At 72.5% G+C, this 57,281-nt stretch carries 48 protein-coding genes and 7 tRNA genes (2 of these 55 only partly in view); 21 read left to right on the top strand and 34 right to left on the bottom strand.

Annotated features, from left to right (window positions below; genetic code table 11):
• The 5 genes from FH609_RS20835 to FH609_RS20815 all read right to left on the bottom strand — a co-directional run.
• Positions 1–276, bottom strand: partial view of an aldo/keto reductase gene (locus FH609_RS20835; RefSeq protein ID WP_139672200.1) — the 5' portion only. Its footprint begins 720 nt before the window's first position; 276 of the gene's 996 nt are visible here — the first part of the coding sequence; it begins with the start codon at positions 274–276; its stop codon lies beyond the left edge, outside the window.
• Positions 277–439: 163 nt separating this feature from the next.
• Entirely contained in the window at positions 440–772 is a 333-nt protein-coding gene (locus tag FH609_RS20830) for an RNHCP domain-containing protein (protein ID WP_139672203.1), read from the bottom strand.
• A 776-nt stretch (positions 773–1,548) separates the two neighbouring features.
• Positions 1,549–1,624 (bottom strand) — tRNA-Lys (locus tag FH609_RS20825).
• 139 nt (positions 1,625–1,763) lie between these two features.
• The gene (locus tag FH609_RS20820) at positions 1,764–3,566 is read right to left on the bottom strand and encodes an ATP-binding cassette domain-containing protein (protein WP_139672205.1); all 1,803 of its coding nucleotides are present in this window, start codon (positions 3,564–3,566) and stop codon (positions 1,764–1,766) included.
• Complete coding sequence (locus tag FH609_RS20815) at positions 3,563–5,290, bottom strand: ATP-binding cassette domain-containing protein (RefSeq protein WP_139672209.1); 1,728 nt, start codon at positions 5,288–5,290, stop codon at positions 3,563–3,565. The genes FH609_RS20820 and FH609_RS20815 overlap by 4 nt, the downstream gene beginning before the upstream one ends.
• Before the next feature lie 585 nt (positions 5,291–5,875).
• Here FH609_RS20815 and FH609_RS20810 point away from each other — a divergent pair.
• Positions 5,876–7,027, top strand: a complete 1,152-nt coding sequence (locus FH609_RS20810; protein WP_139672212.1) for a glycosyltransferase — start codon at positions 5,876–5,878, stop codon at positions 7,025–7,027.
• 100 nt (positions 7,028–7,127) lie between these two features.
• On the opposite strand, the gene FH609_RS20805 is transcribed toward FH609_RS20810, so the two are convergent.
• The 14 genes from FH609_RS20805 to FH609_RS20745 all read right to left on the bottom strand — a co-directional run bounded on the left by FH609_RS20805 (position 7,128) and on the right by FH609_RS20745 (position 23,587).
• The gene (locus FH609_RS20805) at positions 7,128–8,144 is read right to left on the bottom strand and encodes an FAD-dependent oxidoreductase (RefSeq protein WP_139672215.1); all 1,017 of its coding nucleotides are present in this window, start codon (positions 8,142–8,144) and stop codon (positions 7,128–7,130) included.
• Between the two features lie 48 nt (positions 8,145–8,192).
• Positions 8,193–9,347, bottom strand: coding sequence for a pyridoxal-phosphate dependent enzyme (locus FH609_RS20800; protein WP_193318051.1), 1,155 nt, complete (start codon positions 9,345–9,347; stop codon positions 8,193–8,195).
• Positions 9,348–9,382: 35 nt separating this feature from the next.
• Positions 9,383–10,117 (bottom strand): hypothetical protein, encoded by a 735-nt coding sequence (locus tag FH609_RS20795; protein ID WP_139672221.1) that lies wholly within the window; start codon positions 10,115–10,117, stop codon positions 9,383–9,385.
• 95 nt (positions 10,118–10,212) lie between these two features.
• Positions 10,213–11,487 carry an aminomethyltransferase family protein gene (locus FH609_RS20790; protein WP_139672223.1) on the bottom strand — a complete coding sequence of 425 codons (1,275 nt, stop codon included), beginning with the start codon at positions 11,485–11,487 and terminating at the stop codon, positions 10,213–10,215.
• Between the two features lie 148 nt (positions 11,488–11,635).
• On the bottom strand, positions 11,636–13,048 hold the full coding sequence (locus FH609_RS20785) for a class I adenylate-forming enzyme family protein (protein WP_139672226.1): 1,413 nt from the start codon (positions 13,046–13,048) through the stop codon (positions 11,636–11,638).
• 9 nt (positions 13,049–13,057) lie between these two features.
• Positions 13,058–13,339 (bottom strand): phosphopantetheine-binding protein, encoded by a 282-nt coding sequence (locus FH609_RS20780; RefSeq protein WP_139672229.1) that lies wholly within the window; start codon positions 13,337–13,339, stop codon positions 13,058–13,060.
• Between the two features lie 98 nt (positions 13,340–13,437).
• The gene (locus FH609_RS20775) at positions 13,438–14,850 is read right to left on the bottom strand and encodes a class I adenylate-forming enzyme family protein (RefSeq protein WP_139672232.1); all 1,413 of its coding nucleotides are present in this window, start codon (positions 14,848–14,850) and stop codon (positions 13,438–13,440) included.
• A 301-nt stretch (positions 14,851–15,151) separates the two neighbouring features.
• Positions 15,152–16,054, bottom strand: a complete 903-nt coding sequence (locus FH609_RS20770) for an aminotransferase class IV (RefSeq protein WP_139672235.1) — start codon at positions 16,052–16,054, stop codon at positions 15,152–15,154.
• Entirely contained in the window at positions 16,051–17,190 is a 1,140-nt protein-coding gene (locus tag FH609_RS20765; RefSeq protein ID WP_139672238.1) for a glycosyltransferase family 4 protein, read from the bottom strand. Before FH609_RS20765 ends, FH609_RS20770 begins: the two co-directional genes overlap by 4 nt.
• Positions 17,187–18,488 carry an FAD-dependent oxidoreductase gene (locus FH609_RS20760; RefSeq protein ID WP_193318052.1) on the bottom strand — a complete coding sequence of 434 codons (1,302 nt, stop codon included), beginning with the start codon at positions 18,486–18,488 and terminating at the stop codon, positions 17,187–17,189. The genes FH609_RS20765 and FH609_RS20760 overlap by 4 nt, the downstream gene beginning before the upstream one ends.
• Positions 18,485–18,925, bottom strand: a complete 441-nt coding sequence (locus tag FH609_RS31190) for a hypothetical protein (protein WP_193318053.1) — start codon at positions 18,923–18,925, stop codon at positions 18,485–18,487. Before FH609_RS31190 ends, FH609_RS20760 begins: the two co-directional genes overlap by 4 nt.
• 51 nt (positions 18,926–18,976) lie before the next feature.
• Entirely contained in the window at positions 18,977–20,041 is a 1,065-nt protein-coding gene (locus tag FH609_RS20755) for a hypothetical protein (RefSeq protein WP_226961845.1), read from the bottom strand.
• Between the two features lie 937 nt (positions 20,042–20,978).
• Complete coding sequence (locus tag FH609_RS20750; RefSeq protein WP_139672247.1) at positions 20,979–22,898, bottom strand: DEAD/DEAH box helicase; 1,920 nt, start codon at positions 22,896–22,898, stop codon at positions 20,979–20,981.
• 326 nt (positions 22,899–23,224) lie between these two features.
• A complete protein-coding gene (locus tag FH609_RS20745) occupies positions 23,225–23,587 on the bottom strand; it encodes a metallopeptidase family protein (RefSeq protein ID WP_122183363.1) in 363 nt (120 codons plus the stop codon).
• A 128-nt stretch (positions 23,588–23,715) separates the two neighbouring features.
• Here FH609_RS20745 and FH609_RS20740 point away from each other — a divergent pair.
• The 3 genes from FH609_RS20740 (at position 23,716) to FH609_RS20730 (ending at position 24,226) form a co-directional block, all read left to right on the top strand.
• Positions 23,716–23,788: transfer RNA gene (locus tag FH609_RS20740), tRNA-Glu, on the top strand.
• Positions 23,789–24,073: 285 nt separating this feature from the next.
• Positions 24,074–24,148: transfer RNA gene (locus FH609_RS20735), tRNA-Asp, on the top strand.
• 4 nt (positions 24,149–24,152) lie between these two features.
• Positions 24,153–24,226, top strand: a tRNA-Phe gene (locus FH609_RS20730).
• A 93-nt stretch (positions 24,227–24,319) separates the two neighbouring features.
• On the opposite strand, the gene FH609_RS20725 is transcribed toward FH609_RS20730, so the two are convergent.
• A complete protein-coding gene (locus FH609_RS20725; protein WP_226961844.1) occupies positions 24,320–25,396 on the bottom strand; it encodes an ABC transporter permease in 1,077 nt (358 codons plus the stop codon).
• Positions 25,397–25,500: 104 nt separating this feature from the next.
• On the opposite strand from FH609_RS20725, the gene hrpA reads away from it, so the two are divergent.
• Together hrpA and FH609_RS20715 are read left to right on the top strand one after the other, a co-directional pair.
• Positions 25,501–29,550, top strand: coding sequence for an ATP-dependent RNA helicase HrpA (gene hrpA, locus FH609_RS20720; RefSeq protein ID WP_139672253.1), 4,050 nt, complete (start codon positions 25,501–25,503; stop codon positions 29,548–29,550).
• Positions 29,551–29,634: 84 nt separating this feature from the next.
• Positions 29,635–29,709, top strand: a tRNA-Asp gene (locus FH609_RS20715).
• A gap of 378 nt (positions 29,710–30,087) precedes the next feature.
• Here the strand turns inward: FH609_RS20715 and bldC are convergent.
• Together bldC and FH609_RS20705 are read right to left on the bottom strand one after the other, a co-directional pair.
• Entirely contained in the window at positions 30,088–30,294 is a 207-nt protein-coding gene (gene bldC, locus FH609_RS20710; RefSeq protein WP_019431930.1) for a developmental transcriptional regulator BldC, read from the bottom strand.
• A gap of 440 nt (positions 30,295–30,734) precedes the next feature.
• Positions 30,735–31,574: a hypothetical protein gene (locus tag FH609_RS20705; protein WP_139672256.1), complete on the bottom strand. Its 840-nt coding sequence runs from the start codon at positions 31,572–31,574 to the stop codon at positions 30,735–30,737.
• A gap of 185 nt (positions 31,575–31,759) precedes the next feature.
• Here FH609_RS20705 and FH609_RS20700 point away from each other — a divergent pair, with 185 nt between their 5' ends.
• Positions 31,760–32,899: a Leu/Phe/Val dehydrogenase gene (locus tag FH609_RS20700; protein WP_226961843.1), complete on the top strand. Its 1,140-nt coding sequence runs from the start codon at positions 31,760–31,762 to the stop codon at positions 32,897–32,899.
• A gap of 246 nt (positions 32,900–33,145) precedes the next feature.
• Entirely contained in the window at positions 33,146–33,412 is a 267-nt protein-coding gene (locus FH609_RS20695) for a DUF3073 domain-containing protein (protein WP_122183368.1), read from the top strand.
• Positions 33,413–33,564: 152 nt separating this feature from the next.
• Here the strand turns inward: FH609_RS20695 and purM are convergent, their stop codons facing one another.
• From purM to FH609_RS20680, 3 genes are all read right to left on the bottom strand, one after another.
• A complete protein-coding gene (gene purM / locus FH609_RS20690) occupies positions 33,565–34,641 on the bottom strand; it encodes a phosphoribosylformylglycinamidine cyclo-ligase (RefSeq protein ID WP_139672259.1) in 1,077 nt (358 codons plus the stop codon).
• 43 nt (positions 34,642–34,684) lie between these two features.
• The gene (gene purF / locus FH609_RS20685; protein ID WP_139672261.1) at positions 34,685–36,241 is read right to left on the bottom strand and encodes an amidophosphoribosyltransferase; all 1,557 of its coding nucleotides are present in this window, start codon (positions 36,239–36,241) and stop codon (positions 34,685–34,687) included.
• A 101-nt stretch (positions 36,242–36,342) separates the two neighbouring features.
• On the bottom strand, positions 36,343–37,149 hold the full coding sequence (locus FH609_RS20680) for a maleylpyruvate isomerase family mycothiol-dependent enzyme (RefSeq protein ID WP_139672264.1): 807 nt from the start codon (positions 37,147–37,149) through the stop codon (positions 36,343–36,345).
• A gap of 103 nt (positions 37,150–37,252) precedes the next feature.
• On the opposite strand from FH609_RS20680, the gene FH609_RS20675 reads away from it, so the two are divergent.
• From FH609_RS20675 to FH609_RS20665, 3 genes are all read left to right on the top strand, one after another.
• Positions 37,253–37,771, top strand: a complete 519-nt coding sequence (locus tag FH609_RS20675) for a PH domain-containing protein (protein ID WP_139672266.1) — start codon at positions 37,253–37,255, stop codon at positions 37,769–37,771.
• A gap of 117 nt (positions 37,772–37,888) precedes the next feature.
• On the top strand, positions 37,889–38,341 hold the full coding sequence (locus FH609_RS20670) for a YbhB/YbcL family Raf kinase inhibitor-like protein (RefSeq protein WP_139672269.1): 453 nt from the start codon (positions 37,889–37,891) through the stop codon (positions 38,339–38,341).
• A gap of 73 nt (positions 38,342–38,414) precedes the next feature.
• Positions 38,415–38,921: a hypothetical protein gene (locus FH609_RS20665; RefSeq protein ID WP_139672271.1), complete on the top strand. Its 507-nt coding sequence runs from the start codon at positions 38,415–38,417 to the stop codon at positions 38,919–38,921.
• Between the two features lie 139 nt (positions 38,922–39,060).
• Here the strand turns inward: FH609_RS20665 and purL are convergent, their stop codons facing one another.
• Genes purL through purS form a run of 3 tightly spaced genes read right to left on the bottom strand, consistent with a single transcriptional unit; the run spans position 39,061 to position 42,313 of the window.
• Positions 39,061–41,328, bottom strand: coding sequence for a phosphoribosylformylglycinamidine synthase subunit PurL (gene purL / locus FH609_RS20660; protein ID WP_139672274.1), 2,268 nt, complete (start codon positions 41,326–41,328; stop codon positions 39,061–39,063).
• Positions 41,328–42,002, bottom strand: coding sequence for a phosphoribosylformylglycinamidine synthase subunit PurQ (purQ, locus tag FH609_RS20655; RefSeq protein WP_139672277.1), 675 nt, complete (start codon positions 42,000–42,002; stop codon positions 41,328–41,330). The genes purL and purQ overlap by 1 nt, the downstream gene beginning before the upstream one ends.
• On the bottom strand, positions 41,999–42,313 hold the full coding sequence (purS, locus tag FH609_RS20650; RefSeq protein ID WP_139672280.1) for a phosphoribosylformylglycinamidine synthase subunit PurS: 315 nt from the start codon (positions 42,311–42,313) through the stop codon (positions 41,999–42,001). Before purS ends, purQ begins: the two co-directional genes overlap by 4 nt.
• Before the next feature lie 429 nt (positions 42,314–42,742).
• On the opposite strand from purS, the gene FH609_RS20645 reads away from it, so the two are divergent.
• From FH609_RS20645 to FH609_RS20615, 7 genes are all read left to right on the top strand, one after another.
• Positions 42,743–43,072: a histone-like nucleoid-structuring protein Lsr2 gene (locus tag FH609_RS20645; protein ID WP_122183377.1), complete on the top strand. Its 330-nt coding sequence runs from the start codon at positions 42,743–42,745 to the stop codon at positions 43,070–43,072.
• Positions 43,073–43,194: 122 nt separating this feature from the next.
• A tRNA-Gly gene (locus FH609_RS20640) sits at positions 43,195–43,269 on the top strand.
• A 64-nt stretch (positions 43,270–43,333) separates the two neighbouring features.
• Positions 43,334–43,406: transfer RNA gene (locus FH609_RS20635), tRNA-Gly, on the top strand.
• Between the two features lie 340 nt (positions 43,407–43,746).
• Entirely contained in the window at positions 43,747–44,706 is a 960-nt protein-coding gene (locus FH609_RS20630; protein ID WP_139672283.1) for an ABC transporter ATP-binding protein, read from the top strand.
• The gene (locus FH609_RS20625) at positions 44,703–45,527 is read left to right on the top strand and encodes an ABC transporter permease (RefSeq protein WP_139672286.1); all 825 of its coding nucleotides are present in this window, start codon (positions 44,703–44,705) and stop codon (positions 45,525–45,527) included. Before FH609_RS20630 ends, FH609_RS20625 begins: the two co-directional genes overlap by 4 nt.
• Before the next feature lie 102 nt (positions 45,528–45,629).
• Positions 45,630–46,967: a sensor histidine kinase gene (locus FH609_RS20620; RefSeq protein WP_139672289.1), complete on the top strand. Its 1,338-nt coding sequence runs from the start codon at positions 45,630–45,632 to the stop codon at positions 46,965–46,967.
• A gap of 14 nt (positions 46,968–46,981) precedes the next feature.
• Positions 46,982–47,587, top strand: coding sequence for a response regulator transcription factor (locus FH609_RS20615; protein ID WP_139672566.1), 606 nt, complete (start codon positions 46,982–46,984; stop codon positions 47,585–47,587).
• A 227-nt stretch (positions 47,588–47,814) separates the two neighbouring features.
• Here the strand turns inward: FH609_RS20615 and FH609_RS20610 are convergent, their stop codons facing one another.
• The 6 genes from FH609_RS20610 to FH609_RS20585 form a co-directional block, all read right to left on the bottom strand.
• The gene (locus tag FH609_RS20610) at positions 47,815–48,729 is read right to left on the bottom strand and encodes a phosphoribosylaminoimidazolesuccinocarboxamide synthase (protein WP_139672291.1); all 915 of its coding nucleotides are present in this window, start codon (positions 48,727–48,729) and stop codon (positions 47,815–47,817) included.
• Between the two features lie 138 nt (positions 48,730–48,867).
• Positions 48,868–50,325, bottom strand: coding sequence for a N,N-dimethylformamidase beta subunit family domain-containing protein (locus tag FH609_RS20605; protein WP_139672294.1), 1,458 nt, complete (start codon positions 50,323–50,325; stop codon positions 48,868–48,870).
• A gap of 213 nt (positions 50,326–50,538) precedes the next feature.
• A complete protein-coding gene (locus tag FH609_RS20600) occupies positions 50,539–52,077 on the bottom strand; it encodes a hypothetical protein (RefSeq protein WP_139672297.1) in 1,539 nt (512 codons plus the stop codon).
• Between the two features lie 266 nt (positions 52,078–52,343).
• Positions 52,344–53,606, bottom strand: a complete 1,263-nt coding sequence (purD, locus tag FH609_RS20595; RefSeq protein ID WP_139672300.1) for a phosphoribosylamine--glycine ligase — start codon at positions 53,604–53,606, stop codon at positions 52,344–52,346.
• A gap of 70 nt (positions 53,607–53,676) precedes the next feature.
• Positions 53,677–54,327, bottom strand: a complete 651-nt coding sequence (locus FH609_RS20590; RefSeq protein ID WP_139672303.1) for a hypothetical protein — start codon at positions 54,325–54,327, stop codon at positions 53,677–53,679.
• 37 nt (positions 54,328–54,364) lie between these two features.
• On the bottom strand, positions 54,365–55,036 hold the full coding sequence (locus tag FH609_RS20585) for a GntR family transcriptional regulator (RefSeq protein ID WP_319789613.1): 672 nt from the start codon (positions 55,034–55,036) through the stop codon (positions 54,365–54,367).
• A gap of 118 nt (positions 55,037–55,154) precedes the next feature.
• On the opposite strand from FH609_RS20585, the gene FH609_RS20580 reads away from it, so the two are divergent.
• From FH609_RS20580 to FH609_RS32315, 3 genes are all read left to right on the top strand, one after another.
• Positions 55,155–55,799: a DJ-1/PfpI family protein gene (locus tag FH609_RS20580; protein ID WP_139672306.1), complete on the top strand. Its 645-nt coding sequence runs from the start codon at positions 55,155–55,157 to the stop codon at positions 55,797–55,799.
• A 1-nt stretch (position 55,800) separates the two neighbouring features.
• The gene (locus FH609_RS20575; protein WP_139672309.1) at positions 55,801–56,316 is read left to right on the top strand and encodes a MarR family winged helix-turn-helix transcriptional regulator; all 516 of its coding nucleotides are present in this window, start codon (positions 55,801–55,803) and stop codon (positions 56,314–56,316) included.
• Positions 56,317–56,601: 285 nt separating this feature from the next.
• On the top strand, positions 56,602–57,281 hold the beginning of the coding sequence (locus FH609_RS32315) for a serine/threonine-protein kinase (RefSeq protein WP_139672312.1). Its footprint extends 1,381 nt past the window's final position; only the first 680 of its 2,061 coding nucleotides appear in the window; its start codon is at positions 56,602–56,604; the stop codon falls past the right edge of the window.

Below are 57,281 nucleotides of genomic sequence, written 5' to 3'. Positions count from 1 at the left end.
CTCGACCCGGCGGCCCATCTTGGTGGCGACCAGCACCTCGGCCTCCGGCCGCTCCCGCCCGAGGTCCCGCAGGAAGCCGCCGATCAGCCGCTCGCTGCGGCCGTCCCCGTAGACGTCGGCGGTGTCGAGGAACGTCACCCCGGCCTCGACGGAGGCGTCGAGCACCTCCCGCGCGGCGTCCTCGGAGACCTCGCCCCAGTCGCCGCCCAGCTGCCAGGTCCCCAGCCCCACGACCGAGACCCGCCGCCCCAACCTGTCAAACGCGCGTTGCTCCATGCGGGCATCCTCTCACCGGCGCGCGGGGGCCCACGGGAAGCCCCTTGGGCCACGACCACGAGTCTCCTTGCGAGTCTCCTTGTTGGTGAGGTGAGCGAGGCGGGAACCGGAAACGTCGGCGGGCAGGCGGGGCGTGGCGGGCCGCTGCGGCCCGCCACGCCGTTCACCGAAGGGGAGAGGTCAGACGTGACATCAGCGCCGCGATGGCGTCCACGTCGTCGCTCTGCCGCAGGTCGTCCGCGATCCGATTGGCCCGTACGAATCCGCACTCGACACAGCGGTGCATGATCGCCAGGCCCTTCTTCCTGCGGTGCTCGATGTGCTGGGGGCGCATCAGGCCGTGGCAGGTGGCGGCGCGGTCCCCGGGCATCAGGTCGACGTGCTTCGACCACAGACACGCGGGGCAGTGGTTGCGGTAGCTCCCGTTGGTCAGCGGCACCACGGACGCGCCGCAGTGCTCGCAGGTGAATCCCTGGTTCTGTGCTGCTCTGTTGATGACGGTGCCTCCGGACCGAAGAAACGAGCTGTCTTCGACCGGGGCGCAGGGTTCCGTTCGCTTCTTCCCGCGCCAGTCCGCGATGGCGGATGGGCGGTCCCAGGCTTGTCGCGGGCGATGGACCGGTTCACCGCCCGTTCCCCCTCGTCAGGGGTCGGCGATTACTTCCGCTTCCGGCTTCACCGGGGCATGTCTCATCCCACGGTTCCGATACCACGACCGGGTTTGTTGGTTTGTCCCGGTCACTGTCAGCCGAGCCTCCTCAGCTGCCAGCGGTAGGTGTCATCCCGCGCTCACTGGCGTGTGGCCTCGTCCCCTGCCGTCACAGCACCGCCCGTGCGGGGCGGGTGTGAGGCGTCGTCATGTCACCTCCCTCGCGGTCGTCGGACCGTTCGTCTCCGCCGGCGGGCTCCCTGGGCGGGCGCCGTCATCGGCCTCGGACGCTTGAGAAGCCTCCCGTACCTCCCTGACCAGCGTGGGAATGCCCTGGGCACAGCACGCGAGGGCCAGGATCATCCCGAGTCCGCCCACGAGGAAGACACCGCGCACCCCGATGGCGGCTCCCAGGAAGCCACCCACCATCATGCCCAGAGGTGTCGTGGCCGACGTCACCAGGCGGAACACGGAACGTGCCCAGCCGAGAGATCCCCCGTGCCAGGTCGGGACAGGATGCGAACGGCGCGAAGGAAGGGCCCCGGCGAGCCGAACCGGCCGGGGCCTTGATCTGGCGGATGCCCCAGCAGCCCCGTGCACCCGGGGTCGGCCGTGCTCCGTCGTGGTAGGCCGTGTGGGACTCGAACCCACAACCAATGGATTAAAAGTCCACTGCTCTGCCAATTGAGCTAACGGCCCGCACGGAGCAGCATAGCTCCCCCACTCGATCACGGTCCGGGGGAATCGGCGGTGCGCCAGCGCGTGGCCGCCCCGGTCAGCGGCCCGCGGTCGGCGGGGCCCGTTCCCTCCCCGGCCCTCCCGAACCGGTGCGGCCCGCCTACCGGTAGGCCCGCACCTGGAGTTCGTACAACTCGCGGTAGCGGCCGCCGCGTTCGACCAGTTCCTCGTGGCTGCCGGCCTCGGCGAGGCGGCCCTCGTGGAACACCAGGACCAGATCGGCGCTGACCCCGGGCGAGATGCGGTGGGTGACGAGCACCGAGATGCCGAGTTCGCTCACGATGTGCTCACGGGCGGCCATATAACGCCGGTACAGGCGGTCCTCGATGATCGGATCGAGGCCGGCGTTGGGCTCGTCGAACACGAGCAGGCCGACGTCGCGCCGCATGAAGCTGCGGGCGACCGCGACCTGCTGCCACTGCCCGCCGGACAGCTCGCGCCCGCCCCACCGCCGGCCGAGTTGGGTGTCGAGTTCCTCGACGGTGAACCGCGCCCCCGAGTCGGCGAGCGCCCCCCGGACCGCCTCCTCGTCCGAGGCCCGCTCGACCGCGCCCACCCCGATGGACTCGCGGAGGGTCAGCTCGAACCGCGCGGCGTCCTGGAAGGCGGCCGTCGCCAGGACGCCGCGCTCCGGTTCCGCGCCCGAGTCCGGTTCCGCGCCCGCGCCCGCGCCCGCGCCCAGACCACGGAACGCGACGCTGCCCCCGGTCGGCGCGCACAGGCCGAGCAGCAGCCGGACGAAGGTGCTCTTCCCGGCGCCGTTCTCGCCCACGACCATCACGGAGGCCCCGGCGGGCACGAAGACGTTCACCCCCGACAGCGCGTCGGCCTCGGCGTCCGGATAGCGGTAGGCGACATCGGTGAAGACGATGCCGGCGGCCCCGGCGGCCCCGGCCCCGGCGGCGTCGCCGCGTTCCGGCACGGGGCGGCGGGCGGTGCGGGCGTGGTCCTCCAGCCACAGGAACCGCCGGACCATGCCCGTGCCGCTGATGAGGTCGCGGGTGAGGCCGGACATGCCGGTCACCTGGTTCTGGATCACGTTCGCCATGGCGATCACCGTCGCCACCTCGCCGACGCCGATGGAGCCGGAGACGGCCGACGAGGCGACCATCGCGAGGGCCAGGCCCCAGGCGGTGCCGAAGAAGATCCAGCCGGCGAAGACCAGGACGCTCGCCGTGACGTCCGCCCGGGAGAGCAGGGTGTTGCCCTCGCGCCGGGCGGCCCGGTGGGTGCCGAGTAGGAATCCGCCGCTCCGGAAGACCCGGACCTCCTTCCCGTAGTCCGGGTCGGTCAACACCGAGAAGAGGTGGTCCGAGGCGCGCCGGGTGATGGCGGCCTCGTCGACGGCGCGGTTCCGAATCCGGCCGGCGGCCCGGGTGGCGAGAATGACCGGGATGCCGGCGAGGGGCAGCAGCAGCAGCCGCGGGTCGATATAGGCGAGCGCGGTCATCGCGACCGCGATGCCGAAGAGGAAGGAGAGGCTGGAGACGGAACTCCACACGACGGAGATGATCGCCGACGGCTCCCTGCGGACGGTCGTCAGCCGGTCGGCGAACCCGGCGTTCTCGTAGGGCTCGATCGTGCCCATTCCGCCGGCGAGCCGGATCAGGCGCTGGTCGACCTCGTGGATGGACCGTTCGGTGACCGTGGTCTGCACGGGAAGCATGACGGAGAACGCCCCGAACATCAGGGCGACGAGAAGCGCTGCGGAGACGCTGCCGCCCACGATGCGCGCCGTGTCGCCGTTGGCGACGCCGTCCACCATGAAGCCGAGCGACACGGCGGTCGCCGAACCGTGCACCGCCAACAGCAGATTCGCCAGCACCACGATCGCGATGCGCCACCAGCCGGACCGTCCGGCGACGCGCCACGCCCAGCCGTAGGCCCTCAGGCTCTCTCTCATGACACATACCTGCTTGCCTGGAGGTCGTACATTTCCGCGTACCTGCCGCGCAGCCCCATGAGTTCGCCGTGCGATCCGGACTCGACGATCCGCCCGTACTCCAGCACGTGGATGCGGTCGGCCCTGCGGACGGTGGAGAAGCGGTGGGAGACCAGGATCTTGGTAACGCCCACGGTCGCCGACATCAGTTCGTCGAAGAACTCCAGCTCCGCGCGCACGTCCAGCGCGGCCGTCGGCTCGTCGAGCACGAGGAGCGCCGAGCCCAGCTCCACCCCGTAGAGCGCGCGCGCCAGCGCGATGCGCTGCCACTGCCCGCCGGAGACGTCGACCCCGCCCGGGTGGTCGGCGGACAGCACGGTGTCCCAGCCGTTGGGCAGCCGTTCGACGAGGGAGGTCAGGCCGGCCGCCGAGGCCACCGCCGCCAGGCGCGCCCGCTCGGCGGCGGCGTCGGCGCCTCCGGAGCTGGCGGCGTCGCGGCCGAGGCAGACGTTCTCTCGCAGGGTCAGGTCGTACCGGCCGAAGTCCTGGAAGACCGCCGAGACCGGGGGCGGCGCCTGGCTGCCCGCCGCCTCGGCGGCGCTCGGGGCGCCCACCGTGACGGACCCCGAGGTGGGCTCCAGCAGCCCGGCGACCAGCTTCATCAGCGTCGTCTTGCCGGCGCCGTTCTCCCCGACGAACGCGATGGTCTCCCCGTGGCCGATCTCGAACGAGACGTCCCTGAGCACCGGCCGCTCGGGGACGTAGGCGAAGGCGACGTTCCGCACCGCCATCGCGGCCGGCTGCTCGGCGCTGTGCGTCTCCCGGACGACGGGCGGCGTGGCCTCGGCCAGCGCCTCGATGTCCTGGACCGCCCTGACGCTCTCGAAGCCGTAGCGGATGGGCAGGTCAGCCTCCGGCTGGAGGCCGCCGAGGTAGATGAGGGAGGTGAGCGCGCCGCCGAGGGCGATCGCGTCGCCCGCGCCTATCCGGCCGTCGACGAGGCCCCGCGCGATCACCAGCGCGGCCAGGCAGCCGACCACGAACACCGAGCCGGCCACCGCCACCATCTGGAGCCCGACGACGGACCGCCGCTTCCACACCTCGCGCATCGCCCCGAACCACTGCGTGGCGTGGCGGGTGACCACCCAGTCGGCCAGCCCGAAGAGATGGATCTCCCGCGCGGTGTCGCGTTCCAGGGCCAGGTTTCTCACATAGTCGGCGCGACGAATTCCCTCGACATCCCCGTGCAGCACCTCGAACGTGCGGAACCACAGGATCAGCGTGATTCTCCGAATGACCAGCGCGCACAACAGGACGCCGACTCCCAGCCACCACTCGAAGGAACAGAGAATGCCGACGAGCAGGAGCCCGGCGAGTTTGTTCGGCACGAAGTAGCCGTATCCACGAACGGTCGCCCCCGGGCTTCGGTCCTCCGTGAGAAGCCCCTTGGACGAGGCGGCGAGATCCTGCACGCGGGGCTGTTCGAGCTGGGCGACGGTCAGCCGGGACGACATGGCGGTCAGGAGGTTGTCCCGGAACTCGAGTTCGACCTCCCGCGCCAGCACGGAGACGACGGCGTCCTTGACGGCGGGAACCGATGCGGTCAGGAAGGCGGTGATCGCGGCGGCCACGACCCAGGAGACATAGCCGGTGCCACGGGCGACCGCGTCGATCAGCCCGGCGGCGATCAGATAGCCGGCGGCCGGTAGCAGCCCGGCGAGAACCATCGTGAGAAGGGCGACCACGGTAAGCCCCGGCCGGCTCCGCACGGACGTTCTCAGGACTTCCCTCAACGCTCCACTGCGCGAGAAGTCTCCTATGCCGAAAAGCGCGCGAAAACTACTCATGTGTCCTTCCCGCCCCACAGCAGTAAGCGGCCATGTCTTCGCGAATGAAAACGCCGAACCGACCCGGCCGCGCTGCACGCTACCACGCACGATCGCAAGCACGGAAGGCCGCAAGGACACCGCACAGGAGGCGTTCAGCAAAGCCCGCGAAGATTCAGCAAAGAAAGCAGTTCCGCCACATGAGCACTCGAGGTTCGCGGGGTCGCTCCCGTACGATGACGGCCTCGTCGCCGGAAAACCGCGAAACCGGAGACCCGGCGAAACCGGAAACCCGCGCGCCCTGTCCGCCGCACCGGAAGACACCGTCCCCACGCGCCCGCGCCCCCTGCGGTGCGGCGCCGAGGTCCCGAGTGCCGCGACACCCCTCGATGGTGCGCGCCCGGGCCGGGACGTCGGACGAGTCCCGAGCGGCCGTCCACCCGGCGCATCCGATGCCCGAGATCGCGTCCGCCGCACAAGCCGCACAAGGATGAGGCGAACACAATGAAGCTGCTCTTCATGCCCTACCCCTCAGCGACCGGGACCTGGGGCTGCACCGTCTACCAGCTGGCGATCGCCCAGGAGGCAAGACGGCGGGGACACCGGGTGCTGTTCCACGCGTGCCCGCCGACCTCCCGGCTGCTGCGGGAGAACGACTTCGAGGTGCGGGACTTCGAGGGCGTGCGGGGCGAGAACATGGCGACGACGATCGACGACATCTACGACGTCTTCACGGCCCTCTCGCTCGACGACGGCGACTACTGGGACCAACTGATCGAGTGGGAACGCCAGGTGATCGACGACTTCCGCCCCGACGCCATCGTCGCCGACATGCGACCGACCGCGACCGTCTCCGCATTGCGCGCCGGCGTTCCGCTGGTCGGCATGGCCTCGATCGGCACCGATCCCCGGCTCCAGCGGCCCGAGAACCGACCCGAGGGGCATCCCCTCGACGACCTCGCCCGACGCACGGCGCGACGCTATCTCGGGCGCACCGTCGACACCTTCCCCGAGCTGCTCTTCTGGTCGGCGGACCGCAAGATCGCCAGCAGCTTCCCCGCCTTCGAACCCGAGCTGGCCGACGTGCCGGGACTGACCTACGTCGGCTACCTCGACGGCTTCAACCGGCGCGGACTCGACGAGCTGCCGCCGCGCCCGGAGCGGCTGGTGGTGGCGTATCTGAGCACGGTCGGCTGGAACTCGGACACGATGATCCGTTCCCTGGCGCGCACCGCCGAGCTGGCCGACCTGCGGATCTGGTGCGTGACGAACGCCAACGGGAGCGTCGAGCGGTTCGACGACCGCCTGACGCTCTTCGACTACCTGCCGATCGACGAACTCCTCCCGGAGTGCCGGGGCCTGCTCTTCCACGGCGGCCAGGGCACCTCGCTCGCCTCGCTCTACCACGCGGTGCCCTCCGTCGCGTGCCCCGGGCAGAACTACGAGCGCGTGTACAACGCGGACCGCATCGAGTCCCTGGGCTGCGGTGTCCACGCCTCCGTGCTGGACCTCAGGCCGCGCGCGCTCTCCCAACTCCTGGCCCGCGTCATCGAGGACCCGGCGATCAGCGCGGCGACGAGCCGGGCGAGCGAGATGCTCCGCGCCATGCCGGGAGCGGCGGGCGCGGTGGACAGCATCGAGGGCCTCCGGGCCTGAGAGGGACCGCGCCACGACGCGACGGTGGGCCGGGAGATCCTCCCGGCCCACCGGGCCCGGCCCACGTGCGACGCTCGCCGCCCGTCCCCGTTCGACGTGCTCAGTCCCACCGTTCGACGCGGACCCCGTCCAGCGGGCCGCGCTCCCCGCAGACCGCCGCCGCGACCCGGCGGGCGATGGCCGGGGCGAACTTGAACCCGATCCCCGAGCAGGCCACCAGCGTCGCCACCCGGGGCGCCACCCACCGCAGGACGAACGAGCCGTCGGGCGACAGCGTGTGGCGGCCCTGCACCGTCGTGTGCTCCCCGATCCGGCCCAGTGCGGGGAAGTGACGCCGCAGCGCGGCGAGGTCCCGGCGCCGGCTCTCCCGCGCAATCTCCAGGGCGCCGACGTGGGCCACCGAGGCGGGGGCCGAGAAGTGGCCGAACTGGAGCCGGCCGCCGGCGCCGAGCGGGACGACGCAGAAGCGCTCGTCGCCCTCGGCGAACAGGTGGAAGGCGTCGCGAACCGAGGGGTCCCCGGCCCCCTCGAACGTGGCGAGCTGCATGGGCGCCGGCTCCACGCGGAGCCCGGGCAGCCGCGCCCACCCCGGGTGGTGCGCGCTCCACGCGCCGGCGCACAGCAGCACCAGGTCGGCGGCCACGTCCTCGCCGCCCACCCGCAGCCGCGCCGGCCCCGGCCCCACGGGGCGGCGCGCGGCGAGGCCGGCGTGGCGCCCGAAGAGCAGCTCGGCGCCCCGCTCGACGGCGCTCTCGCGGAGCGCGAGCACGCTCGCCCGCGCGTCCAGCAGCCCGGCGTCGGGGTCGCTGCCGGCCGCCGGCCCGGCCGCGTCCGCCGGGCCGCGCAGCACCGCCGGCACGCGGCGGAGGACGGCGCGCCCGTCCGGCCCGGACAGCCGGCGCCACCGTTCCACGGACTCCCGCGCCAGCGGGGCGAGCCACGGGCGTTGGGCGTCGTTCTCGCGCACCATGCGGACGGGCCCCTGGGAGGCGCCCCACACCTGGTCGGCGCCGGAGCGCTCGACCCCCACCACCCGCCGCCCACGCGCGGCGAGTTCGGCGCTGACGGCGCTCCCGTGCACGCCGAGGCCGACGACGACGACATCGGCCCGCCTCATGAGCGGCCCGCCCCGTCGCCGTCGGCCCGTCTCGCCCGGCCGCCCACGCTACGACCCGTGCTCCTGCGGGGCCGAGCCGCTCACCACGACGGTGAGGCGCTCGTCCGGCCGCAGCTCCCCCCGCCCGGCCGCGCCCACCAGGCCGGCCCAGCAGATGAAGGCCGACTTCTCCAGGGTGTAGTCGAGCGGCACGCCCAGCTCGGCGCAGCGTTCGAGGAACACCTCGGCGTTCCGCTCCACCTCCTCGGGCGTCACGGGGTCGATCCGCGAGCCGGTCGCCGCCAGGTGACTCCTCATCAGCGGCAGGGTCCGGGTCGGGTTCGTCGACTGGAGCGTCGGCTCGAACGCGTCCTCCGGCGCGATCATGTCGCCCGGGGCGATCTCCTCCCGCCCCTCCCGGATCGCCGCCCCCAGCACCCCGGCGTCGGCCGCCTGGAAGAGCCGGTAGGAGTGGACGGCGGGGGCCGGCAGACCCGCCGAGCGGGCGCGCCGGATGCCACGTTCCATGCCCAGCGGGCCGTATCCGCTCGCGATGGTCACCGCGATCAGCGTGGTGTCCTGGCAGTGTTCGGCGATGGCCAGGCCCAGCGGGGCCTTGCCCTCGATCTTCCACTGGCTGGGGGCGAGCCGCACGGCGCCGTGCTCCCGGCTGTGCGCGATGGCGGCGTCGGCCGCCGACACCATGGTGCCCGGCACGGCGACGATGGAGGAACGGCCCAGCTCGGTCGTGACGCACTTGTACGCGGACGCCTCGGGAACGAAGCCGGTGACCCGGGTCCCCTCCCGTTCCAGATAGTGCTGGTAGGCCCGGGCCGTGTTGCCGGAGCTGTGCATACAGACGGAGTCGAGTCCCCACTCCGCGCACTTGGCCGCCAGCAGGACGGCCTCGTTGTCCTTGAACGTTCCGGTCTCGTTCAGGGTCTGCGGCAGCAGCCGCACCGAGGCGACGCCCAGCACCCTCGCGAGGTGCGGGCTGTCCAACGGCCGGAGGGCCGCGTCGGCGCTGGCCAGCCGCCGGGGTTCGCGCACCGGGAGCAGCCTCCCGTACCGGCCCACGCCGGGGATGTCGAGAACGGCCTGGTCCCACTTCTCGTAGGCGTCGAACGTCGGTCGCAGCGACCCGTCACAGCGGGCACAGCCCCACTCCGTGGGCCCCTCCGTGTCCTGAACGACATCGCGGCAGTCAGAGCAGACAAACGGCACCGCGTTCTCCCTTCTCAGTCAACCCGGTGACCGACTCAGCGACCAACCCGGTGACGGTCTCGGTGGTTTGGGCGGGGCATGGGCGGCAGGTCACGGCAGATCCCGAGCACCTCGGTGATCCGCCGGCCGACCGAGGCGGGGTCGGCCGCTCGGTCGCGGAGCAGGGCGCTGCCCATGGTGAAGCCCCAGGCCCCGGCCTCCGCGATGCGTTCGATCTGGCTCGCCCCCGACACGCCGCCGGCGACCAGGACCGGCACCTCGACCTCGGCGGTGACGGCGCCCAGCAGGGCCGTCGCGTCGAAGGCGTCCTGGCGGTAGGGCATCACCACGACTCCGCCGACTGAGCCCGAGGCGGTCACCTCGCGGGCCTGGTCCGCCATCTCCTCCGGCGTGCTCTCCAGCGCGAGCGGGCTCCCGGAGAGGGTGCCGACGAACGGCCAGTACTCCGGGGTGTCGTCCCCCTTCAGAGCGTCCGCGACGTCGGGCCGCCAGGCGGCGACGACGCGTTCCACCCCGAGGTCGACGGCGAGTTGGACGCCCTCCTCCTGCCCTCGCTCGCTCATGTCGGCGACCTCCAGCAGGACGGACCCGCCGTCGGCGCGCACGGCGGCCGTCAGCTCGGCGAGGGCGCCCGGCTCCGCGCCGACGTCCTTGAAGGCGACATGGCGGAGGCCGTCCACCGCCAGCCCGCCGTACACCTCCAGGGCGTCGGGGATGGTCACATCCCGTTCGGTCAGCATCAGGACGAACTCCATTGTCACGTCACTCATGTCCTTGACCCCTTACTTCGTCGGCCTTGGTCGGCGAGCCGACGCCGCCACCCGCCGTGCGGGGCGCGCCGGTCGATCGGGAACGTCGGGCGGCATCAGCCGGTCGTCCGCTCGGCGAGGATCGGCAGGGGCAGCGCCCGCCAGGTCGTTCCGTCCTCGAACCGCACGGTTCCGGAGGCGGGTATCTCGACGGGCAGGTGCGCGAAGCAGAGTTCGCGCCCGGCCTTCGGCGAGTACCCGGCCGACGTCACATATCCGGTCGGCGCCTCGGCGTCGATGCCGGAGACGCGCTCCCCGACGGAGCGGCGAGGCGCCTCGGGGCTGTCCGCCTCCAGGCCGGCCATCCACATCCGGCCGCCGAACTGGGCCGGCTTCTGAAGCGCCTCCCACCCCACGTAGGGGGGCTGCTTCCGCCGCGAGACGACGTGTTCCAGGCCGACGTCGAGGAGGTAGGTGCCCCGGTGGATGTCCAGCGGGCACAGGTAGAAGGCGAACTCAGGGCACTCCAGCCGGTAGGTCGCCAACACGTCCCAGCCGCACGGCGTGTAGCGCTCGGGGCGGGCGACCATCGCCCGCCACGCCTCGTTCATCACCTCGGCCGAGCCCCACAGCTCGACGCCGATCACGGTCCTGACCACCCAGGCGTCCGCGCCGCCCCGGGTGCGGACCGGGAGGCCACGGAACCGGCCAAGACGGGCCAGTGGTCCGGCGAACTCGTCGGCGAGCAGCTCCGTCATGGCCGCCAGCCGCCGCGGGCCCTTGAGGTTGAAGGAGCTGAGGTCCGCCTCCTCGACCCGGGTGTCGGGGAACCTCTCGATGGCGTCGTGCAGCCAGGTCGGCGGACGGGTGTCGCCGCCGACGGACAGGTGGAACGTCTCGTCGGCGACCCGCAGCACGACGCCCTCCGTGTCGACGGTCCCCTCCGGGGTCGTGAAGATCACGAAGCTGGCCTGGCCGACCTCCAGCAGGTCCACGCTGCGGGGCGTGAGCAAGTTCAGGAGGTCCGCCGCGTGCGGACCAGCGACGGAGAAGTAGTACATCCCGCCGCACGGGAACGCCCCCGTCCCCTCGGTCAGCGCCGCGTACTGGTCCGTGAACGGGGTGCCCCGCCAGGTGCTGACGGAGGCGACGTTGCCGCCGAGCACGCAGTAGGACTCCGGCTCGCCGTACCGTTCGGCGATCGCGCCGAGGGCATCGCCCGGGTCGTTCCTGCGCAGCGCCCTGGGCCGGGCCAGGATGGCCGGGTGCTCGGGCGGCAGCGTGCGCCACGCCCAGCCGTCGGCCGGGAAGGGGATGGCGGGGCCGAGGTCGAAGCGCGGCCCCAGGTCCCAGGGACGGAGGGCCAGGGCCGTGGACGGGTTGGGGGTCACCCTCTGGTCTCCTTCGCTGACGGGTTCGTCTGCGGGTCCGCTGACGAATGCGTTGCCGGGTTCGCTGCCGGGTTCTGTGCCGGGTTCTGTGCCGGGTGCGCGGCGGGGCTCGCCGCCGGGTGCGTCGGCCGGCTGACGGCCGTCTCGTTCATGTCCGGCCTCCGCTGGTCAGCCGGACCTTTCCGGTGTCCGTCCGGGGCAGCTCCGCCACGACGCGCACCTCGCGCGGCACCTCGACATCCCGCAGCACCGAGCGGCAGAAGGCGAGAACCTGACGCGGGGAGACGCTCAACGAGCGCGACTCCGCCACCAGGACCGGCACCGGGCCCAGGCGCGGATGCGCCTCGACGAGCAGGGCGAAGTCCCCGAGCCCCGGGCATCCGCTGACGAGCCGGTGCACATGGGAGAGGTCGACGTTCTGGCCGGCGACCTGGATGACCTGGTCGGCCCGCCCCGCCAGCGTCAGCGTTCCGCCGTCGAGCGTGCCGAGGTCGCTGGTGCGCACCTCACCGTCGGGGAACGGCCGCAGCACACCGGCCTCGCGGTAGCCGACGCCGTGGCCGGAGCCACCGACGACGATCCGGCCCCCGGACGAGCCGTCGGCCGCCGGCTCGACCCGCACCGTCATCCCGTCCAGCGGCTCGCCGACGGTCTCCCGCAGCGTCGCCGGGTCGGAGGAGGTGTTGAGGGTCACGGTCCCGGCCTCGGCCAGGCAGTAGGAGCTGCGCGGGGGAACCCCGAGATGCTCGCTGACCCGGTCGAAGGTGGCACCGGGAAGGGGCGCGGAGCTACAGATCGCCCACCTGAGGGCGTCGTAGCCGTCCCCTGGCCCGCCCCTGGCAAGCACCTCGTACATGTAGGGGACGCCGTAGACGAGCGTGGGCCGCACGAGGCGCACCTGGCGGTGGGCCTTCGCGATCCGCGCCCCGCCGAGCCGCCCGACATGCACCGTGGCGCCCGCCAGCAGGCCCGGCAGGAGGACCATGCCCAGCACGCCGGCGACCGACAGGGGCAGCGGCGAGTAGAGGACGTCGTCGCCGGTCAGCTCCAGGCGCCGGGCGTAGGCGCCGACGTTGTTGGCCAGCCCCGCGTGGCTGAAGCTCACGCACTTCGGGGTGCCGGTGGTGCCCGAGGAGGCGATGTCCAGCGCGATGTCCCCGGGCCGGCAGCGCTCGGCCGGGGCCGACGCGGCGTCGGCGGCGAGGAGTTCGGCGTAGGCGGCGGCGTCGCCCTCCGGCGACGGGCCGGCTCGCACGAGCAGCGCGGCGCCCGTCTGGTCCCGGATCGCGCGCAGCGCGTCGGGCTCCGCCGAGGCGGCCACCACGGCCGGCCGGGCGCCGACCCACCAGGCCCCCAGGAGGGAGGCGAGCAGTTCGACCCCGCCGCCGTCGTCGACGAGCAGGACGCCGTCGTCCCGCCCCAGGCCGCGCGCCGCGAGGCCGGCGGCCGCGCCGCGCGCGGCCGCCACCAGTTCGGTGGCGCTGTGCCGGCGGCCGTCCACGACCACGGAGCCCCGGCTCCGGCGGAGGAGTTCGAGAAGGGTCTCTCTTTCCACAGTCATCGCCGGTTCCTAACCGTGCTGCCGCTCTCCGGCGCGTTTTCCCTCGGTGAGCGACGTGATCGACGAGACCAGGCCGTTCAGCGAGGTCCACCAGTCGAGCTGCGCCTCGACGATCTCGTCGGAGTCGATGTCGAACTCCTCCTCCAACAGGACGAGGAGTTCCAGGACCTGAAGGGAGTCGAGACCGCTCAGGTCGTCCTTCTCGGCGTCCGGTGGATAGCCGAGTATGTTCTCCACAACGGCGAGGACGCGCTCGCGGACGTTGTTCTCCTCGGTGGGCCGATCTGCCATGAGCGTTCGCTTTCCGTGTCGTGGGAGCGCGGCCGGGGGCGGTCGCCGTTCACCGCGCTCTCGTGCTGTCTCGGAGAATCACTGCGACGGGGCGGCTGTTACTCGAAACGGAAGTACTTCGGCCTTTTCGGCTGCCCCTTGAAGTCCTTGGGGATTTCCGACACGAACTCGATCTTCTGCGGAATCTTCGTGGCGCTGAGCTGTTCCCGGCAGTGGCCGAGCAGCTCCTCGGCCGAGGTGCCGGGGGCGGCCACCACGCGGGCGACCGGCGTCTGCCCGAGGCGGTCGTGGTCCTCGCCGACGACGAGCACGTCCTCGACGCCCGGGTGCCGCAGCAGGGTGTCCTCGATCTCCTGGGGGTCGAGCTTCGCGGCACCGAAGTAGATCTTGTGGTCGTCGCGGCCCGTCAGGCGGATGAAGCCGTCCCGGTCCCGGTAGCCGATGTCGGTGCTGACGACCCAGTCGCCCTGGAACACCGCCGCGCTCTCCTCGGCGTTGTTCCGGTACCTGACGGCCGTGAAGGGACTCCGGACGCAGACGCGGCCCTCCTGCCCCTCGGGCAGCACGGTGCCGTCCTCCGCGCGGATCTCGACCTCCACGCCGTCCAGCGGCCGGCCGACCGAGGTGGCCAGGATCTCCGGGTCGTCCGATGCGTTGAACGCGATGTGCCCCGACTCGCTGCTGCACATGATGTTCCGGGGCGCGATCCCGGTCTCCGACAGCAGCCGGTGGATCGTCGAGGGGCGCAGCCGGGCCGAGGTGGTCAGGGCGAGGCGCACCCGCTTGGTCTGCGCCGGCTCGGGCCGCCTGCGCACGGCGAGTTCGTAGGAGTACGGCGTTCCCGACATCACCGTGATCTCCCGCTCGCCGATCGCCTGCCAGAACTGGCGCGGCGACTGGACGGGGACGGTCACCACGGCGGCCCCGGCGACCAGCGCCGGCAGCACGGAGGTCGTGGAGAGCGCCGTGGTCATGGCCGTCACCCGGTCGTCCGCGGTGAGGCCCGTCGCGGTGACCAGCTGCTCGATGTCGGCGTCGAGCCGGCTGACCGGCCGGTCCACGCACTTGGGGTGCCCGGTGGTGCCGCTGGTGAAGGTCTCGTGGGTGGCGTCCTTCGCGGCGTCGCCGACGGGACCCGGGGGCGCCTGGAGCAGGGTGGCGAAGGACAGCGTCCCCGAGCCGTCGGGCGTGACGTCCGAGACCTTCACGACGGGCTCGCACGCCGCGAGCGCGAACTCCAGCTCCCGGTCCTTCAGATAGGGCGGCAGCACCGCGACCCGCAGGCCCAGCGACCAGCCGGCGAGCGTCAGGGCGAGCGACTCCTCGAGACCGGGGTGGGAGATGACCAGACAGACGTCCGCCTCGGCCGGGCGCACGGTGCGGCGAAGTCCCTCGGTGAGCCTGCGGGTGAGTTCCGCGAGCGCGCGGTACGACGTGGTGCGCCCGTCCCCGACAATGGCCGGCCGGTCGTCGTTCTCCCTTTCCAGCACTGCGTTGACGATGCTCGCCATGTGCGCCTCCTCGATATCCACGTCAGGCTTGTCCGGGCGCTGGAAATCGAGGCCGATTTCCGCTCCTCGAAGGAGGGAGAAAATCCCCCGCAGCCTGTTCGACTCGACAAGGTCACACCACCGCACAACGCGTCGTCAACTGTTCGTCGAGCGCATGTGAACGCGCGGAAGAAAGCGGTGTCGCACACGTGGGAACAGCCGTGCGCGCACCCGCTTCAACGGGTGGGCGCACGGCGGTTTCCGACCGTTCGCCGAATGTTGTGACTCGGTCAGCCCTTTCTGGGAGATTCCGGCCGGAACGTCAGGAGAATTCCACGAATTCGAGGAGCGGGGAGTGTTCGCTCCCGGTCAGCGCGGCCAGGTAGTGCTTGCGGAGCACGGAGAGCGCCGAGCCGGTCGGGAGGTCGAGGTCGTCCACGCGGGAGACGTCCACGAGTTCCGCCAGCGTCCCGGCCAGGGCCATGCCGTCCGCCGTGTGGACGTCCGTCAGGGTCACCGGCGCCCGGGTGAAGGGGACGCCCACCTCGGCGGCGAGACGCTCCACCACGTCCACGGTGATCGACGGCAGGCACCCCTCCCACGGCGGCGGGGTGACGACCGCGCCGTCGCGCTCGACGAGCACCGCCGCGCCGGCCGCCTCCGCCAGGCGGCCCTCCGGGTTGAGGAGGAGCGCGTCGTCGTAGCCGGCCGCCCGGGCGGCGAGCCGGGCGAGGCGCGTGAGCTGGTAGTTGGCCACCGCCTTCACCTGCGCCGGCAGGGAGTCGGGCGCCGGCCGCCGCAGGGCGGAGACCTGCGTCCGCACCGTCGCGTACTCCCTCGGCTCCTGGGCGAACGCCGCGATCGTCAGGCTGCACCCGCCGGCGTCGTCCGTGACCCGCGCGCCGACCGCCATGGGCCGCACATACGCGACGGTCGCCCCGGTGGCGGAGAACTCCGCGCGGGCGACGACCGAGGCGGCCCGCAGCACCTCCTCCGCGTCGTAGGCGACGGGCAGCCGAAGGGCGCGCGCGTGGCGCAGGAGGCGCCGGGCGTGCGCCCGCCCGCTCAGCAGCCGGACCCGGCCGTCGGCCGTCAGGTCGGCCCGCATCCCGTCGAACACGCTGGCCGCGCGGACCACGGCGTCCGACATGAGTGGCACGGACAGGTCGGACCACTCCCGGAGTTCGCCGTCGGCCCAGACGGCGCCGTTCTGCTCGGCACTCATGATCCTTCTCCTTGTGTCCACGGGTCGTTTGTCGGCACATACCGCCAGGCGGCGACGGCCGCCGTGAGGCACTCCTCGATCCGCCCGAGCGCGTGGGGGAGCGCGAAGCGGACCTCCGCGTGGGATCGGGCGCTCCTGCCGATGTGGGAACGGACGGAGGGCTCGGTGAGCAGGTAGTCCAGCTTGTCGAGCCACTCGTCCCGCCGCCCCGGCTGGGCCAGCACGCCGTGCCGAACGCTGCTGACCACGTCCCGGTTCTGCGGACAGTCCGCCGCGACCAGGGGGCGCCCCGCCGCCAGCGCGCGCAGGGCGGGGAGCGTTCCCCGGCCGGACGCGCTGGGCACGAGCACCACGTCGCTGTCGGCGTGCAGGGCGGGCAGGGCCCCACGGTCGCGCACCAGCGTGGTGGCGTCCCTCCCGCTCCAGATGTCGTCGGCCGGGCCGGGGCGCTCCTCCCCCGCCGCGAGCACCACGGCGTGCACGCGGCGCCGGCGCTCGGTGCCGAGCCGGTCGAGCAGGGCGGCCACGAAGCGCTGGTCGTCGAGGTCGATGGCGGACACGTCACAGAACACGCGGAGCCGTCGCGACGACGGCGCCTCGCGCCTCGCGCCGTCCTCGACGCGCGGCGCGAACGGGGCGAGCCGCACGCCGGGCGGCACCACGAAGACCCGGTGCGGGTCGGCGCCGTGCCGCACGGCGGCCCGACTCTGGCGTTCCGACTCCACCAGGAGGCACGAGGAGGGCAGGCGCCGGCAGACGAGGCGGAGGTAGCCGGGCGCCGGAGGGTCCTGGCCGAAGAAGTCCGAGGGAAGCAGGAGGAGCAGCGGAACGCCGAGCGAGTCGGCGAGGACCGCCGAGGTGACCGGCGCCGCCGGGCCCATGCCGAGGATCGCGTCGGGTGGGACGGTCAGGCGCGCCAGCCCCTGCCGGGCGCGCGTCGGCACCGGCGATATCGCCTCGTCGGGCCCGGTGGCGCGCGGCTGTTCCCCGTCCTCTCCGGGTGGGCCGCCGTCTGCGAGCGGCAGGAGGGTCACCTCGTGCCCCAGATCGCGGAGCCCGGCGACCAGGACGCGGGGGTCCCGGGAACAGTCGCCCTCCGCCGGGAGGTCGCGGTCGGCGACAAGAACGATTCTCATGAGGTGACGTCCTCGGGGAAGAGGGTCTCTCGCCGCACCAACGGGGTCACTTCCCACTCTTCGGGGCCCCAGGGGGCCGCCGGGAGGTCGTCGAGGGAGACTCCGGCCTCCGGGTGGGATCGGCCCCCTCGGCCGCCCGACCTGATGTGGGGAACGACGGTGTCCGCCAGTCGTTCGGCGAGGAGCGGGGCCAGGGTCAGCTTTCCGGGGACCGCGACCAGGACGTTGCGGTACGGCGTGGGCAGAACGGCCATGGGGGAGATGCCGAGCGCGACATCCCGCAGCGGTTCGACCTTCACCGCCGGGTACACGCCCCACAGGGCGTCGTCGTCGTTCCAGAGGTCGGGGAGGAAGCGCCGCAGGGTCGGCCGGATGCCGGCCAGCCAGGCGGAACGCGCATGGCTGATGTCCGTGCTCGGCGCATAGCTGATGAAGTCCGACACCAGCAGGTGTCTGCTGGTGTCCGTGGCCCGGCCGCGCGGCACCGCGAAGAGGTGGGACGCCTCCTGCTCCGGTATCAGCAGCCCTCTGTCGCCGACCGCCGCCGAGCGCACCACCAGCATGAACGACTGGCGCCTGGCGATGCGGGCGGAGACGTCGGCGTCGAGGAAGATGCCGGGGATGCCCTCCCCGTTGGCGAACACGAAGCTGTCGCCGCGCACGCGGACGTTCCGCTGCCCGGCCCGCACCAGGACGGATGTCGCGGTGGTGCCGGTGCGGTCGGGGTCGAGCCGGAGCACATGGCCGCTCCGCAGCGCGACGGTCGACCGCTCCAGGATCTCCCGGAGCACGTCCAGCGGCCGGATCGCGGTCTCCGGGCCGGTCAGGCGCCAGCGGCAGGGCCCGGCCCCGACCGCCTCGGCCGGCACGCGGCCCAGGCCGAGCCGCTCCCAGGTGCCGACGATCCCGTCGCGTGTCTCGTCCTTCACGCCGACGACCTCGCAGGTCACCACCGCGTCGCGGGCGGCCGTCCGGCTGATGAGCCGATCCCAGCGTCGGGCCCCCCGGTCCAGCTGGTCGATGTCCTCGGGCGGCGCGTCGAGGAACACGGCGCCCCGGTGGAGCCAGCCGTGGCACTTCCCGGTCTGGCCCGAGCAGAGGCTGTCCCGCTCGATAACCAACACCGGCACGCCGCGCGCCTCCAGTTCGACGGCCGTCAGGAGTGCGGTGACGCCGCCGCCGACGACGACCGCTCCCGGCCAACGCAGCTCCGCCGGCGCGCCGTTCACCGGGTCCGACACCGTGTCCGACGCGACGTCGAGGGGGGACGGCGAGCCCGCCGTCTCGTGCGCCGTCACTGACCGCTCACCCTGATGCGGGTGATGTACGTCAGCTGAAGTCCCCGTCGGACGAGGCCGTTCTGCGCCTTCGGGAGTTTTCCCCGAGGAATGCTGCAACACCAGGATTCGGACCCACCGTGCACGCCGATCTCCAGCCAGTCCTTCACCGGGTGTCGCGGATCGTCGAGGGTGGACTCGACCACCGAGAACCAGGCCGGTTTCACCAGCGGCCCCAGCGCGGTGGGGATGGGCCCGGCGAGCGAGAAACGCAGCACCTCGTCCGCTTCGTGGACCGCCACGAGGACCTGGTTCTCCTGCGCGATCACATAGGTCGCGGCGGCGAGTCCGGCGAGCACCGTGCGGTTCCGCCGTGGCTCCCCGAAGCGAACGGTGCCGGACGCGGGGTCGGCCCACACCGTCGCCGAGCCGACGCGCAGCGGTGTCCGAGCCTCCATCGGCCTCTCCTTCCGTTTCCGTCTGACCGGGTGGCACGTGCCGGGGCGTGGTCAGGTCGACGGCCCGACCTCCGCCCTGGGTCCCTCGGCCTTCTGCGCCTCCAGCGAGGAGGCCAGGTCCAGCCAGACGGCGGCGCACTGCCGCGCCACCTGGGCGACGGACTCCCTGGCGTGCGCCGGCACCGTGGTCGCGAGGCGGCGCCACTGCTGATCGTCGGCGTGCGCGCTGAGCAGCCGCAGCAGTAACCGTCCCTGCTCGTTGAGCCGCAGGGCCGGATCGCGCTGCAACCTGAGGATCAGCGCCTGGGCGCCCCGGATGTGGAGGATCGGGTGCAACGTCACGTTCGCGCTGGTGAGATGGCGCGCGACCGCCGTTGACACCGGTTGTGTCCGCGGGGCGTCGGGCGGGGGCTCCTGGCCCCCGGCGGCCCGCCTCTCCCGCGCGACGGCCGGCGCGACGTCCGCCGTGACGGCGGCCTCCGCCGGGGCGCGCCGGCGCCGCTGCGACGCGAGCAGCGGGTCCCGTCCCTGCCGCACCCGCTCGCGCACGTCCTTGGCGGTGGCGGGGGCGATGCCGGCGGCGGCGGCGATCTCCCGGAGCGACGCCTCCGGGTGCTCGACCAGGAACCGCCTCGCGCGTTCCCTTCCGTCGGCCGCGTCGACCGGACGGACCCGGCCGTCGCGCCCCACGCGAGGCGAGTTCAACTGACCGGACTGGTCAGTTGAACGCCGCCGGATGGCGCCCACGGTCGCGGGCGAGATCCCCGCGACGGACGCGATCCTCCGATCCGACCAGGTGGGATGCGACCGCATGATCCTGAGAGCGGCCGCCGAGCGGTCCCGCTGGCTGAGGGCCAGCCCGTGTCGCGTGTTCAACCGGACGGCCACCACGAACTCGTCCTCGCCGTGCCCCTCGTAGAACCGCGCCTCGATGTGGCGGTCGCCTCTCAGCCGGGCGGCCTCGACGCGGTGCATTCCGTCGATGACGCGCATCGTCGCGCGGTTCACGAGGATCGGCGGCAGCCGGTACTCCAGCCGCGCCAGCAGCTCCACGTGCTGCGGGTTCTGCCCTCCCAACCGGGGCGAATCGGCGGGCAGCAGTGAGTCGATGGCCACGGTCGTCACCGTGGAGTCCGAATCCGGCAACCCCGCGCCGTCCTGTGCGTCCGGTTCGGGCCGCGCCACAGGATGGTCTGCCAGTTTTCCGCTGTGCTGCGTCCGCTCAGCCAAGACTCTACCTTTCGGAAAATTCCCTGCCCCCCGGAGCATCCACACACCGTGAGAGAGCGACTGTTGCCCGGTAAGGACAGGCACCATCGAGCGACAATGTGCAAGGTAGTTCAGAATGTGCCGTACTCAACCACGGCCGGCCCGCGTCGGCCGGGCACGCGGACGACAGTGAGCGGGTGTGCGGGATTTCCGCGTTGCTTAAGCGCACTTCGGAAGGTCTGACACAGGGCACGGAAACGGCTCGGGTCCAGGATGTGGATGACCGCGCCCACCTCCCCAAAGCAACTTTGCTACTGCTCACACCATGATTCATGCCTGCGGTTTTGACATGCATCACCAGTTCCAACTGCAAACTGTGGCGAGTCTAAGCCACCCCGGGAGACCTGACAACCCGTCGGGCGACGACCGCACGATCACCCTGCGCAGTCACTCCGCGACTCCTTTCCCCGGCTCGTCGGAGAAAATGAACGACCAGTGACAACGCCGTGGCAAACAAGCTAACCTGCGCTCCAGTTCGGAGACGCCCCGTCATTCGTTGACCGGTGTCGAGCTGAATTAAACTCGGCAGAAGGCGAATGCCTGGCGCCGAGCTTCATCATTGCCACACAGAAAGCGCGACCACCTCGAATGGGCCTCCGTGGTGTCACACGACAGGCCGGCGACATGAATTCCGAGGTGATCGTCGCAGTTGACGCGAGCACGGAGGGGTCCCGCCCGGCCGGACGGAAAGCCCCCCACAAAAACCAAAGGGGCACCCCGCCGGCGGACCGGCGGGGTGCCCCTTTGTCTTTGTCGAGTGGTGTCTCGGCTCCGCTTGCCGCGGTCAGTCCTCGCGCTTCCAGCGCGGCTTGTCCGCCCGGCGGTCGAAGGACGAGGAGGAGCCGCCGGGACGCTCGCCCCGGTAGCCGCCCCGGTCGCTGCCGCCGCGCGGGCGGTCGTCGCGACGGAACCCGCCACGGTGGTCGTCGCGACGGAAGCCCTCGCGCTCGCCACCCCGGAAGCCCTCGCGCCGGAAGCCGCCGCCCTCGCGCTCGCCGCCCCGGAAGCCCTCGCGCCGGAAGCCGCCCTCCTCGCGCCGCGCGTGCGGGCGCCGGTCGTCCCGGAACCCGCCCCGCTCGCCGCCGCCGCGCGGCCGGTCGTCGCGACGGAACCCGCCACGGTCCCCGCCGCCCCGGTGCCCGTCCCTGCGGAACCCGCCCCGGTCACCGCGCTCGCCACGGTCGCCGCCGCGCTCGTTGCGCGCCGCGTCGACCCGGGCGGCCTTCTCGGCCCGCCGCGCCTCGCGCAGCGCCTCCCGCTCGGCCTCGCGCTCCGCCTCGGCGAGGGACTCCGCCCTGGCCTCGGCGGACTTGGCGATCGCCTCGGCCGGGTCGTCGCCGCGCTCCCGCGCGGCCCGCGCCGTCAGCCGCTCCGCCTCGTCGACCAGCTCGGCCGCGCGCGTCTTGGCCTTCTCCAACTCCCGCGCCAGCCGCGCCACCTCGCGCTCCGCGTGCTGGGCCGCGCCCATCGCGGCCTCGGCCTGCACCTCGGTCAGCGAACGGGCGCCCACGATGTCCGCCACGTCCGGCGCGAACAGGTCGCCCCGCCCGATGGTGTGCCGGGCGGCGTCGACGCCCGCGTCCTCCATCAGCCGGAAGATCGTCCGCCGCTGGTGCGGCAGCGCCAGCGAGACGACCGTCCCGGAACGCCCGGCCCGCGCGGTGCGGCCCGAACGGTGCAGGTAGTCCTTGTGGTCACCGGCCGGGTCCACGTTGAGCACCACGTCGATGCCGTCGACGTGGATGCCACGGGCGGCGACGTCGGTGGCCACCAGCACCCTGGCCCTGCCGTCCTTGAAGTCCGCGAGGGTCCGGGTCCGCGCGCCCTGCGTCATCCCGCCGTGCAGCGCGTCCGCGCGCACGCCCGCCTCGCGCAGCTGGCCGGCGACCCGGTCGGCGCCCAGCTGGGTGCGGACGAACACGATGGTCCGCCCCTCGCCGCTGGCGATGGCCGCCGTCAACGGGGCCTTGTCGCGCGGCTTCACGATCAGCACGTGGTGGCTCATGGTGGTCACCGCGCCCTGCGCCGCGTCCACCTCGTGGCTCACCGGGTCGACCAGGTACCGCTTGACCAGGGAGTCGATCTCGTTCTCCAGGGTCGCGGAGAAGAGCATCCGCTGGCCGCCCGGCGGCACCAGGTCGAGCAGCTCGGTGACCTCGGGCAGGAAGCCCAGGTCGGCCATCTGGTCGGCCTCGTCGAGGACCGCGACCGACACGTCGTCCAGCGAGCAGGCCCGGCGGCCGATCACGTCGCGCAGCCGGCCCGGCGTCGCCACCAGCACGTCGACACCGCGCTCCAGGGCGTAGATCTGGTTCCCCATGGAGGTGCCGCCACAGACCACCTTGAGCCGCAGGCCCAGCACGTTGCCGTAGGGCTCCAGCGCGTCGGCCACCTGCATGGCCAGCTCGCGGGTCGGGGTGAGGATGACGGCGCGCGGCCGCTTGGGCTGGGTGCGCCCGCCGGCCAGCCTGGCCAGCAGCGGCAGCCCGAAGCTGAGGGTCTTGCCGGAGCCGGTGCGGCCCCGGCCGAGGATGTCATGGCCGGCCAGCGCGTCGGGGATGGTGGCGGCCTGGATCGGGAACGGGGTGGTGACGCCGTTCTCCGCGAGTTTGCGCACGATCTCCTGGGGAAGTCCGAGATCGGCGAAGGTCATGGTGGGCTCGTCGTCCAAGGGCAATACGGCCTCGGGCGTGGTGAGAGTCATGCGGGGTGAGAACCTTCCGGAGTTCTGAGTCGTCGGCACGCGCCTTTAGCTCCGTAGGTGCTCTGGACCGCCTGCGATGCGATCAGCCACGGTGAGAGAGGAGGTACGCGCCACGCGGCGCGCTTCACAGGGGCGCCGGGCAATGGGATCAAACGATCTACAAGCATACGCACGGCTTCGCCCGGGGCGCAAACGCGCCCCGATTCCCCTTCTCCCAGGGCGAGTTGCGTTCTCCCGGTGCCCGTTGCGCCCTCCCGGCGCACGCCGCGACCGCACGCCGCGCCCCGCACGCCGCCTAACGGCGCCGGCGCCGGCGCCGGCGCCGGTCAGCCGTAGCCCAGGGAGTGCAGCCGCTCGTCGTCGATGCCGAAGTGGTGAGCGATCTCATGCACGACGGTGATCTCCACCTCGGCCACCACCAGCTCCCGGTCGCCGCCCTCGCGCGCGACCATCCGCAGCGTCGGCCCCATGTAGACGGAGATCCGGTCCGGCAGCACCCCCGCGTACCACTCGCCACGCTCCGTGAGCGGCGTGCCCTCGTAGAGGCCGAGCAACTCGGGGTCCTCCGGCGGCGGCTCGTCCTCGACGAAGACCGCCACGTTGTCCATCAGCCGGGTCAGCTCCGGCGGAATCCGGTCCAGCGCCTCGCTGACCAGCCCCTCGAACTCCTCACGCGTCATCTCCAGCACGCCGGCGATTCTTCCGCACGGCGGCGGTCGAGGGGAATGGCCGGCGGCGCACAAGCGTTTTGCCGATGGGCCTCGCGATCGCCTATGCTGCTCGGGCCCACCGGCGGTGTTTCCGTGGGCTCTTCCAGGCCCCCGTCGTCTAGTGGCCCAGGACGCCGCCCTTTCAAGGCGGTAGCGCGGGTTCGAATCCCGTCGGGGGTACCTCGTTCCGTCGCGCTGTTTCGTCGCGCCAAGCCCTGTGGTCTCTCCACGGTGCGCGACCTCTCCGTTCTCTCCTTGCTCCCGGTCCGGGGCCACGGTCTCCTCGGCCCCAACTCCCCCCTCCGAGCTGCGACTTCGCGCCCCGAGCGCCCCGGCCCAACACGCCTGACGGCCGCCCGCACAGCGGTGCGGAGGCCCCTCCTCCGCGTGATACGCTGATCCAGCGATGCCGACCGGTGGCACACGGTGAGCGTTTTCACCGTCTTCCCCGTCGGCGGACAGCCGGGTCCTGTGGAGCAGTTTGGAGTGCTCGCCACCCTGTCAAGGTGGAGGCCGCGGGTTCAAATCCCGTCAGGACCGCTTCGGCTGGGTAGCTCAGTTGGTACGAGCGTCCGCCTGAAAAGCGGAAGGTCGCCGGTTCGATCCCGGCCCCAGCCACACCTCTTGATTCACCCGAGACCCTGGCCCGCCGGCCGGGGTCTTTCCCGTTGGCGCCTCCCCTGAACTACCCCATCGCCGGAAAGTCCCCGCTCACCGCCCGCCCGGGTGGCGCCGGCGCCAGGTCCAGAACACCGCGCAGGACAGGGCCGACCAGCCCGCCAGCACCAGATAGGGCTGGGCGTGCTGGTGTCCGGAGAAGTAGACGGCGGTGTGCTGGGCGTTGACCGAGGCGCCCGGCGGCAGCCAGCGGCCGACCGTGCCGAGGACCGAGGGGAGCAGCGGCCAGGAGACCGCTCCTCCCGAGGAGGGGTTGCCGAGCAGCACGAGAAGCGCCCAGGTGGGGATCAACGCCCAGCGCCCCAGGAGCGTGTTGAACATGGTGAAGAGCATCCCCGCGGTGAACATCGTGGCCGCCAGCGTCAGCCAGGACTGGGGGAACGGCAGCGGCACCACGTCCAGCAGCCAGTCGACGGCCGCTACCACGCACAGCCCACCCAGCAGCGAGTAGCCGGCGATCACCCCGATCCGCTCCAGCGGCCGCAGCCGTGAGGCGTGCACGCCGAGCTGGATCGCGCCGAGGAAGCCGCAGATGACCACGGCCAGGTTCATGTAGAAGAGGGCCAGCCCCCGGGGGTCGCCCGGGTGGAGCGGCCTGATGTCCCGGACGGTGATCTCGTTGCCCGTCTCCCGGGCGGCCTTCGGCGCCGCGCGTTCCAGGAGTTCGGCGACGGAGGCGCCGGCCGCCCCCGCGAGGTCCAGCTCCAGCCGGGCGCCGCTCCCGTCCCCCGAGCCGGCCGACCCCGAACCGCCCCCGTCGTCGGGGCCGCCCCGGGCGGCCCCGACGACGGCGAAGACCCGCTGCCCCTCGATCTCCTCCACAGCCTGTTGATAACTTTCCACCCGCCGCGTCTCGATCGAGCTGTCCAGCCCCCGCTCCAGCGCCCGCAGGAACGCGTCGACGGCGGCCGTCTCGTCCGCAGCGCTCGCCCCCGGCCGTTCCACCACCGCGACCGGCAGGGTGCGCGGCGTCGGGTTGGCCATGGCGTAGCTGTAGGAGCCGGCGAAGATCCCGGCGGAGACGCTCAGAATGAGCGAGATCACCAGGGCCGGCAGGAACGTCCCGCCCTCCGCCGACGGCCGGTGCTCCCCGGACGACCCCTGACCCATCACATAGCGCACCCTAATGACCAAAAGCCGCGTAACAGACAGAACGCGCCAGGCCCGATATCGGCTCGCCGCCCGCCGCGCGAAGGTGAGATTCTGGACTCCGTATGTCTACCGACACCTCCCCCGTCTCCCTCTCGGCCCTCGCCGACCGCCTCCCGTCGCTGAGCCTCGCCGACGAACTGCGGCTCGGCCGCCGGCTCGAAGGCGCCCGCCGCGTCAGGAAGCCCGCCGCCCGGCAGGCCGTGCTCGCCGAGATCGCCCAGGCCGTCGACACCGCCGAGCAGCGGGTCGAGCGTCGCCGGGCCGCCGTGCCGGCCATCGTCTATCCCGAGCAGCTGCCGGTCAGCCAGAAGAAGGACGAGATCCTGGCGGCCGTCCGCGACCACCAGGTGGTGATCGTCGCCGGCGAGACCGGCTCGGGGAAGACCACCCAGATCCCCAAGATCTGCCTGGAGCTTGGCCGCGGGGTGCGCGGCCTGATCGGCCACACCCAGCCGCGCCGGATCGCGGCGCGCACGGTGGCGCAGCGGGTCGCCGAGGAGCTGGGCGGCTCGGTGGGCGAGGTGGTCGGCTTCAAGGTCCGCTTCACCGACCAGGGCAGCGACCGGACCCTGGTCAAGCTGATGACCGACGGCATCCTGCTCGCCGAGATCCAACAGGACCGCGAGCTGCGGCAGTACGACACGATCATCATCGACGAGGCGCACGAGCGCAGCCTCAATATCGACTTCCTGCTGGGCTATCTCGCCCAACTCCTGCCGCGCCGCCCCGACCTGAAGGTGATCATCACCTCGGCGACGATCGACCCCGAGCGCTTCGCCCACCACTTCCGCGACGCGCGGGGCGAGGCCGCGCCGATCGTCTCCGTCTCCGGCCGGACCTACCCGGTGGAGGTGCGCTACCGGCCGCTGCTGGAGGAGAGCCCGGGCGGGGACGGCGAGGACGACGCGGGCGGCGACGTCGACCGGGACCAGGTGACCGCGATCTCCGACGCGGTGGACGAGCTGATGGCCGAGGGCCCCGGCGACATCCTCGTCTTTCTCTCCGGGGAGCGGGAGATCAGGGACACCGCCGACGCCCTGGAGAAACGGCGGCTGCCGCACACCGAGGTCCTTCCGCTCTACGCGCGCCTCTCGCACGGCGAGCAGCAGCGGGTCTTCCAACGCCACAGCGGCCGGCGGATCGTGCTGGCCACCAACGTGGCCGAGACCTCGCTGACCGTTCCCGGCATCCGCTATGTGATCGACCCGGGCACCGCGCGCATCTCCCGCTACAGCCACCGCACCAAGGTGCAGAGGCTGCCGATCGAGCCGATCTCGCAGGCCAGCGCCAACCAGCGCAAGGGCCGCTGCGGGCGCACCAGCGACGGCATCTGCGTCCGCCTCTACTCGGAGGAGGACTTCCTCGCCCGCCCCGAGTTCACCGACGCCGAGATCCTGCGCACCAACCTGGCCTCGGTGATCCTCCAGATGAACGCGGCGGGCCTGGGCGAGGTGGAGCGCTTCCCGTTCATCGACCCGCCGGACCACCGCAGCATCAAGGCCGGCGTCCAACTCCTGGAGGAGCTGGGCGCGTTGGCCGGTTCCCGGCTGACCGAGACGGGCCGCAAGCTCTCCCGGCTGCCGGTGGACCCGAGGCTGGCCCGGATGGTGCTGGAAGCGGAACGGAACGGCTGCGTCCGCGAGGTGATGGTGATCGTCGCCGCGCTCTCCATCCAGGACCCGCGCGAGCGCCCCGCCGACAAGCAGCAGCAGGCCGACGCGCAGCACGCGCGGTTCCGCCAGGGCCCGGGCGAGGACTCGGACTTCATGGCGCTGCTGGCGCTCTGGGAGTACGTGCGGGAACGGCAACGGGCGCTGTCCTCCTCGGCGTTCCGGCGGATGTGCCGCAGCGAGTTCCTCAACTACCTGCGGATACGCGAGTGGCAGGACATCTTCAGCCAGCTGCGGCAGGTCGGCAGGACGATGGGCGTGGAGCCGGCGGGCGAGGAGGCGCCGGCCGCCGCCCCCCAGGTGGTGCACCAGTCGCTGCTGGCGGGGCTGCTGTCCCAGGTCGGGCTGAAGGACACCGAGAAGCACGAGTATCTGGGCGCGCGGGGCGCGAAGTTCGCGGTCTTCCCCGGCTCGGCGCTCTTCAGGAAGCCGCCGCGCTGGGTGATGTCGGCGGAGCTGGTGGAGACGTCCAGGCTCTGGGCGCGGATCAACGCCAGGATCGAGCCCGAGTGGATCGAGCCGCTGGCAGGACACCTGGTGAAGCGCACCTACAGCGAGCCGCACTGGGAGCAGAAGCAGGCGGCCGTGCTGGCGTACGAGCGGGTGACGCTCTACGGGGTGCCGATCGTCGCCCGGCGGAAGATCAACTACGGGCGGATCGACCCGGAGGTCTCCCGGGAGCTGTTCCTGCGCCACGCGCTGGTGGAGGGCGACTGGAAGACCAACCACCGCTTCTACCAGGACAACCGTCGACTCCTCGCCGAGGTCGAGGAGTTGGAGCACCGGGCCCGCCGCCGGGACATCCTGGTGGACGACGAGACGCTCTTCGACTTCTACGACCAGCGGATTCCGGAGGATGTCGTCTCCGGTGCGCACTTCGACTCCTGGTGGAAGAACAAGCGCCGCGAGGACCCGGATCTGCTCAACTTCGAGAAGTCGATGCTCATCAACGAGCGGGCCGGCGAGGTCACCGAGCGCGACTATCCCGACACCTGGCGCCAGGGGCGGCTGGCCCTGAAGGTCACCTACCAGTTCGAGCCGGGCGCCGACGCGGACGGCGTCACCGTTCACCTGCCGCTTCAGGTCCTGAACCAGGTCACCTCGGCCGGCTTCGACTGGCAGATCCCGGGCCTGCGCGAGCAGTTGGTGACCGAGTTGATCAGGTCGCTGCCCAAGCCCCTGCGGCGCAACTGCGTGCCGGCGCCCGACTTCGCCCGCCGCTTCCTGGGGCAGACGCCCGAGCCGACGGACGCCCCGCTGCGCGCGGCGCTGGCCGCCGGGCTGACGCGGCTGACCGGGACGCGGATCGGCCCGGAGGACTTCGACACGGAGAAGGTCCCGGCCCATCTGCGGATCACCTTCCGCGTGGTGGACGAGCGCGGCCGCAAGGTGACCGGCGGGCCGGCCCCCGAGGACAAGGACCTGGAGGCGCTCAAGCTGCGCTTCAAGCCCCGCGCGCAGGCGGCCCTGGACCGGGCCTTCAGCGGGGGCGCGCGGGGCGCGAAGGCGGCGCGCGCCGGCGCGTCCCAGGGCGCGGACGCGGGCGCGGGGGTGCCGGAGCAGCGCACGGGGCTCACCCGGTGGACCCTCGGGACGCTGCCGAAGGTGATGGAGACCCGGCGCGGCGGTCAACCTGTGAAGGCATTCCCGGCGTTGGTCGACGAGGGCAGCTCGGTCGCGGTGCGGCTCTTCGACAGCGAGCCGGCGCAGACGGCCGCGATGGCCAGGGGCACCCGGCGGCTGGTGCTGCTCAACCTGCCTTCCGATCCGGCGAAGTTCGCCCAGCGGAAGCTGGACAACGCCGGCAAGCTGGCGCTGGCCAGCACCCCGCACGGCTCGGTGCCCGCGCTCTTCGACGACGTGGTGACGGCGGCCACCGACCAGCTGATCGCGGCGCACGGCGGCCCGGCGTGGGACGAGGCGGGCTTCACCAGGCTCTTCGACGCGGTCCGCGCCGACGTCGTGGAGCTGACCCTGCGGCTGACCCGCCAGGTCAGGGAGGTGCTGGCGGCCTGGGGCGCCTGCGAGCGGCGGCTGGCCAGCGTGCGGGGCGCCACCCTGCGGCCGGCGCTCGACGACGTCAGGGAGCAGCTGAACGGCCTGGTGCACGCGGGCTTCGTCACGGAGCACGGCGCCCGCCGGCTGCCCGACCTGCTGCGCTATCTCCAGGCCGTGGACCGCAGGCTCCAGCAGCTGCCCCACCAGGCGGAGCGCGACCTGGCCAGGACGGCCAAGGTCAGGGAGATGATGGACGAACACGCCTGGCTGCTGGAGCAGTTCGCGCCGGGCACGCCGGTGCCCGAACGGGCGTCGGAGATCCGCTGGATGATCGAGGAGCTGCGGGTGAGCTACTTCGCGCACGCCCTGGGCACGGCCTACCCGGTCTCCGAGAAGCGGATCATCAGGGCGGTGGACGCGCTGGCCCCCGCGCAGCCCTCCTGACCTGGCGAAAGCCCGGTCCTCCCGGGGCTGGTGAACCGATTGGCCCGGGACCTGCCGGCTGGGGTAGAGTCACCGACGCAGCTTGGTCCTGTGGAGCAGTTTGGAGTGCTCGCCACCCTGTCAAGGTGGAGGCCGCGGGTTCAAATCCCGTCAGGACCGCTTCCGTTCAGCGTTTAGTTCAACTCTTTACCACCAGCCCGGACCCCACAGGGGTCCGGGCTTTCGCTGTGACGGGGCGAGGAGGGGACGAGTCGGGCACGGAAGCGGGCGTACTACCGTGCCAGCAGGGGCGCAGGCAAGCGAGGACGTGTGTGACGGGAGTCACTGAACTCGATTGCGCGCTGGACTCGTTCGACCCCGTAGAGACACCCGCCAATTTAATATGTGCAATTGCACCGGTAGTTGGGGACATCTCACGGACCCTCAGAAACCGTCCCCAGAACGCAAAAAGATCGCGCCGGACCCGGCGGAGTCCGGCGCGATCGAAGCCAAGCGGTCCGGAGTGGGGGCTCCGGGGCCTGGGATGTGCGGTGTTGCTCAGGCCTCGCCACGCTGCTGCGGGATGCCCGCCAGAAGTGCGCGCACCTCCGCTTCGCGGTAGCGGCGGTGCCCACCGAGCGTGCGGATAGACGTAAGCTTGCCCGCCTTTGCCCAGCGTGTGACCGTTTTCGGGTCAACGCGGAACATCGTGGCAACCTCAGCCGGGGTCAGCAGCGGCTCGGCATCAGGGGTGCGAGCGGTCATGAGCGGCCTCCTCGGGAGAACCGAACCATCACGGTTCTTTCCTCTAAATTCTGCACCTTGACCCGCGTTGCCCGAAATGACAGACGCGGGTCGAGTCGGTTATAGGACGAACGGCTTGTCCTCGGCACTACAACTACACCATCCGTCCAGCCGGGTCGGCCAAACCGATGGAATTGCCCTCTCAGGTGTTCAACCTCGGCGGAAGCCGATGGACCATGCCATAGCGGACAGTCACACAGCCGTAACGATCAGTCACAGCGTGATGAGTCGCCATCAGCCCTACCAAGGAGGTGCAATACCGATCCATCCGCCCCTCGACGGACAGAAGGGGCCCCTCCGAACTCCTTGTCCTATTTTGACACGAGGGGAGTACTTGAAGGCAAGAGTCCGTACAGTGCCTTCCATCACGCTTGGGGCTTTAGTCCCCTCACGCCCCACTGTCAGTTGGCGAACTGGCGTTCTCGCACGGCCATCCAGCGATCGGTCAGTCCTTCGTAGATCCGCTGGGCCCGTTCGAGATCACCGGCGGCCAGGGCCCCCAGCCCCTCGGTGACCTCGGCGGCGGAGTGGTCGGCCGCCAGCTGGTCCTCGGAGATCGTATAGACCAGCCCGCCGTAGTCCAGTTCGACCAGCGAACGCGGATGGAACTCCTCCAGCCACCGCCCGACCTCCGTCAGCGCCGCCACCATCGGCCCCTCGGGCATCGCCTCGCGCACCGCTCGCAGCCCCCTGGCCACTCTCCGCCGCGCCTGGACCATCGGCGTCCGGTAACGCAGCCTGGCGGCCCCCTCGGCGGGCCGCTGGGGGGCCTCCCTGAACTCCCGCTCGTCGTCAGCGAACAGCACGAACCAGCGCACCGGCACATGCCAGAGCGCGGAGCGTATCCACGGCCGCGCATCGGGGTTGCGCTCCCGCCAGCTCGTGTAGTCGTCCGACGCGCGCCGGCGCACGCTCGGCGGCAGCGCGGCGTCCACCACCGACTGCGGCATCAGCCAGTGCCCCACCTCGCCGAGCGCCTGCCAGGACCGCAGCCTGGTGCGCCAGGGGCAGACGCAGAGCACCCCGTCCAGCCAGGTCACGAACGCGTCCCCGCTCTCCCGCGCCGGGGCTACCCGGGGCGGCGTCGCCACCACCGCGCGCAGCGCGGACCGCAACTCGTCCTGCACACCGGGCAACTCGGCCCGGCGGGCGTACTCGGCCCACTCCGAGCGCTCGGGTTCGGGAAAGGCCGCCAACGGCTCGTACACCCTCAGATACGCCGCGTACGGAACCTTCGGCACGCCTACCCTCCCAGCTCGAACACCGGCCAACCGGCCGCCCCCGCACCCGAGACGCGGGCGCTCACCTCGATCGTGTCACTACCGCGCACCCACGGCATCCCCGAGGCCGGGGTCGCCGTACCCTCGTCTCACCAAGCCCTCCCCATCAGCGAGGGCGTCCTCATCGACCTACAGGAGTCACCACCGTGACCGACGTACGTCCTGCTGTCAGCGGCGACAGCACACCCGAGGCCGAGGTGCTCGACACCCTGTTCCACTCGGACCAGGGCGGACACGAACAGGTCGTGCTCTGCCAGGACCGGCCGACCGGTCTGCGGGCCGTGATCGCCGTCCACTCGACCGCGCTCGGGCCCGCGTTGGGCGGCACGCGCTTCCACGCCTACCCGGAGGCGGCCCACCCCGAGAGCGCCGCCCTCGCCGACGCCCTCCGGCTGGCGCGCGGCATGACCTACAAGAACGCCCTCGCTGGCCTCGACCACGGCGGCGGGAAGGCCGTGATCATCGGAGATCCCGAAAAGATCAAGTCCGAAGAACTCCTGCTCGCCTACGGTCGCTGCGTGGCCGCACTCGGCGGCCGTTACGTCACCGCCTGCGATGTCGGCACCTATGTCGCGGACATGGACGTGGTCGCCAGGACCTGTCGCTGGACCACCGGCCGCTCCCCGGAGAACGGCGGCGCCGGCGACTCCTCCGTGCTCACCGCCTACGGCGTCTTCGAGGCGATGCTCGCCTCGGCCGAGCACCGCTGGGGCTCCCCCGAACTGACCGGCCGCACCGTCGGCATCGCCGGCGTGGGCAAGGTCGGCCACCTGCTGGTCGACCAGCTGATCGAGGCCGGCGCCCGGGTGCTGGTCCACGACGTCAACCCGGACGCGGTCCGCCGCGTGCTCACCGCGCACCCCTCGGTCGTCGCGCTGCACTCCGAGGACGAGTTGATCAGCGACCCCAGCCTGGACATCTACGCACCCTGCGCCCTGGGCGGGGTGCTCAACGAGCACACCGTGCCGCTGCTGCGCGCCGGCATCGTCTGCGGCGCCGCCAACAACCAGCTCGACCACCCCGGCGTCGAGAAGGACCTGGCCGAGCGGGGCATCCTCTACGCCCCCGACTACGTGGTGAACTCGGGCGGGGTGATCCAGGTGGCCGACGAGTTGCACGGCTTCGACTTCGCACGTGCGAAGACCAAGGCGGCGGACATCAGGCTGACCACGCGCGAGATCTTCCAGCGCGCCGAGTCGGACGGCGTTCCCCCGGCCGTGGCCGCCGACCGGATCGCCGAACATCGAATCGCGCAGGCCAGGGGCCTGGATCGCCCGTTTGCGTAAGACATGTCACCCCCCACGGACGAGTCGTACTGGGAAAGAAGGTAAAATCGCCGTTGACCAGCAGAGAGGGTTCATCGGGCGGCGGGCGTGGCGGCTCGGGTCCTGCGGACGGCGTACCGCGGGGTCCCGGAAGCAGGTACGGTTAAAGGCCGATGGACTGGGCGCTTCTGAAGGGCCCGCTCTCGATCATGAACGGATGTCAACACTCCGGGGCCGTCGTGCCCCGTCGTTGAGGGGGTCGAGCCAATGGGGCGCGGCCGGGCCAAGGCCAAGCAGACGAAGGTCGCCCGCCAGCTGAAGTACAACAGCGGCCGGACGGACCTTTCTCGCCTGGCCGAAGAGCTGGGTGCTTCACCGACGCCGGACCAGCCGCCGTCCAACGGCGACAGGTTCGAGAGCGACGATGAGCTGGACGACGACCTGTACGCACGGTACGCGGAGATGTACAACGAAGAGGACGAGGAGGACGACCAGGAGCCGTCCCCCGACTCCTCCAAACGGCGCGGCGCCTGACCCGCGCCGCGCGCTCCCGGCTGACAGACGATGCTCGGCTGACGTAGGACAACTGGCCCGGTCCGGGGTTCTCCCGGACCGGTCTCAGTCTTGTTCGGGGCCATGTGTGGGTCTTCCGGGCGCGGCGCGGTGCCTCCGGGCTCAGCCCGGGTTCAGCGCGGGTGGTCTCCGGTCAGCGTGACGGTGCCAGGACCCTCGGCCGTCGCCTCCGCGTGGACCTCGCCGAGCACCCAGGCCGGCACGCCGCGCTCCGCCAGCAGCGCCAGCGAGCGGTCGACCGCCTCGGGGGGCAGCACCGCGACCATGCCGACGCCCATGTTGAGCGTCCTCTCCAGTTCCTCCCTGGCGACCCGGCCCACCTCGCCGACCACGTCGAAGACCGGGGCGGGCGTCCAGCTGGCCCGGTCGACCACGGCCCGCACCCGCTCGGGCAGCACCCGGGCCAGGTTGTTCGCCAGCCCGCCGCCGGTGACATGGGCGAAGGCGTGCACCTCGACGGCCTCGGCCAGGGCCAGGCAGTCCAACGAGTAGATCCGGGTCGGCTCCAGCAGCTCCTCGCCCAGCGTCCTGCCGAACTCGGGCACCTCCCGCTCAAGTCCCCAGCCGGCCTGGTGCAGCAGCACATGGCGGACCAGCGAGTAGCCGTTGGAGTGCAGTCCGCTCGCCCCCATGGCCACCAGCACGTCCCCCGGCCGCACCCGGTCCGCGCCCAGCAGCGCGTCCGCCTCGACCACGCCGGTCGCGGCGCCGGCCACGTCGTACTCCTCGGCGCCGAGCAGGCCCGGGTGTTCGGCGGTCTCGCCGCCCACCAGGGCGCAGCCGGCCAGCACACAGCCCTCGGCGATGCCCTTGACCAGGGCGGCGACCCGTTCCGGGTAGACCTTGCCGACGCAGATGTAGTCGGTCATGAAGAGCGGCTCGGCGCCGCAGACCACCAGGTCGTCGACCACCATGGCGACCAGGTCGCGGCCGACGGTGTCGTGGATGTCGAGGCGCTGGGCGATGGCCACCTTGGTGCCCACCCCGTCGGTGGCCGACGCCAGCAGGGGGCGGCGGTAGCGGGTGAGCGCCGAGGCGTCGAAGAGACCGGCGAAGCCGCCGAGGCCGCCGACGCTCTCCGGGCGCTGGGCCTTGGCGACCCACTCCTTCATCAGCCGGACGGCGGTCTCGCCGGCCTCGATATCGACACCGGCCGCCGCATAGCTGGCTCCGGGCACGTTCGTCGTCATCAGGTCTCTCTCGTGTGGTCGTGCGGCACCGGCGCCGGTCGGCTCACGGGCGCCGCAGCGCGTCGGCGGCGCCCGGGCCGGTGACCAGGGGCAGCGAGCCGCCCGGCGACGCGGCGGCGTCGAGCGCCGGCTGCTCCAGAACGTCCTTGCCCAGCAGCTCGGGATCGGGCAGCTCCACCGGGTACTCGCCGTCGAAGCAGGCCCGGCACAGGTTGGGGCGGGCGATGGTGGTGGCCTCGACCATGCCTTCGAGCGAGATGTAGGAGAGCGAGTCAGCGCCCAGCGAGGCCCCGATCTCGTCCACGGTGAGCCCGTTGGCGATCAGTTCGGCCCGGGTGGCGAAGTCGATGCCGAAGAAGCAGGGCCACTTGATCGGCGGCGAGCTGATCCGGACGTGGACCTCGGCCGCGCCCGCCTCGCGCAGCATCCGCACCAGGGCACGCTGGGTGTTGCCACGGACGATGGAGTCGTCCACGACCACCAGGCGCTTGCCCCTGATGACCTCCTTGAGCGGGTTGAGCTTGAGCCGGATGCCCAGCTGCCGGATGGTCTGGCTGGGCTGGATGAACGTACGTCCGACGTAGGAGTTCTTCACCAGGCCCGAGCCGTACGGGATGCCGCTGGCCTCGGCGTAGCCGATGGCGGCCGGGGTGCCGGACTCGGGGGTCGATATCACCAGGTCGGCGTCGGCGGGGGCCTCGGCGGCGAGCCGGCGGCCCATCTCGACCCGGGAGAGATAGACGTTGCGCCCGGCGATGTCGGTGTCGGGACGGGCCAGGTACACGTATTCGAAGGCGCAGCCGCGTGGCTTCGCTTCCGCGAATCGGGTGGACCGCAGGCCGTTCGCGTCGACGGCGATCATCTCGCCCGGCTCGATCTCGCGGACCACCGAGGCGCCGACGATGTCCAGCGCCGCGGTCTCGGAGGCGACGACCCAGCCGCGCTCCGAACGGCCGAGGACCAGGGGGCGGAAGCCCTGCGGGTCACGCGCCGCGTAGAGGGTGTTCTCGTCCATGAAGACGAAGGAGAACGCGCCCTTCACCCGGGGCAGCACGAGGGGCGCGGCCTCCTCGACGGTCAGCGGCTCGCCGTTCTCGTCGCGCTGGCCGGCGAGCAGCGCCGTGACCAGGTCGGTGTCGTTGGTGCTGGCCACCCGCTGGCGCGATCCCCGGCCGCCCGGCAGCTCCGCGACGAGGCGGGCCAGCTCGGCCGTGTTGACCAGGTTCCCGTTGTGGCCCAGGGCGACGGAGCCGTGCCCGGTGGCCCGGAAGGTCGGCTGGGCGTTCTCCCAGGTGGGGGCGCCGGTCGTCGAGTAGCGGGTGTGGCCGACCGCGATGTGGCCGGTCAGGGAGCCCAGGGAGGTCTCGTCGAAGACCTGGGACACCAGGCCCATGTCCTTGAAGACCAGGATCTTGGAACCGTCGCTCACCGCGATCCCCGCGGACTCCTGTCCGCGGTGCTGTAGCGCGTAGAGCCCGAAGAAGGTGAGTTTGGCGACCTCCTCGCCCGGGGCCCAGACACCGAAGACGCCGCACGCGTCCCTCGGGCCCTTCTCGCCGGGGTCAAGGTCGTGGTTGAGTCGTCCGTCACCACGTGGCACACCACGAGTTTAGGCCAGAACGGGGGGTCGGGGAGAACCCCCTGGATTGTGAGACATGCCCCATGCGCGGCGCGGTGCGGGCGCTGTGGAACGCAGGGCGGTCAGCCGAGCACGGGCAGTTCACCGGCGAGCGCGCCGGCCCGTTCGCCGCTCGCCCGGAGCCGCCCGGTGGCGGTGGCGGCGGCCCAGTCGATCCGTCCCGAGGCCAGCCGGAGCCAGGTGAGCGGATCGCTCTCCACCACGTTGGGCGGGGTGCCCCGGGTGTGCCGGGGCCCGGCGACGCACTGCACCGCGACGAACGGGGGCACCCGCAGCTCGGTCGAGGCGCCGGGGGCCTTGGCGGCCAGCGCGTCGGCGAGCACCCGGACCGTGATCGCCAGCGCCCCCCGGTCCAGCCGGACGGGCAGCCCGGTGGCCCTGGTCAGGTCGTCGCTGTGCACCACCAGTTCGACGATCCTGGTCACCGTGTAGTCCAGCGCCCGCATCGCGCCGAACGCGTGCGGGATCAGCAGGTCGTCCCTGATCCCCGTCTCCACCACGGCGTCCAGCTCCTCGGCCGCGCCGTCGATCGCCGCCCGGTGGTCCGGCTGCCGCTCGGCCGCGTCGCGGGCGTCGCGGTCCTTGGCGTCGGCGATCCCGCGGGTGCCGGCCGCCCAGCGGTCCAGGTCGGTCTCCGCCCGGGTCACCGGGGGCGCGGGCCGGGCCAGCAGCCGGGGCAGCGCGTCCATCTCCTGGGCGATGTGCGCCAGCAGCAGGCGAACGTCCCAGCCCGGCAGGTCGGTGGGGCGCGCCAGCAGTTCCTTCGGCAGCTCGTGGACGGCCAGCCGCACGAACTCCACCTGGGCGAGCAGCGCGTCACGGACTCGATCCGCGTGGTAGGCGCGGGGTTTGCGACCGACGGCAGACATGACACGGAGCTTACGACGACCGACCTCCGTTGGATGGTGACAAGGTCATACCAACCAGACGTTCTCCGGAACCAACCGGCAGCGCCGCCCCTAGGATGCGCGCATGGCTTACGCGGACAGGTATCTGGCGGAGGACGAGGAACTCGTCTACGAGACCAGGCAGCACTGGACGACGCTGGTCAGCGAGTTCCTGCTGCTGTGCCTGATCATCGCGGTGGCGGGCGCGGCCGTCTGGGCGCTGCCGACCGACGAGGACTGGGGGAGCACGGGCGTCTGGGTGGTGCTCGGGCTGGCGGCGATCGCGGCGATCTGGCTCTGGCTGGTGCCTTTGCTCCAGTGGCGTGCCACGGTCTACTTCCTCACCACCAAGCGGCTGCACAAGCGCTCGGGGTTCCTGTCGAAGTCGGGCCGCAGCATCCCGCTGGCGCGGGTCAACGACGTGGCCTTCTCCGCCTCGCTGTGGGAGCGGCTGATGCGGTACGGAACGGTCCGCGTCCAGTCCGCCTCCGAGCAGGGGATGATGACGCTGAAGCACGTGCCGGACCCGGAGGGCCTGAAGAACCTCGTCTACCAGGCGATCGACGGCCTGCGCGACGAGCCGCCGGCGCAGCCGCCGCACTGAGCCGCCGCGCCCGGGGCGTTTCCCGGGTGCCCGTGGCGCGGCAGGGACAAAGCGCGGCAGGGACAAAAAGGGCGAAGCATCTGACATGCCTTGCGCCAGGCGGGGTACCCCGGCGGCATGGCTGGTATCGAACTGCACAGTACGGCGTTCAACGACCGCACGCCGATCCCACGCCGCCACGCGAAAGACGGCGACAACGTGTCCCCGCCCCTGATCTGGTCGCCACCGCCGAGGGGCACGAGCGAGCTGGTGCTGCTCTGCGAGGACCCGGACGCCCCATCCGGCACCTTTGTGCACTGGCTGGTCACCGGCATCGCCCCGGAGAGCGGCGGGGTGGCCGAGGGCGAGGTGCCCGACGGCGGAACGCCGCATCGCAACGACTTCGGCGACCACGGCTGGGACGGGCCCCAACCGCCGGTGGGCGACCGGCCGCACCGGTACCGGTTCCGGCTGTACGCGGTGCCCGAGCCGGTGCCGCTTCCGGACGCGGCGACGGCCGAGCAGGTGCACCGGACCATGAGCCAGCACGGGCTGGCCAGCGGTCTGTTGACCGGCCTCCACCAGCGTTGACCCCGCCGGGCCTGTCGTTCTTCGGCGCGGCCACGGCCCGGCCCGAGAGAGCCCGGCAGAGAGGAGTGCGGCGATGGTCCGCAAGAAGGTTGAGGGGAACGAGGTCCAGCGGCGCGCGGCGGCGCGGTCCGCCCGGGAGGCGGGCGAGCGCCCGAGTGCCAGGAACGTCACCACCGGCGGCTCCAAGCAGCGCACCCACGTTCCCCGGCGCAACTCGCTGGACCACGAGGAGCGCATGGAGCCCCGCGAGCGGGGCAAGCAGCGGGTCGAGGCCGCCGAGCAGGCGGCCGAACGGGCCGAGCCGCCGCCCGCCCCGCCGCCTGGACGCTCGTTCACCGGCCGCACGGACCCGGGGTACGGGCAGGAGCACCAGGCCGTCTTCCAGGCGGTGGCCCAGGCCGAGCGCCGGCACGACGGGAACGCGGTCTACGCCCACGAGGTGGCCCGCACGGCCGGCCTTCCGCACGACCGGACCAAGGTGCTCCTCCACGACCTGGTGGCCTCGCAGCGGCTGGTCACCAAGCTGGAGCGGACCGACGACCCGGACCTGGGCCCGCGTTACGAGACCAAGCCCTGGTGACGGGGCGGGCCAGCCGTCGCGGCCGGGCGGCCGCCGGCCCCGTGCCGGCGTGACCCGTCGGCCCGGACTCCGGCCGCCGCTCCCCCGGTGCTCGGGAGCGGCGGCCGGGTCCTGACCGGGGCCACGACCCGGGGTGCGCTCAGCCGAACAGCTCGCGCAGCGGGCGCTCGTGCGCCGCGCGCAGCTCGTCGAGCGGCAGGCTGAACTGGCCCTGCACCTCGACGGCCTCGCCGTCCACCACTCCGATCCGGGTGGCGGGCAGCCCACGGGCCGCGCACATGTCGGTGAACCGCACCTCCTCGCCGCGCGGCAGCGCCACCACGGCGCGGGCCGTGGACTCCGACAGCAGGAACGCGAACGGCGAGAGGCCCTCGGGGACCACCAGCCGGGCGCCCTTCCCGCCCCTGAGGCAGGACTCGACGACCGCCTGGATCAGGCCACCGTCGGAGAGGTCGTGGGCGGCGTCGATCATGCCGTCCCGGCTGGCCGCGATCAGGATCTCGCCGAGCAGCCGCTCCCGTTCCAGGTCGACGCGGGGCGGCAGCCCGCCCAGGTGGCCGTGGATCACGTCCGTCCAGGCCGAACCGCCGAACTCCTCCCGGGTCTCGCCGAGGAGGTAGAGCAGCTGGCCCTCGGTGCGGAAGGCCATCGGCGTGCGGCGGGTGACGTCGTCGATCACGCCCAGCACGCCGACCACCGGCGTGGGGTGGATCGCGGTCTCGCCGGTCTGGTTGTAGAGGGAGACATTGCCGCCGGTGACCGGCAGGCCCAGGGCGAGGCAGGCGTCGGCCAGGCCACGGGTCGCCTCGGCGAACTGCCACATCACGGCCGGGTCCTCGGGCGAGCCGAAGTTGAGGCAGTCGGTGACGGCCAGCGGCCTGGCGCCGCCGGCGGCGACGTTCCGGTACGCCTCGACGAGCGCGAGCTGGGCGCCGGTGTACGGGTCCAGCTTGGCGTAGCGCCCGTTGCCGTCGGTGGCCAGCGCGACGCCGAGGTTGGTCTCCTCGTCGATCCGCAGCATTCCGCTGTCCTCGGGCTGGGCGAGCACCGTGTTGCCCAGGACGTAGCGGTCGTACTGGTCGGTGATCCAGGAGACGTCGGCCTGGTTGGGCGAGCCCACCAGGCGCAGCACCTGTTCGCGCAGCTCGGCGGCGTCGGCCGGGCGCGGCAGCCGCGCCGGGTCGTCGGCCTGGAGCGCGTCCTGCCAGTCGGGGCGCGCGTAGGGGCGCTCGTACACCGGTCCCTCGTGGGCCACGGTGCGCGGCGGAACGTCGACGACCTGCTCGCCGTGCCAGTAGATCTCCAGCCGGTCGCCCTCGGTGACCTCGCCGATCACTGTGGCGATCACGTCCCACTTGGCGCAGATCTCCAGGAAGCGGTCGACCTTGCCCGGCTCGACCACCGCGCACATGCGCTCCTGGGACTCGCTCATCAGGATCTCCTCGGGCGAGAGCGAGGAGTCGCGGAGCGGCACGGTGTCCAGCTCGATGCGCATCCCGCCGGAGCCGGCCGAGGCCAACTCCGAGGTGGCGCAGGAGAGTCCGGCGCCGCCGAGGTCCTGGATGCCGGTCACCAGCCGCTCGGCGAAGATCTCCAGGGTGCACTCGATGAGCAGCTTCTCCTGGAACGGGTCCCCGACCTGCACGGCCGGGCGCTTGGCGGGGCCGCCCGAGTCGAAGGTCTCGGAGGCGAGAACGGAGACCCCGCCGATGCCGTCGCCGCCGGTGCGGGCGCCGTAGAGGATGACCTTGTTGCCGGCGCCGGCCGCCTTGGCGAGGTGGATGTCCTCGTGCTTCATCACGCCGACGCAGAGCGCGTTGACCAGCGGGTTCCCCTGGTAGCAGGGGTCGAAGACGACCTCGCCGCCGATGTTGGGCAGGCCGAGGCAGTTGCCGTAGCCGCCGATGCCGGCGACCACGCCGGGCAGCACGCGGCGGGTGTCGGGGTGGTCGGCGGCGCCGAACCGCAGCGGGTCCATCACCCCGATCGGGCGGGCGCCCATGGCAAGGATGTCCCGCACGATCCCGCCGACTCCGGTGGCCGCGCCCTGGTAGGGCTCGACGTAGGACGGGTGGTTGTGTGACTCGACCTTGAAGGTGACGGCGTAGCCCTGCCCGACGTCGACGACGCCGGCGTTCTCCCCGATGCCGACCAGCAGCGCGTCGCTGGCGGGGGCCTTCTCGCCGAACTGCCGGAGGTGGACCTTGCTGGACTTGTAGCTACAGTGCTCCGACCACATCACCGAGTACATGGCCAGCTCGGCGCCGGTGGGTCGGCGGCCGAGGATCTCCCTGATGCGCTGGTACTCGTCCTCCTTGAGGCCGAGTTCGGCCCAGGGCTGGGCGGCTTCGGGGGTGTCGGCGGCGTGCTTGACGGTGTCCAGGACGGGCTTGGACTGTGCGGGCATCAGGCGACCAGCTTCTTGAGTACCGAGGTGAAGAACGGAAGGCCGTCGGTGGTCGGCCCGGTGAGGGCCTCGACGGCGTGTTCCGGGTGGGGCATCAGGCCGACGACGTTGCCGGCGGCGTTGGTGATGCCGGCGATGTCACGGCGGGAGCCGTTGGGGTTGACGTCCAGATAGCGGAAGACCACCCGGCCCTCGGCCTCCAACTCGTCCAGCGTGGCCTCGTCGGCCACATAGCCGCCCTCGCCGTTCTTCAGGGGGATGGTGATCTCGGCGGCCGGCGCGAAGTCACCGGTCCAGGCGGTGGTCGTGTTCTCCACCCGCAGCCGCTGGTCGCGGCAGACGAAGTGCAGATGGTCGTTGCGGGTCAACGCGCCGGGCAGCAGATGGGATTCGCACAGCACCTGGAAACCGTTGCAGATACCGAGGACGGGCAGGCCGTCGTGTGCTCCCGCAATGATCGTTTCCATCACCGGCGAGAAACGCGCGATCGCGCCGCAACGGAGATAGTCCCCATACGAGAATCCCCCGGGCAGGATCACGGCATCGACCTGATGGAGATCTTTGTCACCGTGCCAGAGGGCGACCGGCTCCGCGCCGGCGAGCTTTACCGCGCGCGCGGCGTCCCGGTCATCGAGAGATCCGGGAAATGTGACGACTCCTACACGAGTGGTCACCGAACCGCCCCTTCTTCCGCCGCATTGTCGCCGGCACTCCCGGTGGCCGCGCCCGGCGCATCCGTCAACTCCTCGACGCGGACCTCGAAGTCCTCGATCACGGTGTTGGCCAGAAACGTGCCGGCGATCTCCCTGATCCTGGCGAGCGCCGCCTCGTCAACGGGCCCGGCCAGATCGAGTTCGAAGCGCTTGCCCTGGCGGACATCCGTGATCCCCTCGAACCCCAGGCGTGGCAGGGCGCGTTGCACGGCCTGTCCCTGCGGGTCGAGGATCTCCGGCTTGAGCATGACGTCAACTACGACGCGGGCCACTGGTTACTCCCGGTGGTGATGCGGTGGTGGTGATACAGGGACGACGCAGCCTGACACGGGTGGTCACACGGTGCTTGACGCCGCATGGATCAGCGTACCCGGCGGAGAAATCTACCCGTGTAGATGACCGGATACTGGTCACGTTAAGGTATCGGGCTCACAAACCCCTGCAAGAAACGACTGCGGAAAAGTAGGGTCCCGGTACGCGATGACGCGCGGTGCGACATGCGGGAGGATCGCGAGAAGGATCGTCAGGGGACACGAGACGGTAATTTCGTCGTTTCGCTTAAGCACCTCCAGCGCAGTACAAATTAAGAAGAAGCTCACTCACCAGGGGAGCGCCGAGTTCGCGGCCGCCGGCATACCGGCGTGACCCGCCCCGGGACGCCCGGGGATACGGCGGCGACACTCCCGAAAGGACCGATATCCGTGGCACAGCGTGTAGTGGTCACTCTCTCCGATGACATCGACGGTGGGGAGGCGTCGGAAACGGTCGCCTTCGGGCTCGATGGCAAGGCCTACGAGATCGACCTCAGCTCGCACAACGCTGAGCAGCTGCGCAACGCGCTCGCCCCCTTCGTGGAGGCGGGGCGCAAGCGGAGCCGGTCGGGCCGCGCCTTCCACCGCACGGCGGTGGCCCCCGACCCGAAGGCCGTCCGCGCCTGGGCCGAGTCGAACGGGCTGGGCGTACCGGCCAGGGGACGCATTCCCCGGAAGGTCTACGAGGCCTTCAACCAGGCACACGCCACCGCTCGTTGAGCCGGGCGACCGCCGAGGGGCCGGCCGACTGAGCCGACTTGCCATGCCCCCCGGGTGATCCGCTAAAGTCTGGAGCGCGCCAAGGGAGCGCCGGCCGGAAGGTCGGAGGCCCTGAGGATCGCGCGGGTGTAGTTCAGTAGTAGAACACCCTCTTTCCAAGAGGGAGGCGCAGTGTGCAATTCCTGTCACCCGCTCCAGCCGCTGGACCGGTCTTCGGATCGGGTACAGTAGGCGAGCATCACCCGCCTCCGGGTGGCCCATGCGGACGTGGCTCAGTTGGTAGAGCATCACCTTGCCAAGGTGAGGGTCGCGAGTTCGAATCTCGTCGTCCGCTCGGCACGAGGGCCCGACGTCGTTCTTCGACGTCGGGCCCTCGCTCTGTTCTCGCCTCGTCCGCGTTGTCCGCGTTGTCCGTGCCGCCCGCGTTGCCCGCGTTGCCCGCGTCCTGGTGAACGTCGCGCCGTGCCCGTCCCGCACGGGGAGGCAGGGGCACGGCGGCCGGGCGCCCCGGCCGCGCGGGCTCGTCGTCCGCTCCGGCGGTGTGCCGGTGAACGCCCCGGGGCCGCATCCCGCCTCGTCGATTCCCTTCGGGCGGAGGGGATCTGACATCTGTCATGTGGGTTGGTGACAGCGTGCACTGCCGATGGGGCGGTGGGGGCGGAAGCCTTGAGGACATGGAAACGGCGATCGAAGTGCAGGGGCTGCGCAGGCGCTACGCCGGCCGAGGGGCCGGGGACGCCTACGAGGCGGTCAGAGGGTTGGACTTCACGGTGCGGCAGGGCGAGGTCTTCGCCCTGCTCGGGACGAACGGCGCGGGGAAGACCTCCACGGTGGAGCTGTTGGAGGGGCTGGCGGAGCCCAGCGGGGGCGAGATCCGGCTGCTCGGGCTCGACCCCTTCCAGCAGCGCGCGACGGTGCGGCCCTGGATCGGGATCATGTTGCAGGAGGGCGGCCTGCCCAGCGAGTTGACGGCCGCCGAGACGGCCAGGATGTGGGCCGGCTGCACGACGGACGCGCGGCCGGCGGACGAGGCGCTGTCGCTGGTCGGGCTCGCGGGCCGGGCCGACGTCCGGGTCAAGCAGCTCTCCGGCGGCGAGCGGCGCCGGCTGGATCTCGCCCTGGCGTTGATCGGGCGGCCCCGGGTGCTCTTCCTCGACGAGCCGACCACCGGCCTCGACCCGCAGGCGCGGCGCACGACCTGGGAGTTGGTCAGGAGCCTGCGCGCGGAGGGGACGACGATCGTGCTGACCACGCACTATCTGGAGGAGGCCGAGGCGCTGGCCGACCGCCTGGCGATCATGACCGAGGGGCGGATCACGGTCTCGGGCACGCCCGAGGAGGTGATGGCGGCGCGGCCGTCCCGGATCAGGTTCCTTCTGCCGGCGGGCCTGGCCCCGGCCGAGCTGCCGCTGTCGCTGCCCGCCGGCGTGGACGGTCGGCAGGTGGAGATCAGGACCCAGGATCTCCAGTCGGCGCTCACCGAGCTGCTGCTCTGGGCGCGCGGGCGGGGAGTCGCGCTGGAGGCCCTGGACGCCAGGTCCGCCTCGCTGGAGGAGGTCTTCCTGGAGATCGCCGGGGAGCAACGGGAGTCCAGGCGCCGGGCCGCCATGGCCGGGAAGGGAGACGCGGCATGAGCACGATGCGGACCGAACGGAACGAGCGGGCCGAGCGGCTGGCGCCGGCGGCGGCCGGCGGGGCGTCGATGCGGCGGATGCGGTCGCTGGCGCGGGCCGAGCTGACGCTGCTGCTGCGCAGCAGGACGGCCCTGTGGGTGGCGCTGCTGATGCCGCTGCTGATGGTCCTGGCGACATACTCGGCGCTGGAGGAACTGGATCTCTCCGACGCCGGACTGACGCAGGGCGAGGCGGTGTTGACCGGCGGCGTGGGGATGGTGCTGCTGGTGGTCATCTATCTCAACCTGGTGCCGGCGCTGGTCACCAGGCGGGAGGAGCGCGTGCTCAAGCGGCTGCGCACCGGGGAGATAGCGGATCGGGAGATCCTCATGGGCACCGCGCTCCCGACGGTGACGGTCGCGGTGGCGCAGTGCCTGGTGCTGGTGGTGGCCGGCACCCTGCTGCTGGACGTGTCGGCGCCCGGCTCGCCGGCGTTGTTGCTGGCGGGCATCGGCCTGGCCGTGGTCACCCTGGTCCTGCTGGCCGTGGTCACGGCGGGTCTGACCAGGACGGTGGACAGCGCACAGATCACCACCACGCCGCTGCTGCTCGTCTGCGCCCTGGGCTCCGGGATCTTCATCCCGCTGGAGATCTTCCCCGAGGCGGTCGGCTGGGCCTGCCGGATGCTGCCGCTGACGGGCTCGGTCGAGCTGATCCGGCACGGCTGGATAGGTGGTCTCGACGGTGTCGAGATAGCCAGGGCCGGGCTGTTCGCCTTGGCGTGGGTGGCGATCGGGGTGTTTGCTGTGAAGCGTTGGTTCCGCTGGGACCCGAGGCAGTGACGCGAGCCCCCCGCCTCCCCGGGGGTGGGGGCCGCCTCGGGACGCCAGGGCGGCCGCTCGCCCCGCACAGGAAGGGACGCTCAAGGAGAAGGGGCACGGTTCATGTGGTTGCCACGCTGGGTGAGGGAGCTGCGGCAAACCAGCCACCAGAGGCGGGTCCACGCCTACACCCGGTACACGCTCTACTTCATCTCCCTGTCGGAGCTGTTGGCGATCACCAGCGTGCTGCTCAACGCGCGTCCGCTCAACGAAGGGTGGGCGAGCCTGGCGCTGTGGGTCCTGGTCACCCACCACGTGTTCCTGATGCTGATGGCGACCAGGGACGGTCTCCGCCACTATCTCGCCGGGACTCCCCGGCCGACGCGGCTGATCGCCTGGACGACGGCGTTCACCTGCGCCACGTCGCTCCTGGTCGGCGGGGCCGTCGCGCTGGACCTGGTCGATCGCAGGGTGCTTCCGGTCACGCTGATGACCACGATGTTCTACGCGGGCCCCACGGCCCTGCTCCTGCCGCTGCGGCGGGCCGCCGTCCTGATGGCCGCGCCGATCGCCTGTTGTCTGGCGGCCTTCGCCCTCCGTGGGCCGGACCTCACCGCGATGCTGTTGCAGGTCACGTTCCTGCTGTTGGTCGGCCTCTTCATGGGCGGCACCTACCGGGCCTCCGCCTGGACGCTGCGGGTGCTGGACCGGGTGGATGCCGCACGCGAGACGGAGAAGCGGCTGGCGGTGGCGGAGGAGCGGCTGCGGTTCGGCCGTGACCTGCACGACGTGCTGGGCCGCAACCTCTCGGTCATCGCGCTGAAGACCGAGCTGGCGGCCCAGCTGGCCCGGCGGGGTTCGCCGGACGCCGCCGAGCAGCTGGCCGAGGTACAGCGGATCGCCCGCGAGTCCCAGCGGGAGATCAGGGAGGTGGTCAGGGGCTATCGCGAGGTCGACCTGCGCGCCGAACTGGCGGGTGCCAGGGGCGTGTTGGAGGCGGCGGACATCCGCTGCTCGCTGACCGGGGCGAGTACGGTGGCGCCGTCGTTGCCGCCGAAGGTCGGCTCCGCGCTGGGCTGGGTGGTGCGCGAGGGCGTCACCAACGTGCTGCGGCACTCCTCGGCGACGCGGTGCGACATCAGGTTCGGTCGCTCGCCCGACGGCTGGGCCGAGCTGTCGTTGGAGAACGACGGGTCACGCGTGGACGGTGCGCGGCCCGACCAGGCGGGGAGCGGGCTGGCCGGGCTGCGGGAGCGGCTGGCCGCTCTGGGTGGCACGCTCTCGGTGGAGTCCGTCTCCGACGGCGTCTTCCGGCTGACCGCGCGCGTGCCGTTGGACCGGGAGGGCGCGGAGGCGCCCGGGGCCGGTGCCGCCGACGGCGCGGTGGACGGCGCGGCGCGGCGGCGGGAGCCGTCGGTGGAGGAGGAGGCGGAGAACGTGGAGAGAGAGGCGTCGCGTTGAGCGAGGAACGGTCGGTGATCCGCGTGCTGCTGGCCGACGACGAACATCTGATCAGGGGGGCGTTGGCGGCGCTGTTGGCGCTTGAGGACGACCTGTTGGTGGTGGCGGAGGCCGCCTCGGGGCCCGAGGCGCTGGCCATGGCCCGCGCCCAGCGCCCCGATGTCGCGGTGCTCGACCTGGAGATGCCGGGTTCGGACGGGGTGTCGGTGGCGAACACGCTCCGGGCGGACCTGCCCGACTGCGCCGTGATGATCGTCACCGGCCACGGTCGCCCGGGCCATCTGAAGCGCGCGTTGGCCGCCGGTGCCAGGGCGTTTCTGCCCAAGACGGTCTCGGCCCAGCGGCTCGGGGAGATCATTCGCACGGTGCACGCGGGAAACCGCTATGTCGACCCGGAGTTGGCGGCCGACGCGATCAGCGCGGGCGACTCGCCGCTGACGGACCGGGAGGCCGAGTTGCTGGAGCTGGCGGCGGACGGTGCGCCGATCGCGGAGATCGCGGAGCGCGCGGCGTTGGCACCGGGCACGGTGCGGAACTACCTGTCCTCGGCGGTGGCGAAGCTCGACGCGGAGAACCGGCACACGGCGGCCCGTCGCGCGCGCGAGCGCGGTTGGCTCTGACCTGAGCGGCGGCGCCCGCCCGGCGGGCCGGCGGCCGGCCATGGCGCGGGGACGCGCCCCGGCGCCCGCCCGGCGGGCCGGGGAAGATCACTCGCGCGGGTGATGGGGCAACGGGCGCCGGCGGTTCCGGGGCGGGCGGCGGCCCGGGCGCCGAACTCGTGGGCGGCGGCCGGGATTTCCCCGCGGCGGCCGGGGTTTCACCCGGACGAGTGAGCAGCCGGGGCGGCTCAGTCCCAGGCGTTGCCGGTCAGGAGTCGGTAGACCTCCGTGTAACGCTCCCGCGTCTGCTCGACCACATGGTCGGGCAGCGGCGGCGGAGGGGTGTCCCCCCGGTGGTCCCAGCCGGCCTCGGGCGAGGTCAGCCAGTCCCTGATGTACTGCTTGTCATAGGGCCGTTGGGGCTGCCCCGGCTGCCACTCCGACTTCCGCCAGAAGCGCGAGGAGTCCGGCGTGAGCACCTCGTCGGCCAGCACCAGCGGCCGTTCCGTTCCCTCGCCGATGGGCCGCCCGAACTCGAACTTGGTGTCCGCGAGGATGACCCCCCGGTCCCTGGCGATGTCCCGCGCGCGGTGGTAGATCGCCAGGGTGGTCTGCCGCAGCTGGGCCGCCGTCTCGGCGCCGACCCGGCGGGCGACCTCCTCGTAGGAGACGTTCTCGTCGTGGTCCCCGACCCGCGCCTTGGTGGCCGGCGTGAAGATGGGCGCCGGCAGTTCGGACCCGTCCTCCAGCCCCTCGGGGAGGGCGAGCCCGCAGACGGTCCGGTGCTCGCGGTACTCGGCGAGCCCGGAGCCCGTGAGGTAGCCACGGGCCACGGCCTCCACCGGCACCATCTCCAGCGGCCGGCAGACCATGGTCCGCCCCGCCCAGTCGTCGGGCGCGCCCTTGGGCGGGTCGGTGCCGATGACATGCCCCGGCACCAGGTCGGCGAGTTGGTCGAACCACCACAGGGAGAGCCGGGTGAGGATGCGCCCCTTGTCCGGGATCTCGCTGCCGAGCACCCAGTCGTAGGCGGAGACCCGGTCGCTGGCGACCATGATCAGCTCGCCGGCCTCGTTGCGGTAGAGGTCCCGCACCTTCCCGGTGTGCAGGTGCACAAGGCCCGGGACGGCCAAGGGCTCGGGCTGCTCGACGAATCCTGGCACTGTGCCTCCTGGCGACTCGGGGGGGGGATGGCAGCGGGCTGGTCCTGTCCGTCCCCATTGTCCCGTAGGGCGGTGGCGCGCCCGCAGGCGGGTGCGCGCCCGCGCCGGCCCCCCGCGCGCCCCCGGCCGCGAGGCGCCTCACTCTCGTTTGCAGATGCGATCCAACAGATTGGCGGTCGCGCGTTGGATCACGCGGTCCGTGTGGCCGGGTCTGGCCAGCGCGGGCGACCAGGCGAAGGTGCCGGAGGCGAACACCCAGGCGCCGCTGGCCGCCTGGTAGAGCGAGGTCTGCTGGTGCCGGAGCGCCCCGTTCTCGTCCTCGAACGGCGAGTGCGCCAGCAGCACCCGGCTGAGCGTGTCCGGCAGCGGGGTGCGCGGAAAGTAACGGTCCGCCTCGCCCGCGACCAGACCCGGCAGCTCCTGCCCCTCGGCGGCGCCCGTCGAGTCCCACAGCCAGTGGTCGGCGTTGCGCACCACCAGCGGGCTGGGCCGAGGCACCCGGCCCGCGTACTGGATGCCGAGCAACAGCTGTTCCGGATGGCCCTGTTCGCGCCAGAGCATGGCGCGGCCCGGACCCTGCCGTTTGCGGCAGTGCAGCAGCCGGTCCGGGTCGCCCGAGGGCAGCGGGCCCAACGAGACCTGCCAGTACATGGAGTTGGCGGCCAGGAAGACCAGCGAGGTGCCGATCTCCCTGGCGTCCTCCACGGCCCGCCGCATCGGCACCGACCAGTACTCGTCGTGCCCGGAGAAGACCAGCCCCCGGTAGCGGGCCGCGTCGACCCGCCCGGCGTGCAGGTCGCGCGCGGTCGCGTAGGAGAGGTCGTAGCCGTAGCCCTCGGCCCAGCGGATGAAGTCGTAGGCGTGGCCCGCGTGCAGCGGCAGCCCGGCGCCGGCGTAGGGGCGGTCGAAGGAGACCGTGACGGAGGCGTCCTGCTCGCCGAGCAGCCGGCCGTTGGCGTCCCAGCCGTGGTAGAGGCTGGCGCCGGCCTGGCCGTCCTCGGGGAAGAGGTTGTACGCCTGCCAGGTCACGTCGGGCAGCACCAACAGCAGGTCGGCCGCCCGGTCGTCGCGCACCGCGAACGGGACGTGGGAACGGAACGCGCCGTCCGCCGTCGTCAACACCGCGACATGGGCGCCCGGTTGCCAGTCCGGCGGCACCTGGAGCCGCCAGGACAACCACCAGTGGTGGCAGGACGCGGTGCGCCCGGCGATCAGCGGCGGCGGCTGGCTGATGCCCATCAGCTTGGGGCTGCGCAGCAGTAACTGGGCGCCGTCGCCCGCGAAGTGGCCGATCCGGTAGACGTCGATGGTGAACTCCTGCGGCGGGTCGACCGTCACCCGGAAGTCCAGCGCCTGCCCCGGCTCCACCGCCCCCTCGGAGACGAAGCCCTTGATCTGGCAGCCGACGTCGTCGGCGGTGCGCGGCCCCGAGGGGCTCGACTCGACGCGCTGGGCGGGCAACGCGTAGCCCGCGTCGTAGAAGTGGCCCTCGCTGGACCGCAGCCAGGGCAGCGGACCCTGCCCGTACGGATCGGACACCGCGTGTGAGAGCGTCCCCACCTCCCAGCGGCGAATACGCCCGTTGCTCTCTGTCAAGCTCCCCTCCCTGCACCTCCGGTGTGGTCGTGCCGTCACCCAGCACATCACATATGGCGAGCGTGCGGTCACCGTTTGTCGCGGGATTGACCGGAGGTGGTTGCGTGATATTGGCGCTTCGGGCGAAGTGTGTCGAGACCCGCGACCCGGGAAACCGGGGCGGCGGCGCGCGGGGTCCGGCCGGGCCGGCCGGGAACGGAGACCGCCGGGGCGTCAGACCAGCCGCACCGGCTTGTCGGAACGGACGCCGGCCGCCGCGAGCCAGTCGCGCAGCGGCGCCGGGTCCCCGTCGTCGACCAGGCTGTGCACCGTGGTGGTCAGGTCCGTCACGCGCCCGCCGGCGACGGTGCGCAGCACCGGGCCGTCCAGCCAGTCAAGGCCGGGCGAGGCGCCGGCGGTGTCGGCCGCCGCGCAGCAGACGGCGGCGGCCACATGGTCGACGAGCGACTCCCGCCGCCCGCGCGGCGGTTGGGGCGGGAACGGCAGCGGCCCCACCGCGCCGCCGTCGGCCACCCGCTGCCGGGGCGCGTGCGCCGCCTCCGCCCGCGCCGCCTCGGCGGTCAGCCGCGCGGCGAGCGCGTCGGTGCCGCCCTCGGCGGCCGCCGCCTCGGCCAGGCCGTGCAGCGCGCGGGCGAGGGTCGGCGTCTCGGTGGCGTCCAACGCGGTGAACAGCCGGGCCGCGCGGTCCCGCCAGACGCGGTCGACCACCTCGTCCGGGTAGGCCGGCCACTCCACCGGGGCCCAGCCGTCGGCGCCGTCCGCCGGCAGGCCGTGGAAGATCCGGGCCGCCAGCAGCGAGACCTCGCGGTCCACGTCGCCCGGCCGTTCCAGCAGGTCGCAGGCGGGCCGCTGGCCGAGCCTCGCGGCGAAGCCGTCGGCGAGCCGGTCCCTGCTGGAGAGTTCGGTGAGCGCGGCGGCCACCCCGGCGTCCAGGCCGCTGGGCCAGCGTCCGGTGCGCCAGGCGGGCAGCGCGACCCGGGTCAACAGCCGGTCCCAGCCGGCGTAGGCGAGCCCGACCTGTTCCTGGGCGAGGGTGCGCAGGCCCTGGTCCACGCCCCTGGCGCGGGCGGCGGATGCGGCGGCGACGCCCCGTTCCATGTGCGAGGAGTGCTCGGCGGCGGCGCGCAGCAGGCGGCGGGCGAGCCAGCCGGCGCCGGCGGTCAGCGGCGCGCCGGCCGGCCGCACCCCTTCGGCGTGCCCGACGGCCGCGTCCCAGGCGCGCAGGCAGCGGCGGGCCGAGGCGATGTCGGGGTGCGCGGCGGGCCCGGTGCCGGCGACCACCGGCGCCAGCAGCGCCCGCAGCTCGCCGACCCGCAGCCACCACAGGAACGGGGAGCCGATGACCAGCGTGGGCGCGGCCTCGGAGCGGGGGCCGACCGGCTCCTCCAGCCAGCTGTCGCAGTCCGGGGTGAGCGCGATCGCGCCGGGCCTCGGAACGTCGAGCTGGGCCGCCAACTCGCCTATCAGCCGGTGCAGCGAGGGGGCCGCCGACTCGGGCAGCGGAACGGTCGGCGTCGGCGACTGGCGCGCGGTGAGGATGCGCGCGGCGAGCGCCCCGGCGAGGGCGAGCACCCCGGCGGCCACCGCCGCCACCGACCAGCCGAGCGCCGGCGGGGCGCCCACCACCAGGAGCACGACGGCGAGGGCCGCCGGCGTGAGGGCCAGCGCCAGCGCCGTGTTGCGCACCCGCAGGACGGCCAGCGCGTGATCCCGCGCGGAGTATGTGGGGTTACGCGCCTCGCGCTGCACCATGCCCGGCCCTCCGCCGTCCGTCTCCGTCGCGTCTGTTTCCCACTGTGACACCGGGGACCGACAGCGCAAGGCGCGCTGCGCCGAACGCCTGAGGGCCGGTGGGTGGGGTCGACGACGTTGCGCCGCCCGGTAGTTGGGCGTGCGCCGCACCCTAGTTGGGCGCGGCTGGCGCGTCAGCCGGACCGGGAATCGGTCACTCGATGGTGGTGCTTTGGTCAGAGGCTGGGGTCAGCGGCTGGTGCCGGGTGCCGGGGTCGGGGGCGCGGTCAGGCGTCGCCGGCGGAGGCCGCGCGGGCGGCGATGTCCGTGCGGTGGTGGGAGCCGGCCAACTCGATCCGCCCCACCGCCCGGTAGGCGCGCTCCCTGGCTTCGGCGAGGTCCGCGCCCAGCGCGGTCACGGAGAGCACCCGGCCGCCGGCCGAGACCACCCGGCCCGCCTCGTCCCGCCGGGTGCCGGCGTGCAGCACGTAGACGGCGGGCCCGTCCTCGGCCGCGACCGCGTCCAGTCCGCCGATCGGGTCGCCGGAGCGCGGCGCCTCCGGATAGCCCTCGGCCGCGACCACCACGGTGACGGCGGCCCCGTCCGACCAGCGCAGCGGCGGAAAGTCGGCCAGCTCGCCGATGGCGGACGCCAACAGCAGCCCGGCCAGCGGGGTTTCCAGCCGGGCCAGCACGACCTGGGTCTCCGGGTCGCCGAAGCGCGCGTTGAACTCGACCACCCGCACCCCGCGCGAGGTCAGCGCGAGCCCCGCGTAGAGCAGCCCGGAGAACGGGGCGCCCCGCCGGCGCATCTCGGCCACCGTGGGCCGCAGCACCGTCTCCAGCACCTCGTCCGTCAGGCCGGGGTCGGCCCACGGCAGCGGCGTGTAGGCGCCCATGCCACCGGTGTTGGGGCCCTGGTCGCCGTCGAGCGCGCGCTTGAAGTCCTGCGCCGGGGTCAGCGGAACGACCGTCTCGCCGTCGGTCACGGCGAACAGCGAGACCTCGGGGCCGTCCAGGTACTCCTCGATCACCACCCGCTCGCAGCTGCGGGCGTGCGCCCTGGCCACGGCGAGGTCCTCGGTGACGACGACGCCCTTGCCGGCGGCGAGGCCGTCGTCCTTGACCACATAGGGCGGGCCGAACGCGTCGAGCGCGGCGTCGGCCTCGGCCGGCGTGGCGCAGACGTAGGAGCGGGCGGTCGGCACGCCGGCGGCGGCCATGACCTCCTTGGCGAACGCCTTGCTCCCCTCCAGCCTGGCGGCCTCGGCGCCCGGGCCGAAGGCCGGCACGCCCGCCGCGCGCACCGCGTCGGCGACCCCGGCGACCAGCGGCGCCTCCGGCCCGACGACGACCAGTTCGGCGCCGAGCCGCAGCGCCAGTTCGGCGACGGCTGAGCCGTCGAGCTGGTCGACGGCGTGGCAGGTCGCCAGTTCGGCGATGCCGGCGTTGCCGGGGGCGGCGTGCAGCTCGGTGACGGCGGGGTCGCGGGAGAGGGCGTGACACAGGGCGTGTTCGCGGGCGCCACCGCCGATGACGAGGATTCTCACGCGGGCAGCCTAACCGCGCCCCCTCCCCCGCCGGCTCCCGCGTCCACGACCCGGGACCGCCGGGGGACGACTACCCGAAGACGATCATCGACCCCTGGGCCAGGCTGCGGGTGGCCGCCGCGTGCAGGCCGCGCCACACGTGGCGTTCGCGGGCGAACGGCCCCCCGTCGGACGGCGGCGCGCCCGCCGGCTCGTCCAGCCGGGTCGGCCGGCTCGGCGGCTCCGGCGGGGCCGGCGGCCTGGCCGGGTCGATCTCCAGCGCGGGCGCGACCAGTTCCAGCTCCCGCAGCAGCCCGTGGCTGGACCCGAGCGGCCCGCCGCCCGCCAGCAGCGCGTCGTTGACCAGCGGGCGCGGAAAGTCCACCGGAACGTAGGCCCCGGCGTGGTCGAAGTGCCAGACGAGATGGGCCTCCTGGGCGCCGCTCTCGAACATCTCCAGCAACTGCTGGTAGTCCCCGTCGAGTTCGTTGGCCGGCGTCACGGGCAACCCGCTGCGTCGCAGCAGGTACGCCCGGCGCAGCAGGTGCAGCGCGGTGTAGTCGAAGCCGGCCACCGGCGCGACCTCGCCGACCATGCCCGGCACATAGCCGAAGACCGGCACCGGCGGCAGCCCGGCGGCCTTCAGGGCCCGGTCGTACTCGGCGATCTCCTCGGCGAACGGGTTGTCGGGGCTGTGGCACAGCACATCGACGAGGGGGACCAACCACAGGTCACAGGCCACGTAACAAGGCTCTCTCGGTCGGACTTCAGGACACACTTCAGGACACGCCGAGTTCGGCGGCCAGTGCCAGGATGTGTGACCGGTACTCGCTGAGCAACCGTCCCGTCTCGTCCACGTTGCCCGTCTCGACGGCGTCGGCGAGCGTCAGGTGGCCGGCCCAGAGCCGGCCGGCGAGCCGTTCCCCGCCGCCCGGGCCCCCGCGCAGCCGGGGCACCAGGAACGCCCAGCAGCGCACCCGCAGTCGGTCGAGGAACTCGCCGATGTGCGGGTTCTCCAGGAGGGCGTCCAACTCCCGCCAGTAGCGCAGGTCGTAGGCGATCAGTATGTCGAGGTCGCCGGCGAGCGCGGCCTGGCGGGCGGCGACCGCGCGGCGGCGGATCGAGGTGAACTCCTCCGGGCCGACCGGCCACTGGACTAACGCCGGGTGCCGGTGCAGCACGCCGTCGCCGACCAGCGCGAGGGCCTCGACCATCTGTCGGAAGTCGGTGAAGGTCAACTGCTTGATCCGGTAGCCCCGGTGCTGCTCCACCTCGAGCAGCCCCTGCGCCGACAGGTCGACCAGCGCCTCCCGCACCGGGGTGGCCGAGACCCCGTACTGCTCGGCGATCTCCCGCACGGTGAACTCGGCGTCGGGCGCCAGACGTCCGGCGAGGATCTCCTCGCGCAGGGCCTCCGCCAGCTGCTCCCGCAGGGTGCTGCGTTGAATCACGGCAGCCCAGACTACCGTCACCCTATTGACAGCATACTGTCGTTATGACAATCTCCTGTCATAAGCGGGAACTCGCGCACCACCGAGCCCCGACACCACCACCCCAGGGAGACGGCCCATGTCCGGGACCGACACCGCTCAGCACGGCGCCCAGCCCACCGCCCGGGCCACCGTTCACCTCGCCGTCTACGACGGGATGGCCGACTGGGAGACCGGCCACGCCACCGCCGAACTGGCCGTCTCCGGGCACCGGGTGATCGCCGTAGGGCGCACCACGGAGCCGGTGACCACCATCGCCGGGCTGCGCCTGCTCCCCGAGATCACCCTCGACCAACTGCGCCCGGCCGACAGCGCCTTGCTGATCCTGCCCGGGGCCGGCGGCTGGCTGGAGGGCGCGGAGCTGGCGCCGTTCGCCGAGGCGGCGCGGGCGTTCGTGGACGCCGGCGTGCCCGTCGCCGCGATCTGCGGGGCGGTCGTCGGGCTGGCCGGCGCCGGGCTGTTGGACGAGCGGGCGCACACGGCGGCCGCCCCCGAGGTGCTCGCGATGAGCGGCTACGCGGGCGGCGCGCACTACCGGGAGGCGGACGCGGTCACCGACGGCGACGTGATCACGGCGGGGCCGACCGACCCCGAGGCGTTCGCCCGGGAGATCCTCACCCGGCTCGACGCCTACCCGCCGGAGGTCGTCGACGCCTGGTTCCGCCTCTACGCCGACTCGGACGCCAGCGCCTACCCGATCGTCGCGGCGGCGCAGGGGAGTTGAGATGACGACGCCACGGCGGGGGGCGGCGAGCGCGGAGGCGCGGGAGAACGGCCGGGACCAGACGCCGGAGGCGCCGGCGCTGCTGTCCGGTTCGGCGCTGGCGGTGTTCCGGCTCAACGGGCGGTTCCTCGCGCTGGCCGAGGGGCTGGCCCGGCCGGCCGGACTGAGCGCCGCCGGCTGGCAGGTGTTGGGCGCGGTGCTCAACGAGCCGCTGCCGGCGGCCGGGATCGCCCGGGTCATGGGCATCACCCGGCAGAGCGTGCAGCGCGTCGCCGACCTGCTGGTCGAGCGCGGCCTCGCCGAGTACCGGCCCAACCCGGCGCACCGCAGGGCCAAGCTGCTGACGCCAACGGCCGCCGGCCGAGCGGCGATCGGGCGGATCGGCCCCCAGCACGCCGAGGCGGCGGAGCGGTTGGCCGAGGCGGTGGGCGGCGCGCCCCGGCTCGCGGAGATCCTGGACGCGCTCACCGAACTCTCCGAGGCCGTGCGGCAGCTGCCCGCGCCCCACGACGGCTGAGGCGCCGCCCCCAGCCCGGACAACCCGAGCCCGGACAACCCGCACCCGACGCCGAAGCGTTCGCACCCCCGGCGCGCCCCCACGCGCCCCCTTCCGCCCCGACTCGTCCCACCCCGCCCCGACCGGAAGGGGCGCACCGCCCGGCCGGCCCCGGCGGCACGCCGCGCAGGCCAGTGGCCCGCGCCCGGCCCGCCGAGGCGGGCCGAACCGGAGTGAACGGGCGGCGCCTTCCCCTCTATCCTCGGTGAGGGAACCAATGTCATCACCGGGGGAGTCTGTTTCCACATGGATCGCCTGAGGCCGCAGGACCCGCACCGGATCGGTGAGTACCGCCTGCTCGGCAGGCTCGGCGAGGGCGGCATGGGGCAGGTCTATCTGGCCCGTTCGGAGCGCGGGCGCACGGTCGCGGTCAAGACGATCAAGCGGGAGCTGGCCCAGGAGCCGGACTTCCGCCGCCGGTTCGCCGACGAGATCGCCGCCGCCCAGCGGGTGGGCGACCGTTGGACCGCGCCCGTGCTGGACGCGGACACCAACGCCGCCACGCCCTGGGTCGCCACCGGCTACATCGCGGGCCCCTCGCTCCACGAGGTGGTGGGCCGCGACTACGGCCCGCTGCCCGACCGGAGCGTGCTGCTGCTGGCCAACGGCCTGGCCCACGCGCTGCGCGCCATCCACGGCGCCGGCCTGGTGCACCGCGATCTCAAGCCGTCCAACGTGCTGTTGACGATCGACGGCCCCCGGGTGATCGACTTCGGCATCGCCCGCGCCCTGGAGCCGGGCCCCGGCGCCGGCGTCACCCGCACCGGCGCCACCGTCGGCTCCCCCGGCTTCATGTCGCCCGAGCAGGTGCGCGGTCAACGGGTCACCCCGGCCAGCGACATCTTCTGTCTGGGCTCCCTGCTGGCCTACGCCGCCACCGGCCGCACCCCGTTCGGGGCGTTGGACTCGGGCGTGCACATCCTGAT

The organism is Streptomyces sp. 3MP-14, from assembly GCF_006334905.2.
In the GTDB taxonomy this organism is placed as follows: Bacteria; Actinomycetota; Actinomycetes; order Streptomycetales; family Streptomycetaceae; genus Streptomyces; species Streptomyces triticirhizae.
The sequence above is the reverse complement of the archived record's forward strand: the minus strand, read 5'-3'. Positions and strand labels throughout refer to the sequence as shown.

Excerpts from the sequence above, each read along its gene's own strand:
- FH609_RS20775 (WP_139672232.1), bottom strand. The coding sequence starts at position 14,850 with ATGGCGAGCATCGTCAACGCAGTGCTGGAAAGGGAGAACGACGACCGG.
- FH609_RS20580 (WP_139672306.1), top strand. The coding sequence starts at position 55,155 with ATGTCCGGGACCGACACCGCTCAGCACGGCGCCCAGCCCACCGCCCGG.
- FH609_RS20680 (WP_139672264.1), bottom strand. The coding sequence starts at position 37,149 with ATGTCTGCCGTCGGTCGCAAACCCCGCGCCTACCACGCGGATCGAGTC.
- FH609_RS20600 (WP_139672297.1), bottom strand. The coding sequence starts at position 52,077 with ATGGTGCAGCGCGAGGCGCGTAACCCCACATACTCCGCGCGGGATCAC.
- FH609_RS20780 (WP_139672229.1), bottom strand. The coding sequence starts at position 13,339 with ATGGCAGATCGGCCCACCGAGGAGAACAACGTCCGCGAGCGCGTCCTC.
- FH609_RS20575 (WP_139672309.1), top strand. The coding sequence starts at position 55,801 with ATGACGACGCCACGGCGGGGGGCGGCGAGCGCGGAGGCGCGGGAGAAC.
- FH609_RS20620 (WP_139672289.1), top strand. The coding sequence starts at position 45,630 with ATGTGGTTGCCACGCTGGGTGAGGGAGCTGCGGCAAACCAGCCACCAG.
- FH609_RS20665 (WP_139672271.1), top strand. The coding sequence starts at position 38,415 with ATGGTCCGCAAGAAGGTTGAGGGGAACGAGGTCCAGCGGCGCGCGGCG.
- FH609_RS20770 (WP_139672235.1), bottom strand. The coding sequence starts at position 16,054 with ATGAGTGCCGAGCAGAACGGCGCCGTCTGGGCCGACGGCGAACTCCGG.
- FH609_RS20765 (WP_139672238.1), bottom strand. The coding sequence starts at position 17,190 with ATGAGAATCGTTCTTGTCGCCGACCGCGACCTCCCGGCGGAGGGCGAC.
- FH609_RS20820 (WP_139672205.1), bottom strand. The coding sequence starts at position 3,566 with ATGAGAGAGAGCCTGAGGGCCTACGGCTGGGCGTGGCGCGTCGCCGGA.
- FH609_RS20810 (WP_139672212.1), top strand. The coding sequence starts at position 5,876 with ATGAAGCTGCTCTTCATGCCCTACCCCTCAGCGACCGGGACCTGGGGC.
- hrpA (WP_139672253.1), top strand. The coding sequence starts at position 25,501 with ATGTCTACCGACACCTCCCCCGTCTCCCTCTCGGCCCTCGCCGACCGC.
- FH609_RS20750 (WP_139672247.1), bottom strand. The coding sequence starts at position 22,898 with ATGACTCTCACCACGCCCGAGGCCGTATTGCCCTTGGACGACGAGCCC.
- purM (WP_139672259.1), bottom strand. The coding sequence starts at position 34,641 with ATGACGACGAACGTGCCCGGAGCCAGCTATGCGGCGGCCGGTGTCGAT.
- FH609_RS20695 (WP_122183368.1), top strand. The coding sequence starts at position 33,146 with ATGGGGCGCGGCCGGGCCAAGGCCAAGCAGACGAAGGTCGCCCGCCAG.
- purL (WP_139672274.1), bottom strand. The coding sequence starts at position 41,328 with ATGCCCGCACAGTCCAAGCCCGTCCTGGACACCGTCAAGCACGCCGCC.
- FH609_RS20625 (WP_139672286.1), top strand. The coding sequence starts at position 44,703 with ATGAGCACGATGCGGACCGAACGGAACGAGCGGGCCGAGCGGCTGGCG.
- FH609_RS20795 (WP_139672221.1), bottom strand. The coding sequence starts at position 10,117 with ATGAGTGACGTGACAATGGAGTTCGTCCTGATGCTGACCGAACGGGAT.
- FH609_RS20630 (WP_139672283.1), top strand. The coding sequence starts at position 43,747 with ATGGAAACGGCGATCGAAGTGCAGGGGCTGCGCAGGCGCTACGCCGGC.
- FH609_RS20805 (WP_139672215.1), bottom strand. The coding sequence starts at position 8,144 with ATGAGGCGGGCCGATGTCGTCGTCGTCGGCCTCGGCGTGCACGGGAGC.
- FH609_RS20785 (WP_139672226.1), bottom strand. The coding sequence starts at position 13,048 with ATGACTGTGGAAAGAGAGACCCTTCTCGAACTCCTCCGCCGGAGCCGG.
- FH609_RS20725 (WP_226961844.1), bottom strand. The coding sequence starts at position 25,396 with ATGGGTCAGGGGTCGTCCGGGGAGCACCGGCCGTCGGCGGAGGGCGGG.
- bldC (WP_019431930.1), bottom strand. The coding sequence starts at position 30,294 with ATGACCGCTCGCACCCCTGATGCCGAGCCGCTGCTGACCCCGGCTGAG.
- FH609_RS31190 (WP_193318053.1), bottom strand. The coding sequence starts at position 18,925 with ATGGAGGCTCGGACACCGCTGCGCGTCGGCTCGGCGACGGTGTGGGCC.
- FH609_RS20670 (WP_139672269.1), top strand. The coding sequence starts at position 37,889 with ATGGCTGGTATCGAACTGCACAGTACGGCGTTCAACGACCGCACGCCG.
- FH609_RS20675 (WP_139672266.1), top strand. The coding sequence starts at position 37,253 with ATGGCTTACGCGGACAGGTATCTGGCGGAGGACGAGGAACTCGTCTAC.